Below are 56643 nucleotides of genomic sequence, written 5' to 3'. Positions count from 1 at the left end.
TGGAACCAGTCCGGCTCTTTTTCCTGTTTTTCCGCTTTACCGGTTACTCGTTCCATGATTTGACGACGTGCCACAATCTCATCAAAAAAGATACGGACTGCAACATAGAGACAAAGCGCTATCACGACAGATACGGCCATGTATGCCCACATCATACGAAAACCCCCTCTCGCTTATGAAGGTGTTCGCCTTGAAGTTCCAGTTTCTCATGGAGTGCTTGAGAAGCATTGTTTGGTGTTACGTCCCACGCTTGCTTAAACGAATCAAAACGAATTAGATCGTTAAACTGCACATCCTCCGCCAGTTCTGGGCAATAGATTTCGGCCACACGCCACAGGCGACGAATACCCGTTTCCGGTTCCAGATGAAGCTGAACGACTGTGTCAATCGAACGGGCTACCCGTAAATAAAGAGACTTCTGATCCCAATTACGTCCGTCTTCCATAATCATGTCAGCTAAGTCTTGAATAGCAGCTTCCGGTGAATTGGAATGAATCGTTCCAAATGAACCCGGATGACCACGGCGGAACGTCTTAATCATCTGATCGGCTTCCTCGCCACGTGCTTCCCCTAATACAATCACATCAGGTGACTCCCTGAGCATCGTGTGAAACTGTTTAATCAGTGTCCGGCCAAGTCTCGGCTGTTCCTCAAAACAAATGACGTTGCGATCAGCCAAAAATTGATCCAACGCCAGTTCATATGTGCCTTCTAATACACCCACTCTGAGATTTGGCCGGATAAATTGTGTCAGCCACTTTAACATGCTCGTTTTACCGGAACTGGTTGCACCAATCAAAAGCGTATTACTCCGTCCCCGGACTAATTTCTTTAATAGTTCCGAACTTTCCCTATCCAGTGTCCCCTGACGGATATATTCATCCTCGGTCATATCAATCGTGTTATGTTTCCTTAGTGTCATCGTCCGTTGTGACGTTTCCGGCGGACAGGTTAGTGTCACCCGTGTGCCATCCAGCATTTTGGATTCCACGATCGGATTGGTTTGATTGAGCTCCTGATTTTCCATCGAAAGCACCCGTTGTTGTACTTCACGAATAGCATCGTCATCGGGAAACGCAACATCAACTTTCATACGCTGTCCTTTCCGTTCGATCCACACATTATTTTTTCCCGGACCGTTCACCCATACTTCGTTGACACCGGGGTCATCAAAAACACTCTGTACCGGGCCAAGTCCCCAATTGCGCTTGAAAATTTCCTGTACAAGTACATCAGGTGATAAGCCACTGGCCATAATGCGCTCATCACGGACAACATTCCATATGCGGTGACGTACACCCTCGGCTGATGTCCGATCTCCTGCACGAGCCAGTCGAAATAACTGATTCTGCATATCGTCACCGGTTTCAGCCATACGTGTTTTTACTTTATCGGCAATACGGTCTAAATCATGATTCAAAATGCCACTCCTCCTTTCTGTCCGGCATTGGATAAGTCCATTTTTCTTGATTTGATTCAGGTGATTCTGTTCCCCATGAATCCGGCATTACCCATTCAGCCGGTTCTTCACGTTGTTCATAAGAAAACACTTTTGTTTCAGTTGTGTCATTTGTTTCTATGGATGATGATGGTTCAATCTGCTTTACCATCGTATTGGTTTGTTCCATACGGCTAGTAGACCGTTCCCCAATGTCTTTCAGTTTCTTCAAAAAGGCTTTTGGAAACGCTTCATCCAGATTCCCCTGATTTAAGGCATCTGTCATTTTCTTCATAACCGGCAGGTCACCGGCAAGCCACAAGTCTGTCAGCGTTGCAATATCCTTGGATGTTACGGAGCCTTGATACTGATTCACAATGAGTCCTGCTTTTTTGGTTTGTTCATACGGAATGAAAAAGTCGTTTTGCCACATCCGCCATAAGTTGTGGTATGTCATGAGATATGGTGTTACAACTACTAAAATGACATCCGCCCGTAGCAACAATTCCTTTTGTAAGGGATGGGCAACACCTGAACCGGCATCTACAATAACCGTTTGGTCTTTGGTTGCCTCTTTTATTGTCCGCATTAATAATTCAGTGTGCCCTATGTCGTTTGTTGGCGGGTATTGCACACCGGGCAATACAGAAAATCCTTCTTGTTGTACCCAATTTTCGTGCAGTGCTTTTTCAATCGTTTCTGCATCTGAATGCAAAAAAACACGATCAAGGCCATACTGTGTATCTTCCAATCCCATCAGTGCGGCAAGTGTGGGACTGAACACGTTGAAATCCATGAGAACAGGATTATCCTCCTGCATGGCTTTTGCTAATCCCAGTGTCAGTGCACTTGTTCCGACGCCTCCTTTAGCTGACCAAACGGCTATCATCATTGTGCAGCACTTCCTGTCGTAAAGAAGACGCCTGAGCGTTGTTGTGCAGTTGAAACCACGGAAATATCCTGTTCATCCAATGCCAAAACCACTGTTACCTCGCCGCCGGTTGCATCTTCACCAGCTACAACTTCTGATACCAGTACATTGGAAAGTATCTTACGGGACTCTGTTGTATCGCCTGCATTCTCCCAAATATTCACTTCTGTACCCGCTTCAAGTAAAGGCCCGCCTGCTTGAACCGCAGGTAATGTTAACGTGTAACGGCTCATATTGCTATCGGTTTCCGTTGTAGCAACCGCCGGTGTGATCCATTCTCCCTGTTGAATATTGTTTGTTGCTTGCTTTCCGATCATGTTTTGAATATCAATGACCGGTACATTCACATCGGAACGAACAGTCATTTTGCGAATCATACTTTCGTCAATCTCATGTCCTTTCGTTATGTCCTCTCCGGCAATATACACCGTTGTTCCCTCAGGTGGTTGTGCGTAGACAAAGTAACCGCCGCCAGCTGCCGCAGCAATCACAAGCGCAATCAAAATCTTGAATACTGATGATTTCATAACAGTCTCATCCCTCCTCCCGGTGCTAAATTCATCATTTTTTGTTCAACTTGCCAAAATAATACAAACAAGACGATAAACGTTAGTGTGAAACAGAGGACTTTTGTTGATATAGGTAATCCCCTCAAAAAAAATAGCGAGGAACTCATAAAGCCCCCCGCAATTGCTGCAAATAGCATTTTACTCACCTCAATTATTATTAAAATTTAAAATTGAAATAACTAAACGTCCAGCTGCCGACCACCCATAAAACGATCACCCCTAATCCCAAACGTGTTATGCGATCAATCAGAAGATAATTGAATCTGGAAACCGGAATCCCGATAGACGTCTTAAGGGGATACAGGAATTTCACTTTTCCCGTCACCATATCCCCTGCAATGTGCGCCAGTATGCCGGCAACTGTTCCAAGTACAACACTTGATGATAAAAATGGCCATAAAATTAACCCTAACACCAACGTAAATAATAACGAATGGGTTAGGGTTCGATGTCCTACTATTTGATTGATGGGTATAGACAAAAAGAAAAACGGTCTTCCGATATGGGAACGGGGTTCATCAATATCAGGAAGCATGCCAGCTATCCCTCCGGCAACTGCCCCTTTCCAATCCCCTCCTGTTAGTGCGAAACCGGCTACTACTCCGCTGAGACTATGTGTCGTCCATTCGATGAAGTTTTCCTCCTTTCATTTCGTTTATTTTTTTGAAGGGGAAACTCTGTCCCGCAACGCCTGCATTGTTGAAACATTTGATCACGGGTTATATGCAATTCCAATGACTTGCTGCCACAACTGTCACAATAGGTCATTAAATCATCCCCTTTCCTGAAAGTGCCCGCAGCTGTCCTTGCACGCCTATTGCTATGGTTTTTTCTAATTTCCGCATCTTCTTTCTCTTTGTTTCGTCACCCATTTGCTTACAACGGTTTCCCTCTTTCTTGTCCTGAGAAATGATGTCTTTCATCTCTCTGACGGAGAGTTCTTTGGCGTTCGCCTCCCTGATATAATATGCTGGATCAGGTGAGTTTGCCGCAACACGGTGATGATACCAACTCAACTCCTGTATGCGGGATTGTTTTTCCGGGAATGCCTGATAGACTTGTACTAATACTCTTATTTGCGCCGGGCTAACATCCAATTGTGAGGATAGCCATTTCTTTGATACAGGTTGTTTGGTTAAAATGATATCCAACACTTGCCCTTTCAGCCACCTGGCTTCCTGTTCACTTTCATCCACCTGGATGTAGGTTTGTAACATTTTTTCTAGTTGATCAGATGATTTATTGTTATTCTGATTTTTTTCCGATTTTGTTTCAGGCACCGTCTTTTCCCCTCCTTCCTAAAAAATCCAATATAAAAAGCCCGTCATAACAGGCTTTTTGGGAGTTGCATTTATTTTTGCACAAACTGGTTTCTGATGGATTTGTCAACTATATTTAATAGTTTAGCAGAAGTGTTTTGGAAAATCAACCCTATACCTGTATACCTGTTCTTTGACACTGGATATTTTTCTCCTTTGTAGAAACGACGACCCTCTGCCTCAAAATTGTCTTGTGGTTCTACATAATAAAGAATTTTTTCCATTTCATTTTCCTCCTTTGTTTTATGTCACTTTTTTTTGTCTTGCTTCTACTAATCTTTTGTTTACTGTAAGTATCGAGAAGGTAATAATTTCATTATATTTCACCCCCTTTTAGTGAATGGGCTTTCCAACGAGTACCGTTTTCGATAGAATACAAGGTAAAGGAGTGATTTTATGACGAAACGTGAATCCCAAATTATTATCGGCTGCCGGGAATGTGAACAAAATCAAAGAGAAACACTTGCCATCAATGGTTTTGCGCCATTCCCGACAACCACAAGTTTCCCAAAACGTGAACTCGGAACATTATCAGTATCCGGTTATACCTGCCTTTTTTGCGGTGACAAGCTGGAAATGACCGACATCATGCTAGATATGTGCACACAACTGATGGATGGTCCGGCACATATCGTTTCACATCCTGACGCCACCGAGGTATTATCAACAGATACTCATGTTCACATCCCGCATAATCAGGAATTTCAATCCTTAGAACCACTCTGGGCGGAATATGGTATACATGTCGAAGGATTGGATGAATTAGTTTTTCGCAATCCGCAGAAAGACTTGACTTTAATTCATCAAGCGATGAGTGACTTTGACACAAGCAAATGGCTGCTCATGATTGAGTCATCCGGTAATCCGGAGCCATACCCAAAGGATGATGCTTTCTGGTTTAGCATAATGGACGACCCGGAATAGAGTGTCCAAACATAGTTTTGACGTTTATCATAAGCAAAGGCTGGCAAGTAATATCAACTAAGCATATCACCTCCCAGCCTTTTTCCCTTTTTCATGAAATTCATACAGCATAGCCAACATTACAAAAATCCGCCTCTCAAGACTTTTTCCACGTATATGTCTTCGATTTCTTCATCTGATAATTTATCAAGATACCCCTGGCTGTACCTCGTACTTGCCTTGATCCACTCCACTACGGTCTTGCGCTCGCTATCAGTCATTTGTTTTCCCTCCCTTTAAAATAAATTTTGTTTATTCTATAAATAGTAAGAGCATGACAAACAAAATGAAGGGACTGGAACAATCTCTGCCAGGCAATATTTCAATCCCTCCCAGTTTCGCTCAATCCCTCAAATTGCTGTTGTCTGTAATACCTGTTATTAGAGACGTTGCACTCTCTTGAGCTGGTAAGCATATATGTTATGTGGCCCAACATCATATCCCCGGCCGCCAGTAGTTATCAGCCCCTCAATACTCTATCTGCTTTTCTGATCTCACTTATATTAAATTGCAAGCTAACTATCTCACACATAATAAAAACCACTCCTGAAATGGAAAGCGGTTTTAAAGTAAAATATCGTATTGAAAAAGGTGTATATTTTCTTTACATACTCAATTTTTAGACGATATTTTTTAGCATTGTAGATTGTATACTAAGAGAGTGAGAAAGGACACCAGTAGCTAAAATCCCACAAAAATTGATATGATAGGGTTTTTAGCCACTTTAGGGTATTGTAAAAACCCAATACATGTATTGGAAAAATCCAATACCCCTTTTAGATACTCCCCCCTTTAAAACGGTATTTTTTAAATTCCCCTCTAACTTTTCTTATATTTTAAGTACGTTTTTCGCCTATATAATTTTCCAGACTGTGCATTTAATGCCATCCATACTTTCCAAGGCATATGAATCTTTTGTCGTTCAAACGGATCAAGATTCATGGTTAATCTTGCAAGGGATGCATTAATTTCGTTGCGATTACCCTTATAAATAATTTCCGGATTCATAAAAATCGGACGTTGTGTAATAGAACGCCCGAATTGCTTAATTTCCTGCGTATTAGTCATTTCAAACAGAATACCTTTATTAATTAAGCGATTGACCACTGTGCTGGTATGACTAACATTCTTTCCCAAATACTTTCCAATATCAGAAATGGTCATAAAACCACCGGTTTCCTTATTAACCAAAATGTTACTGTTCATTTCAATTAAAGGCTCTATATCAAACAACAATATCTTATCGCTCCCGGTTAAATAGTCATGCTGTCTCAAGGTTTCGATATTATCTGATATGATCTGCCCAAATGGAGCTTTATTGGTATCCTTAATCTTGTATAGTCCATATCCCATGTCATTGGCATTTTTCTCCTGCTCATTGACTTCGTTAAGTTTTACAGGTTTTTTTGGCATTGTACCCCTCAATTCACAATTATATGTCTAAAACGTATAATCATAGAAATATGAACTAAACTTCATACGGTTTATTGATAGCTGGACTAAAATCCCCTATTTCTTTTATGTGACCAAGAGCAAAAACGTAAGCACAGCGATCATTTGTACAATCAAGAGAAATTTCCCAATCATAATTAGAACCTTCACCTTTTTCGCAATTCCAATCACACCCTGTGTATCCTTCACTTAGTTTTAAATTTGAATGACAAGATGGACATTTTAATTTTAATCTTTCACTCATAACAAAAACCTCCCGTCGCAGCATTTTGTGTCTAAAACACACATTATAATCAAACCTCTTTGGGAACTCTCTTTACTTGAGGTTTTAAGAGAACAATTGTTAGCCTGCAAAGTTATTACCTTGCAGGCTTTGCAATAGATTTATTATTGATACTGGTTGTAATTCGTTCAGTCAGTTTTGTATTCCGTTGCGCTACCTTATTGTTGCCAGCAGCAATATGCATAGCCTTTTTCGTACCAATGAATACCATCCGTTCCTCAGCCCTTGTCATGCCGGTATAAATGAGGTTTCTTGCCAACATAATGTAATGACTGGTGGATACCGGAATAATTACGACAGGAGCCTGTCCACCCTGGGACTTGTGAATGGTGATCGAATAAGCCAGCTGTAATTCATTGAGTTGATCTTTGGTGTACTCCACTTCCTCACCCATAAAATCACAAATCATGACATCAATGGTTTCATCATCACTCTTAATTGTCTTGATGTCCTCGATGGTACCAATATCACCATTAAACACGTCTTTATCGTAGTTGTTTTTGGTTTGGATGACTTTATCCCCTTGCCGGAAGATGGTATTCTTTTTCTTCCATTCCTTTTTGGAAGAACCAGCAGGATTCAGCGCTTCCTGTAAGGCTTCATTTAACGCTATTGTTCCGATTGGACCTTTTTTCATCGGACTGAGGACTAATATATCTTCCAAGGCATAGCCCAGCTCTACAAAGCGTACAGCACTTTTGACGAGCATATGAGCAATCATTTTCGGATTTTCCTTATGAATGAAATAGAAATCGTTTTTGTTTTCATCCACCACTAATGACTGCCCTTGATTAATACGGTGAGCATTCGTCACAATCTGACTTTCCTGTGCCTGCCGGAAAATCTCGGTTAGTTTTACGTTCGGAATACCGCCTTCTATCATGTCTTTCAGGACATTGCCAGGATTAACACTCGGTAACTGGTCAGCGTCCCCGACAAACAGCACTTTAGCGTTTTTATGAATGGCTGCCATAAGTTTAGAAGCTAATCGAACATCAACCATTGACATTTCATCAATGATAATTAACTGGTCAGGCAAGGGATTATCCTCACTATATTCGGGATCTTCTCCCGGTTGTAAGCCAATTAAACGATGAATGGTAGACGCTGCATGCCCTGTCACTTCTGCCAGTTTACGGCTCGCTCTACCGGTTGGCGCACAAAGGGCAATGTCATCTTTTTTATATAGCTTTCTATAAATCTCAATCATAGCCTGAATAACGGTTGTTTTACCTGTTCCGGGATTACCGGTCAGAATAAGCAAGTTTTCCTCAAACAATTTTCTAATGGCCTCACGCTGCTTTTCTGCAAGGACTACATTATGCCGTTTTTGATAGTTTTTGATGTGTTTTTCGACAGAAGACACAGCTCCGCCACGGGTGGAACCTTGCATTTTTGTGAGCTTCCACGATAAATTCACTTCATTTTCGTACAAAGACTTTGGATAAACAAAACCATTTTCATTCAAAATACGTTTTTCTTCCAAGTTGCTAATGCTTCGTATCACTTCATTCTCTGTTACTTTCTCATCGGTGTTATGGTTCAAGCATCGTAATGTTTCTTCAATCAGTTTATCTTCCGGCAGATAACAATGCCCTGCCTGAAAGCATTTTTCTTTTAACACAAACTGTACGCAAGCGTCTATACGGAATCCGGATAAAGGTGTAATCCCCATGTTTCTTGCTATTTCATCAGCCTTATGAAATCCGACAAGATTTAATTCTGTCAGTTTATACGGGTTTTCCTCAATGACTGTAACAGCGTTAGACTCGTACTCTTTATATAGTTTCATTGCCATTTTGGCAGTGATTCCATATTGCAGAAGTTTTCCGATGATCTTTTGCACTTCAAAAGTCGATACAACGCTGTCCGTAATCTTTTGTGCTTTCTTCCTACCGATTCCTTTAACTGGTGTAAGGCTACTTGTACCTTCATCAGCAATTATCTCCAGTGCATTTGTACCTAAGTGGGCCACAATCTGTCTAGCTCGTTTCTCACCACATCCCTTGATTAAGGGAGAAGCCAGAAAGGCAATAGCCTGTTCATCCGTTTTTGGCATTGGTCGCTCCCAACGTGTAACTGCAAATTGTTTCCCGTACTTTGCATGATATTCCCAATTCCCGTAAACCGTTATTTCTTCTCCATGTTTTACGCCTAAAATAGACCCTTTAATAATTGACTCCTGATTGCCTCCCGAGATCCTTGCAATCAGAAAATCATCATTCCGGTAGATTATCTTACTTACCGTTCCAGTGTAGATTTCTTCTGTCATTGTAGTGTTACTTCCATTTTCAATGTTTTCACTAACTGCGGAATGATGAAATTTCCATCTGTTAATTCCTGGACTGTCATTTGCTTATTCGGGTCAACCCGGTCACGTGTTTCGTGAAATAGGGAAAACGGGAATACGAATGTTTCTTTCTTACGTTGGATATACGCTTTACAACGTCCAATCATGCGTTTCAATGCACAGTCGCCTTTTGCTTGTTCCTGAAGATTGTGAACTTGATCTACTGTTGTTTCGGTTATATCTGTTTCAACTTGCTCGCCTTTCACATTTGCTTGGTGGAGAGCTTCCTGTTCGGCTGCAATCTTTTGTTCTTCTGTTTGCGTATCATGGTTCAAACGAACTTCAATATCCGGCTCAACATCGCACATTTCAAAGAAATGGTCCATCTCTTCCTCCGGTATCTCATTTCTAAAAATCTGGCAGACTTTCGGAATGCTTTTGATTAAGTGCCAAAGCTCTTTACGCATGAGAGGAAGATGGTCATTGGTTTCCACAAATATATAGCCAGGCACTGCGCTTTTCATTTCTTTTCTTGCAGTATCTTTCCCTCTGAACATCTGTGTAAATGTCTCAAAGGCATGAATCGCCTTCACAACATGGTACTGTTGTTTTTCAAGCGTGTATTTAAGCATTTCCTTCACTTCTATTTCTTTTCCAGTAAAACAACGAACTGCATAAACCGACACTTTAATCCCTCCCAGCTTGTTTCATCACTTGTTGAAGCGATGATTTAAAGATTTTCTTGACTTCCATTTGCTCCAGTCCCATTAGGGAACCAATTTCGGTATAGCCTTTTCTATTTTCAAAGTAATCCAGGAATACTTGCTGTTCTGTATCAGTCAGTTCTTCCAGCCATTGACGCGGCACTGCTTCACCACGTCTAATGCCCAAGAAGTCACATGCTGTTCTTAAGTTTGTTAGTCCGTCCTGCACACGTCGTCTATGTAGGTAATTCATGATGTCTTCATTTCCAACCTCCCCATTTAAACTATCTGCACCATCCGGTAGCATTGTTTCCAGTTCGTGAATACGTGCTTTATAATTAGCTCGGAGTTGAAGCGATTTTGACATGGAATCACCTTTTTTCTATGTTTATTAGTTCAAGCTGACAGCTTTAGGTGTTGAGTCTATGTCTTTTAAACTATCATTCAGCTCTTTGTGCAATACTGTTATGGGTGAATTTTTTTCTCCCCACTTTCTTAATAGATTGATAGTTTTTTCGGAATCTACATAAGATAACTCGGCTAATTTAATTGGTATCTCTTCTCTTTTTTTGAGTAGATCAGTATCAATGGGCAGAACCATGACTTACACCTTCTTTCTTTTGTATTGATTTATTTATTTCTAATAGGAATTTACTGGCCTTTTGTCGAACTCCACAATAAGTTGTTGATTTCCTTCCCACTCGGATTCCTCTTACATAGGAAAGACAAATTTGAATTCTTACTCAGTTCGATTTATCATAATAAACATCCAAACTAGTTGACTTTTAGCATGAGTTATTTGGACCTTTGTTCAAAAAAAGAGAGTTGACATCCTTTTCTAGGATATTAGCAATTCTAAATGCAACAGATAGCTTCGGTGTTGAGTAACCGTTCTCCCAATTACTTATAGTCGTTTTTTTACATTCTAAACGATTTGCAAGTTGCTCCTGAGTTAGTTTCTTTGACTTTCGAGCTAAAATTAATTTCTCATTTTTACTCAAAATTGATCCTCCCTAGTCCAAATATATTGGGTATTTAGTCTAATTTTAAATACAAATATGTTGGATGTCAATACTTTTGTATGATTTTTTTGGACCTATGTTTACTTTTGTTGAAAATAAAGTACAATTAAGTTGTACTTATTAGTTAGAGAAGGAGCTCATTGATTATGCTTTCTAAAAGATTGAAAGAAGCAAGAAAAAAGAACAAATTAACACAGGAAGGATTAGCTAAAATTGTAAACACAAAAAAAACAACTATATCCAATTACGAAACAGGATATAGTACACCTTCAAACGAGATGCTAGCAGATTTAGCAGATACACTTGATGTAACAACTGATTATCTTTTAGGAAGGGCGGATGACCCTAAAGGATATATGAGTAAATATACTCAATATGTTCTTTATGGAAACCATGCTAAAACAACAGATTTAGAATACAATTCACGGATGACATATGAAAATTTACCCGATGAAGTAAAACAAAATATGTCATTTGAGGAATATAAAATGATAGAAGAAAAACGAATTAAAAATGACTCCACTGGTAGAAATTCCAAAGACGAAAAAGACATTGCAAAACGAATGAAACAAATTAGAGAAGACTTAACAGATGGTGACGGATTAAATTTTGATGGTGAACCGATGAGTGAGGAGGCGGTAGAATCACTTTTAGATGCTATGGAGTATGCAGTCCGACAAACACAGCGCATTAACAAAAAATACATTCCTAAAAAGTATAGAGATAAAAGAGACAACGATTAGGGGTGCGGGGGGATAAGTTTGACTTGGATTAAAAATATCGTCCATCAAATAGAAAAAAAGTATAAGACAGATAATCCATTTGAAATTTGTTCTTTAATGAATATTCATGTAATACCGTGGGATTTACATGAAGAGATAAATGGATTTTACAAATACGATAGAAGAAATAAATACATTTTTATCAACTTTAACTTAAACGACGACATGCAGCGCTTTGTGTGCTCTCATGAGTTAGGACATGCTATTTTACATCCAAGATCGAACACACCCTTCTTAAGAAATCAAACTCTTTTTTCAATAGATAAAATCGAAGTTGAAGCAAACACCTTTGCAGTGGAACTGTTAATGAATGATGAAAAGGTTTATAAATTTAAAGATACAAACCTTTCTATTCGAGAAATAGGCAAGATTTATGGCATTCCAGGAAGTGTCGTTTATCTGAAAAAATTGTAAGAAAGGAAGTTCATTCGTTATGCGAGTAGCAAATTATTATCGAGTATCCACACAATTGCAGGAAAAGAAGTTCAGTCTCACTGCACAAAAGCAGGAATTGAAAAGTTATATTTCTCAAAAAGAATGGACGTTAATTGATGAATTTATAGATGTTGAATCGGGCGGGAAGTTAAAGAAAGATGGGCTGAATGCTTTACTCGATCTCGTTGAGGAAGGTGGTATTGATGTTGTTTTATGTATTGAACAGGATCGTCTTTCACGACTCGATACTGTTGCTTGGGAATACCTGAAAGATACACTCAGGGAAAATAAAGTTAAAATTGCTGAACCAGGAGTATTAATTGACTTAGATAATGAAGATGACGTTTTCATTTCGGATATTAAAAATCTCATTGCGCAACGCGACAAACGTAATATTGTGAAGAAAATGATGCGTGGTAAGCGCCAACGATTAAGAGAGGGTAAAGGATGGGGTCAGCCCCCTTTTGAATACAAGTACAATCGTGAAACTGCACAATACGAAGCAAAGCCCGATTGGAAATGGGTTATCCCCTTTATTGATGATTTGTACCTGAATGAGCAGTTGGGCATGAAAATGATAAGTGACAAGCTAAATGAAGTCTCCAAAACACCAACGGGTAAAAAATGGAATGAACATTTGGTGCAAACAAGAATTAAATCAAAAGCTTTTCATGGTATCCAAGAAAAGAATCATAATACAGGTGATACAATTTCAGCTTTTGTCTATGAACCCTTAAGAACTGAAGAAACATACAATCGATTGCAGGAAGAGCGCACCAATCGTGGGAAACAATTTAGTGTGGCTGGCCGTAAGAATACCAAAAATATACACATGTTGAAAAGAACTTATCTGACATGTGGCCATTGTGGCAGAAAAATCAATCTTGAAACACATGGAATCAAAAGTAGACCCCTTTATTATGTCAAACATGGACGAAAAACTAGCATTAAATATGGTTATACGTGCGACATAAGCATTAATACTGTTCGTTTTGATGCGAACATCATGAAGGCTTTAAAAGACGTTCTCACAAGCGAGGAATTAGCTAAAAAATATATTCAAATCGAATATGATGAACAAGAAGTTAATCAATTAAAGTCAGAGATAAAAGAACTTGAAAAGTCCATTTCTGATCTTAATGCTTCACTTGATCGTTTGTTGGACATATACCTTTCTGGTGACTTAAAAAAATCTAAGTACACGGAAAAAGATAAAACGATTAACGCTAAAATAAAAGTACAAGAAGAAACACTGGCTAAATTAAATCGTAAATTAGATGCTATTGATTCCAGTTCATTTACGTATGAGAGTCTATATCAATACATGGAGATTGCCAAAAATATTGAAACAGAATTAACCGGATTAGAAAGAGCACAATTAATTGGTACCCTCTTTCCAAAAGGGATTGTTTACAGGGATAAGTTGATATTAATCACTGAAGTATTTAAAAGTATACCAATTGAAATCACTATCCCTGTTGAGGATGACCCATATACTTGGCACCATACAAAAAATTTTAAAGTACATGGGTAATCACCCCTATTAATTGAAATGCTGATCGTTCTGATGATCATCTCCGTGCTAATCATTTTGATTGTCCCCAATTTGAGTGATAAAAGTGACGAGGTCTATGATAAGGGGTGTAGCGCTTTAGTAAATGTTGTCCAGGCACAAGTAGACGCCTATCATATTGAATATAATGCATACCCGAGCAGTTTGGGAGCACTTGAATCAGAGGGCTATATAACTGAAGAACAGATGAAATGCCCTGATGGGAACGAATTAGATTATGAATCCGATGGGGGCACGGTTTCATAGATGAATCAACCTGACGGGTTTACGCTTATCGAAGTTCTTTTCGTTTTGGCGGTTTTGTCGGTATTAATCCTCATCAGTACACCACTAAAAGTATCGATGCTTGATAAGCAGACGGAAAACCGGTTCCTGCAAACATTGGAAATGGATCTGTTATATGTGCAAAGTATGGCCTACAACTCCAGAAAGAGATACCGGCTTACATTCCCTGATGAAACACATTATGCCATCAAGACAACTAAAAAGACCACGCTATTAGAACGGGAGATGCCAGAAGGGTGGTCAATTGACAGCCGCACATTACCTAACATTTCCTTCAAGTCAAATGGAACCATTCGAGAGCCAGGTACGTTCGCCATTAAAACGGAAACTGGAACGTTTAATATAGTCTGCCCATTCGGAAAGGGACGGTGCTACGTTGAAAAACAGTAAAGGTTTCTCACTTATTGAATCCCTTGCCGCAGTGAGCCTGCTAATGATGATCATCGCGACTATCATACCGGCTTCAAGTCTTTTATTGAACGAACGGGAGGTATTGCAGCAAAAACGCCATATGATCCATCAATTGCACCTCGAACTGCAACCTTTTTTGCGGGAATCAACCAAGGCGGTTCCCAATGATTTTTCAAAAATTGTGAACGGCTCTGAAGCCACATTCCGGTTTGTGGCTGAGGACAATTTGTTGAAAGGATGTGTGATTTGGGATAATGACAGGAATCGTACAGACCAATTCTGCTTATACGGCTACCCGGACTAATGAAAATGGGTTTTCCTTTATTTCAGTTCTTTTCATGATCAGCATCATCTTTATGACAATCCCTTTTACAACCTATCTCACCACAACAATGGCGTTTACCTCCAGCTATGATCAGTTATCGGTCAACCAGTTTTTTTATTTTTTGCGGGATGAAGTCCTGGGAGCTGCTGATCTCTCGATTGAACCGGCGACATTGACCCTCCGACAGCCAGACGGAACGGCAACGACGGTGGAGCAACATGGTGATCTAGTTATTAGACGCGTTGACGATACAGGTTTTGAAGTGTTTCTGCGGCAGGTTGAGGACGTTCAGTTTCGACCTGCCCCACATGGCATACACGTTTCCATTACAACATTAAACGGTGATCAATTTGAAAAAACCATTATCTTTTACGAGTAACCAACGAGGGTTTATCTTGCCGTATGTGCTATTTGTCATTGCTTTAGCACTGATCATCATAACAGCGAATATTGATTCATATCAAGATGAAATCCGCATTACGCACAACCAGACGGAACAATTAAAAATCGAAACGCTACTGCAAATGGCCCGGACACAATTTAAGGACGACATTATGAACGAATCTGAAACGGAGGGGGAGATGTCATATGACCTACCATATGGCCATGTACTTGTCGAGTTTATGTTGCTGAACGACAAGCAGTATCTTCTATATTTCACGATCACAACTGATAACGGCGCTGAACACAGTATACGGAACTGGCTGGATATTAATTCTGAATAAAACCGGCTGATCTGCTGCAGGCTATAATTACCGCCAAGTTGTGTACAATTTCTAACAAATCCGTACTATTTCCCATTTTATGATTGTTATTGCGTATAATAATAGTAAATGGGGTAAGGTGGTATGCATGGACCAAACATTTAAAATAACCAATGTGCTGAGTGATCCAACTAGGTTTAGCATTTATCAGTACATGGTTAAAAACCATCAGGAGGTAAACGTTACGGAAATAGCGGAAGCATTTGGGATTCATCCAAATGTGGCAAGACTTCACATGTCCAAACTAGAGGATATTAATTTGTTAGTATCCTATCCAAAAAAAACTGGAAAAGGCGGCCGTCCCAGCAGACTCTATCGCCTGTCAGATGAAGTCGTTGACGTTCATTTCCCACATCGGGATTACAAACTACTTGCATCAATCGCTCTGGAGTCATTTGTTGAATTGGGTGAACCCGGAAAACAGGCTTTGTATCAGACCGGTTATAAATATGGTGCGACCATAATGGAAGCATATAATCGGCCACTTTCGTCTGCCCATGCCACGAGAGAGCATAAACTGACTATACTCGAGGAAGCCGGTACAATGCTTGGCATGTATCCAGCGTTTAACTATGACGAAGATACTGGCAACGTGTCATTTCAAATCAATAACTGCCCTTTCAAGGAAATGGCTTCCCAGCATCATGGGATGGTTTGCCGCATGCATCATGCCTTTTTAGAGGGAATGTTTGAATCGATGTTTGATGACGTCGAATTAATCGAGACGGAGAATATGTTCAACGGCTGTGAAAACTGCAGTTACGTGGCGAACCTTTCAATTGTTTAACGTGATTCGTTTACATTATGTGTCAGGTCGTTTATAATAATGTTATAAGGTTAATCTAAAGGAGGGGAAAACATGGATCGTATGTTTCGGGTCCTTGCTTTTTGGACAGGTATCATTACGGTAATGTTCTATGTTGGTGACATGGTTAACGTAGCATTGCTGTTCCTCGTTCAAACGGCTTTTTTCCTGACAGTAAGCTATCTGAAATTATCTGAACGTATGTATATGTATTTATTCGGAGCTTATTGTACAATATTTTTTGTCGGATTTACCTGGTATTCCGAATTCATTTTAGTACCGGGATTCGGGCATTAATCAGCAAATATTGCGTATAACCGGAAAAACCCTGCCTACATAAACATAGCAGGGTTTTTCTAATTTTTTGGTTTTCACTGTTGACATGTTGTAAACCAGGCGTTTATACTTAGAAAGTAGCTTAACTTTTATCCCTAACCAACAAAAGAGCAGAGCACATCCCCCTAAATGTCAGCCATCACGGAATGGCTGACATTTTGTTTTGCTTAGGCCGGAAAAAAAGGATTGTGCTGCTTTTCATCCCCAATCGTGGTTTCCGGCCCATGCCCCGGATAAACAACAAAATCATCCGGCAATTGATACAGTGAATGACGAATTGTCTGTTCCAGCTGATCCATATCGCCACCAGGCAAATCGGTTCGTCCGATACCCTGATTGAATAGAACATCCCCACCAAGCACAAACCGATCGTTATGAAAGACAAAACTGACACTCCCCGGTGAATGACCTGGTGTATGAATGACTTCAAATGGAATTGTTCCGATTTGCATGCTTCCGGGATAGAGATGATGTTCAGCACGATTTGTGGCAATGTCATTTCCAAGAAACAGTGATGAGCCATTGCTTTTTGGATTTTCCAGCCAGGAAGCTTCGTTTTCATGCAGATAAACGTCAAGATGGTAATAGGATCTTAATTTATCCACACCCCCAATATGATCAAAGTGGGCATGTGTTAACAAGATAGCTTCCGGTTCAGTTTTTTCTTCCGTTAAATAGTCGATCATTTTTTCAGGATCCCCGCCTGGATCAATAATTAATGCATGGTCACCGGTATGTACAATGTAACAATTTGTACCCAACGGGCCTGCTTCCATCCTTTTCAACTTCATCATGATACCTCCATTCAAAATAAGTTGCCGAATTCATAAGGATTTGCCTCGACAAAATCCATTCTATACTATAAAATAAGTATAGAAAACAGTTGACTACATAATAATACAGATAGGTTTTATGTGCTACATTGACAAGGAGGCTGTATTACAAATGGTTTTAGCAATTTTCTTTTTGCTTGTTGCTTTATTGGCAATCGTTTCTGTCATTCGGCAGCTTAAAATTAAAAATTTATTCGCACTTGGTTTTTCAGCCGTAGCCGTATTGGTTTTCGGTTTCTTCTCGGTTGCCACCATTATTTCAGAAATAGGCAGTATGTAAACACCCGTTCTCGCCTCAAATGCTGTTAACGGAGGCCGGAATCACGGAAATCAAGCGTAAGCCAATGCCCTTGACGATCATACTTAATACCAAATAAAAGCTGATCCGGTCACAATCGGATCAGCTTTTATTTGGTCATTATGTTATTCAACACTTACGCCCTGAGAGTCGGTAAAACGGAACAAGTCACCATAGATAATCGTATCGGATAATTCGAGTTCTGTTTCCACTTGTTTCTCAATTGGGCCACACGGGTCATCGCTCTTACCGGCAGCGATATTTATCGTTTCTTCACTGTTTTCCCCCTGTTCGACAGGTTCCCCGGTCTCGCGTTCGTAACAGACGCCTCTGGCCGAAATATAGTCATCACTGATGAAGTCGCCATTTCTTAACCCGATATAGCCTTTACGATCTTCAATGAACATGTCATTACCGAAATAGATATCATTCTCATTAGAGACACCCAGCAGATGCAGCATTGTTGGCTTTACATCAATCTGGCCGGTGACTTTTGAGATAACCTTACCATCTTCATGGCCCGGTATGTGGATATACATGGGCACGCGCTGTAACTGTACATGATCATAAGGCGTAATCTCATCCTTGTCTAAATAATCACTCATCGCTTTGTTATGATTCTCACTGATACCGTAATGGTCACCCATTAAAACGATGATGGAATCTTCATACAGCCCGGCTGCTTTTAATTGTTTAAAGAATTGCGCCACCGCTTCATCCATATAACGGACGGTCGGAAAGAAATGATTAAGCGTATTGGATCCTGAGTCATATTTATCAATGGACCTGTCTTCCTCACTGAGCTCAAACGGAAAATGGTTGGTTAATGTTATAAATCGTGAATAGAATGGCTCTTCCATTGATTGCAGGTACTTAATGGACTGTTCAAAATATGGTTTGTCCTTCAATCCCCAGCCAACCGAATTTTCCTCATTGACTTCATAGGCCTCTTCACCATAAAAATGATCAACACCAAGCGTGTCATACATTTGATCGCGGTTCCAGAAACTTTTATTATTCGCATGGAAGGCAGCTGAATAATATCCCTCTTCCCCTAACATTTCTGTCAGTCCATGATAGTCATTTTGTCCATGTGTAAAGAATACGGCACCTCTGGATAACGGATAGAGTGAATTTTCGACCAGAAATTCGGAATCGGATGTTTTCCCTTGTTCTGTCTGATGATAAAAGTTCTCGAAATAATACGTGCTCTCATCATCGATTAAACTGTTTAAAAACGGCGTGACCTCTTCTCCGTTCACATCATTATTGATCACAAAACTTTGCAGCGATTCCAATGTAATGAAGATGACATTTTTGTCCTCGGCAATACCGTATAATGGTGACGTTTCATCTTTCCTGACTTCCTCATCAACATAGTCGTTAATCGCCGGCAATTCATTCCCATCCGCAAACACCCGCTGTGTTTTCACCTTAGAATGAACAGCTGCATCATAAACGTGATAATTGAACAACCCGATGTTTTTCACCAGATACTCGCGGTCAAACGCCCTTGTGAATAACTGCGGTCGTTCCATTTCAGCCAGGAAGAAGTTGCCCGCTAAGAGGAGGAAGGACATGGCCAGGGCAAAGACTTTCCCGCTCCTTTGGTAACTGACTGACATGGTTGTGGGATTTGTCCTGCTTACATACCAAATAATGGCCACATCCAGGAAAAATAGAATATCATATACTTCAATCAGTGTCAGAATACTTGATCCCAGATCTCCCATATTGCTCGCCTGGAATAATTGTGGTGCTGTAATGAAGTCATCAAATGAACGATAGAACACAAGATTAAAATAGACAATCAGTGTCCCGATCAATGCCGTGTAACGCAAAAAGCCCATTTGCCGTGATGGCTTTTTAAACCAGACACTGATAGCGAAAATCAAATACGCCGAAACAAGTGGATTAATGATCAGAATAAATTCCTGCATTTTGTTTTCCAATTCCAGGTTAAACATAAAACGATAGATGATATAAGTTTTAACCCCGAACAACAGTGCAGCCATAATATATAACGGGATTCTGAACCGTTTAAAGTCCATGTTACGTTCCTCCCAGTTCAGCCATTTATAAGTTTCAGGCATCCATTTCCCGGTACAAACATTCTGAAACACTTGCTGCCTGATTATATAACGTTTTGCCTCTCATAAACGTTTCATAGTGGTGACGTTAATGAAATGTATTTTAATAGAGTATGTCAAAAAAGTAAAGCCTAAAATGTCAAATGATCCAAACGCTGCCTGACTAAAAAGGCAGCACCAATCATACCAGCATCATTACCCAACCGGGCTGTTTTCAGCTCGCAAATATGCCGCACCCTTTTAAGAGCATATCGGCTGAAGGCAGCATCGATAAGCTTGACAAAGTCTTCACCGGCCTGTGATACGCCTCCGCCAATCAGAACTTTTGACGGATTAGTGATCGTCGCAATGTTGGCAATGATCAGTCCCAGAATATCAGCAGTATATGCAACAATTTCCTCGCAGGATTCATCACCGGCATCAGCCAGCTCAAAAATATCCTTTGTTGTCATGGTTCCATTCTGTTTATAGCGTGATACGAGCGGACTGTTTGGTTTCTTTTCCATTTTCTCCATAGCCTGGCGAACCATCCCGGTTGCCGAGGCAACTGTTTCAAGGCACCCTCTCCGCCCGCAATTACATAAGTAACCGTCAGGATCAATGGTTGTGTGCCCGATTTCACCAGCCATCCCGTTTTCACCGTCTACCATATCACCATTGACGATCAAGCCACCCCCGACACCTGTACCAAGTGTAAGGGCAATCAGATTTCTGGCATTTTCCCCGGCACCTTTCCAATTTTCACCTAAGACGGCAGCGTTGGCATCATTCGCCACAAATACTGGTAAGCCGGAGATGGTTTGTAATTCGTCAGCCAGTGCTACATTTTTCCAACCGATATTAACAGCTTCATAAACATAACCAGTTGAACTGTCAATAAAACCGGGTGCACCGATTCCAATACCTTTTATGACCGCCGTACTATCCAGCTTTTGGCTGACCGATTGCCAAATTTCCGGTATGATATAAGCTCCGTTATTGGCATGGTTGGTCGGTATCTCCCATTTATCCATAATATGGCCATCGGGATCCATTATGCCAATTTTAACAGTCGTTCCACCAATATCAATGCCAATAATTGATGTCATCATTCGTTCGCTCCTTTTTCGCGACGCAGACGGGAAGCTTCCCCTCTCAGAAGCAGCAATGCCTCTTGATAGTCTTTCGCTTCAATACAGTAAAGTCGGTATAATTCCTTTATTTCGTCTTCCATCAGTTCCAAGTCGGCTAATCGGTCACCAACATAGATAATCGTTCCAAATTTTTTCAATAATTGTTGCACATCATAAATGGTCTTCACATAGATCACCAAATCTTATTATACCAAATCCGGATGGAAGAATGAATACGAAACCAACCCATTCATGTAAAAAGCCGGATAACATCATATTACGTTTCTATGGGTGATTTTCGATTATCTGCTCATACAATTGTTGTATGTCCTGGTTGTCAGGATCCAGTTCATGTGCTTCTTCAATGTGGTATGCCGCCTTATCCTCTAAACTTTGATTCCCATACAGGACCGCTAAATTATAATGCGCCTTCGCAAAGTTGTTGTTCAAATCTGTTGATTGCTCCAAATCCTCTACCGCTTGGTCGACCCTGTTCAGTTGAATAAAGGCATAAGACCGCTGAAACAATAAATGACTTTCCAATTCAGTATCGATGGTATCCGAGGTTTGCAGCCCCTTCGTCACGACATCGACGACCTCTTCATATTGTTCTTCTGTTATAAGCTGTTCCGCTTGCATCAGCTGATATGCCGGATTGGATCGATTATGCTCTGTACCATAAATAACGAGCCCAGCCATGATCAGCCCATATAGAACCAGGGCAGAAAATTGTAAACGTCTGTTTCTTTTCTTAGGCAGATTCAAAATGGCCGAAGCAATAAAACCTGCCAGTAACCCGCCCATGTGAGCCCCATTATCAACTTGTGGTACACTCAATCCAAATACGATATTGATACCGATAATTATCAGCAAATTCATGCCCATCGTTTGGAAAAAAATTCTTTTATGTACGCAGCCAAAAAACAACAGGGCACCGAACAACCCAAACAATGCGCCGGAAGCACCTGCCGAGACGCTAGTGGTAAAGGCGAAACTTGCCAGTCCCCCACCTATCCCTGCCAGAAAATAAATCAACAAAAACCTGACAGATCCATATATCCGTTCCACTAATGTTCCCAAATAATAAACAGCCAGCATATTCATGATCAGGTGAAGGAGTCCGATATGCAGGAACATGGAGGTGACAATTCGCCACCATTCACCATTTTCAATAATGGCTGGATTATATTTGGCACCAAACGCGATCAACGTCGCTGTTGAGGTGCTGTTACCAGTCAATTCAAGCAGCAAAAAGACAAGCAGATTGGCAGCCAGCAAAAAATAAGTCAGAAATGGCTTGCCGTATGAGAATATATTTCGGACTTCCCTTTCTTTCTGTGTCATCTGATCGGTCAATTTTGTCCGGCAACTGTTGAGCGTTGCTTCTTTATCCGATTCGGACAGGTTTTCCGCTGTATCCTGGAAAGAAGTCCCTAATGTATCCTGCAGTCTTGCCAGTTCTTCAGCTTTTTCGTTTTCGGATAAATAATAGACGTGCATCCTAATTGGATTTTTTTCATTTAACTGCAAGGGTTTTTTCAAAACGTGCCAGTCGTCTACGGGCGCATAGGTAGCAATGTAAATATTATGTATGTCGATGTGCTTTCCCCTGAGATGTTGTTTCATGGCTTTTACTTTTTGAAAAACCTGACCGATATCCCGCTTTAAATGATTTTTCCAGTCATAGCCACCATGGAATAAACGGATCACCTGTGATGTTTTGCCTTGATACCGTTCAAGCCATAATTCGTCTTGCTCATTAACGTATAATGGTTCAAAACCGTCTATGTCTGTCAGATGACAGGCTAATGTATACATCGTATAACGTTCGTCCAGGTGCATTCCTTATCCCCCTTGAAGCCATCATACCAGAATTCATATTTTCTTGACATATAAAAGAAGCTGCACGATGACAGCTTCTAAAGATGGTCGATTATTTAACCGGATTGCGCTGAAACAATGCCGGCATAATTTTCTCCCGAATCATCGGCATATTCATTGAGATTGTGACAGCCGCCTTGCGTAAAAAGCTGATGGCCAAAAGTGTGTTGATGATGCGATACCGCCACCTGAAAGCCATGACAATGATGCTCGTAAGCACCGTAAGTACTGTAAAGATTCGCATTTCCTGACACCCTTTTCTCATGTTGTGGTATGCATAGTTATCTTCCAAAGAGCATGAGATTATGCATCAGGAACCAATATAGCGATCATACCAAGTTCTTGCCTGTACACGATCTTCCGTTCCCTTGACAAGAACACGTCCGTCCTTAAACATGACAAAGTGGATGCCCTCCGGAAAAGATGCCTTCAATAAAAATGGTGTTCGTTTAACAGAGGCAACTTTCGCGAATTGCACTTCCCATTGTTCCAGGCTGATGCTGGATTTGCGATGAATCTGGACTGTGTCACGGCCGCATAAAACCGTTTCTTCATCGTTTGCGTTTTTTTGCAAGGCGGGAAACTTATGTTGCCGGCATGTGGGACAGTCCACATCAGACATGTTAAGCTTCATATCATAATCCCGGTTATACCAGACGTCAATGGTTTTTAATGTATTCCGCAGTGCCTGCTCGTTCCCGGTCAAATATTTTAAAGTTTCCGTCACTTGGAAGGAGGAAATCATATCGACTGCGGGCGAAATCACACCAACCGTATCACATGTCTGGCCATTTCCGGCCCCCTCCTTCGTTATACACCGCAAACAGGATGTCTTCTGCGGAACAAAGAAGGCCGTCAAGCCACGCGAACTGACAATGCCACCATAAGAAAAGGGAACCTGGTATTTAAAGCAGGCATCATTCAAAAGAAAGCGTGTTGAAAAATTATCGGTCCCATCCAGGACAACATCGACATCATTCAGCAGTTCATCTATGTTATCGACCGTGACATTCCCGACAATGGCCTCAACCACTACCTCGCTGTTTATTTTCTCTAGTTTATGTTTAGCCGCGACTGCTTTCGGCAAAACCTGTCGGACGTCTTCCTCATCAAACATCATCTGCCGCTGTAGATTACTTAGTTCAACATAGTCACGGTCGATCAGCCGAATTTTGCCAATACCTGCCCGCACCAAATGATTGCCAATAACTGTGCCCAATGCACCTGCTCCCACAACAAGTGCTGAACTGGCTGATAATCGCTGTTGTCCGTTTTCACCGATTGGTGCAAAGAGCATTTGCCGTGAATAACGGCTACTGTCCATTTAAACCCCTCCCTGTTGCAAAAAACCATTTTCCGTAATGATCGCATCGACAGGTATATCAAATGGTTCAGCCGGCAATTTTTCGACGACTTGGCAATTTGCCGCCAGGGCCAGTTTATCATGAACAAAATCTGTCAAAAAGCGGTCATAATAGCCGCCGCCGAAACCAACCCGGTAACCTTCCCGGTCAAACAGCAATCCAGGCACAACGAGCAAATCAATCGCCTGCTTCGCTACCTTTTCTGTTTTTTCGGGTATCGGCTCCCGTAGTTTGTAATAAACGGTCTCCAATTGATCATAATCATGAATGATATAAAAATCCATTTGACGGTTTTCAGGATGACATTTCGGCACACAAACCGTTTTTCCTTCTTTCCACGCTGTTTGAATGATCGGTTCTGTATTCCACTCCAATCCATGCGATACCGTGATACCGATAACATCAGCTTGCTGCCATACAGCGGACGAAACAAGATGGCCTGTCAGTGCCTCTTCAATTGATGCACGATCGGCATCTGGTATCGTTTGTAATCGTTGAATAATATGTTTCCGCAGTTCTTTCTTTTCCAATTCATCACCCCACTCTGACTGCATTATATACAATTCAGGCTTTATTGGAAATCATAGATGTTCAGGTTACGGTTAAATTTTCAAGCACCCATTTAAAAAAGGTTTCTGCCGGCATTCTGGCAGAAACCTTTTTAAATTTGGTTATTTTGTCTCACGATGCAACGTGTGTTTTTTCAAACGTGGGCAATATTTCATAAGCTCCAAACGTTCCGGGTTTGTACGCTTATTTTTTGTCGAAATATAGTTACGGTCGCCTGTTTCTGTACAAGCCAATGTAATATTAACGCGCATAATTTTCCCTCCAAACGATAAATGACTGCTTTTGTAAAGGTTTCTTATCACATTTCAGACCTTAACTATAATAGCAGATATCAGCAAAACATTCAAGATGGCGGATTGTAAAATTTTGATCATTTCTCTTTTTGATGATGTATGTTATAACTGTATTGATAGATTGGAGGGGAAAAAAACATGTTGTATGCGATTATTGCCATTATCGTGGTGGCAGTTGTCTTATTAATTTTGTCATTTTTTACGAACGATAAAATTGCCGATCTGGAAAGTGAATTGGAGCAACTCTCAATTTCGACGATGCAGGAAAATTATCAATTAAAGAAAAAGGTAAACATTCTGGAAGAGGAACTGCTGACAGACGACTTTTCCGATAGTATGATACATAATACGGACAATTATCCAGAAAGATAGGTGAACATGATGAAACAAACCATTCGTTCGTTTGCCTTTGGACTGTTAACTGCCGGCATTATCGTGCTTGGTGCGTTTTATTTCGCTGGTGAATCACAAACAGGTGCTGAAGAAATACCGACAGAGGATATGATCGAAATTGTTGAGTCAGAAGGTTATCACGTGCTGACCGAATCTGAATATATTGCCGTTTCGGTTGAATCAGACAATGAAAATGATTCGGGAGACAACAAGAATGAAGAAAATGAGGACGCGTCCGGTTCCGGGGAAACGGATGAAAACAATGACGCTGCCGACAACGAGGAAGATGACACGAATGATGAAGATGAACCAACGACCTATACGCTGACAATCGAATCAGGCGTGGCACCATCCGAAATCAGTCAGACACTTGAAGAAAATGATATTATCGACGATGCCGATGCATTGACACAGTATTTAGAGGATGAGGATTACAGTGAACTGGTTCAGCTTGGCGAATTCGAATTGTCGAGTGATATGGATCATCACGGAATTGCCGAAACGATTACAAATTAAGCTGTATTGCCAAGATGCAATACAGCTTTTTCTTTGAGGGACTCATCAATTTAATTTATACGACTCACCTTTTACAAGATATATAATACTTTCACCAATATTTGTAATATGATCAGCAAATCGCTCAATGTAGCGGGCGCTGAATGCCATTTGCATCACATATTGAATTTTCTCCGGGTTGGTGGCCGTTTCATTTAAAAGATCATGGATGATCGTTTCATATAAATGGTCGACCTTATCATCCATATCTGACAATTTGCCAGCAATGGAAACATCCTCATATTGGAACGCCCGCATAGCGGTTTTATTCATACTAACGGCCATATCCCGCATTTCTTTAATCCTTGGATGGATCGTCAATCGATGATCCTCACCAAGATGCAGCGTTGATTTGGCAATGTTTTTCGCATTATCAGCCATACGTTCAATATCGGTCGTTATCTGCAGAGATATGACAATCCTGCGCAGGTCTGTCGCCACAGGCTGTTGTTTGGCAATCAGCAAAATTGCTTGGTCCTTAATCGTGTGTTCCTGTTTATCGACAGCCCTATCTTTATCAATAACCTCGCTTGCCAATGCCTTATCCTGGTTATATAATGCATCAGCTGCTTTACGCAGGGCATTGACTGCTATATCCGACAGTTCCAAGATATCTTGTTTAATATAATTTAAATCCTCTTCAAACTGCTCTCTGCCCGCCATCAGTATCCCCCCTTTCAGCCGAACCGGCCGGTAATATAGTCTTCAGTGCGCTTGTCATCAGGATCCGAGAAAAGTTTATCGGTATTGTTGAATTCCATGACTTCACCATTCAGGAAAAATGCTGTTTTATCCGAAATCCTGGCAGCCTGCTGCATGTTGTGAGTCACGATTATGATACTATAATCCTGTTTCAGGTTCTGGACAAGTTTCTCAATCTTAGTGGTAGAAATTGGGTCTAATGCTGATGTCGGTTCATCCATCAAAATGACATCAGGTTCAATTGCCAGGCATCTGGCAATGCAAAGCCGCTGCTGCTGTCCGCCAGATAGACCAAACGCATTCTCGTTCAGCCGATCTTTTACTTCATCCCACAATGCTGCACCCCGAAGACTCTTTTCAACAATTTCATTAAGGACGGATTTCTTCTTGATACCATGCGTCTTTGGACCATACACAATATTTTCGTAAACTGATTTCGGGAAAGGGTTTGGATTCTGAAAAACCATCCCGACATCAGTCCTTAGATCTTCCACTTTATATTTGGGACTGAAGATGTCTTTCTCCTTGTATTTAATGCTTCCGCTCATTTTGACACTAGGTACCAGTTCAACCATGCGGTTCAGTGATTTGATAAATGTTGATTTTCCGCAACCGGATGGCCCGATAATCGCTGTCACCTTGTTTTCGGGAATCTCCATTTGCACGTCATAAAGGGCTTGATCGTTTCCATACCAAAGATTAAAATTCTCAATGGAATAAATCGTCTTTGTCTCTTCTTTATCAGGTTTCTTTGTATTGGGGATCGATATCTGTTTACTCTCTGCTGCAGTTGCCATCATATAACCTCCCATTATTAACGTTTCGAAAATTTATTCCGTATCAATACAGCAATCGAATTCATCAGCAATAACGCCAACAACAGTACAATAATGCCCGCTGAAGCGATCAGATGGAACTCTTCCTGAGGCCTGCCAGTCCAGTTGTATATTTGGATCGGCAATACCGTGAAACTTGACCAAATATTCTCCGGCAGATAAGCGACAAATGACAATGCGCCAATCATCAATAAGGGTGCTGTCTCACCAATAGCCCGTGACAAAGCCAATATGCTGCCGGTCAATATGCCAGGAATCGCTGCCGGTAATATCACTCGGCGCACCGTTTGCCATTTTGTGGCACCCATCGCGTAAGACGCCTCATACTGGTCATTCGGAATGGACCTTATGGCTTCCTGTGCTGCCACAACAATGATCGACAATATTAGCAGGCTCATGGTCAATCCACCGGCAATAACACTCCGACCCATCTCCAGCAGTCGTACGAAAACCGTCAGACCCAATAGGCCGAAAACAACGGAGGGGACCCCCGCCAAATTTGATATATTCATGCGTATAAACCGTGTAAATTTGCTTTCTTTTGCATATTCCTCAAGATAGATGGCCGTCCCGACACCCAATATTAACGAAATCGGACCGGTAACAGCCATTAGCCAAAGCGATCCGGCAATTGCTGCTTTTATCCCGGCTTCCTCCGGAAAACGGGAGGCAAAGCTTGTCAGGAATTGCCAATTCAAATAAGGTATACCTTCTGAAAATATCCGATAAAGCAAGATCGCCAGAACAACGATTCCAAATGCTGTAGCCAGGAAAAACAACTGTCGCATGATCTGGCTCTTAATGATTCGATTTTTCATTTTCTTTTGAACCAACTGCTTGTCGATCAAGTTCATATCAGTAATCCTCCTTGAAGCGGCGGGAGATATATTGTGACAGGAGATTCATCAGCAGTGTAAACAGGAATAGAGTCATTCCAACTGCATAGATGCTGTAATAAGTGGTTGATCCATAGGAGGCATCACCAAGTGTCACCTGCACGATATACCCGGTCATTGTCTGTATTGATTCCGTAACATCCGCGGTAAGTGTTGATGTTGAGCCAGCAGCAACCGACACAATCATGGTTTCACCGATGGCCCGTGAAATTCCTAGCACGAATGATGCGATAATCCCTGACAATGCTGCAGGAACAACAACCTTCAAGGCCACTTCCAATTTGGTGGACCCCATTGCCAAAGCACCTTCTCTAATGGAATTGGGAACGGAACTCATAGCGTCCTCAGAAAGCGAAGCAATCATTGGAATGATCATGACACCCACTATGATTCCCGGACTCAACGCGTTAAAAATCGGAAGATCGGAAATGAATACCTGCAGCAATGGTGTCACAAATGTCAATGCAAAGAATCCATAAACAATTGTCGGAATGCCGGCCAAAATTTCAAGGATTGGTTTGACAACTTTGCGCACTTTTTCAGATGCAAATTTACTCAGATAGATGGCTGAAGCCAGACCAAATGGGATGGCAACGACCATGGCAATCACTGTGATCAGCAAAGTTCCCGAGATCAACGGCAGAATGCCATAGCTCGCATTTTCACCGAAAGGCCACCATGTTGTCCCTGTTACAAAGTCCATGAATGGAACCAGGTTAAAAAACGTAATGGTTTCCACCAACAATGTAAAAACAATACCGATTGTTGTGAGTATCGATACAATGGCACAAACCAGAAAAAAGATGGGTGCCGCTTTTTCTGTAATGATGAGCAAAGATCGATTGGATTTTTTTGTTTCATCATTTCTTTAACGTTAACGGCCATAAACATATCCCTCTTTTATATAAAGTGAAACTTCATTCAGTGGGGCGCTTTTTCCCCACTGAATGTTAGTTGAACCGAATCGGGCATTTAAGGTTAGTTAGCCGCCGTTTTTTGGCGGGTTACTGACCATTACATGCGGGGTAAAGTGAAACTTCATCCAGTGTGGGTTTCTTTATTCCCACCGATTGTAGTTGAACGAATTAGGCGTTTACTGGCTGCCCATCTCCCACTTACAATATCGCGAGATAAACTAAACTGATATGAATATCATGACAAAGATCTGTAAGTGAGGAAAGGTATTGTAATAAGCCTCCCCTCACATTTTCTTTTAAAACGCAGGATTACTGTCCTGCAATTTCATCCAGTGTCTGCAGTGCTTGTTCATAGTCACTGTCAGGTTTTGCAACATAACCAACATCTTCTGCTGCTCGGCCTACATTTTCCAGTGTATATTTTGCAAAATTGTAGACTGATTCATCCTGCAACGCTTCATGCTTCACATAGATGAATAGTGGTCTTGAGAAAGGATTATATTCACCTGATTGAACAGTTTCCTGGCTTGGTGTAACTGCTTCACCATTATCGTTTACAATCGGAACTGCTTTCAGTTTATCCGTGTTTTCAGCATAGTAAGCATACCCAAAGTAACCGATAGCATTTGGGGAGCCTGTTACACCTTGTACAAGCACATTGTCATCTTCAGACAAGGAAGCGTCCTGCCGGATTTGTCCTTCCTCACCTAAAACGACTTCACTGAAATAGTCAAATGTACCGGAATCTGCACCAGGGCTGTAGAATTCGATTTCTTCTTCAGGCCATCCTTCCCTGACATCGGCCCACGTTTCGACATTGCCATCTACTGACCACATTTTATTCAATTCTTCAATTGTCAGCTGATCGACCCAGTCATTTTCCTGATTGACCACAATTGACAAGCCGTCAAGTGCTACTTCAAATTCAGTGTATTCAATGCCAGCATCTTCAACTGCTTGTTTCTCTTCTTCTTTAATCGGACGGGAAGCATTGGATATATGTGTCTCACCTGCAGCGAACTTCTCAAATCCGCCGCCGCTTCCGGAAGTACCGATGTTCACACGTGCATCAGGATTTTCCGTTTGTGATTCTTCAGCTACAGCTTCCATAATTGGGAATACAGTGGATGATCCGTCGACCAGAACTTCTGTGGTTCCACCGCCGGAGTCAGCATTTTCTTCACTGTTTCCTCCTTCAGCATTTCCACTCTCTTCCCCATTATCATTTCCTTCTGCATTGCCGCATGCTGCCAGTAATACGAGTAAAAATGCCAATGCAAGTGTTACAAATAAAGACCTTAACTTCATTTAATAAGCCCCCTCTTACGTTGATTTGTCAGGAAAAGAATCATGTTTTCCCCTCCTGCAGTTCCTATCATAACGCATGAGTGTTAAGCCTCTATTAATTGACTGTAAAAATAATGTAAAGTTACTAGATTAATTGACTAGTTTCTTCTATCCCTATAATCGAATTCAGAGCATGAAAAGGGGCATGAAATTTTAAAAAATTCATGCCCCTTTTTTGTAATTTATTTCGATTGTAGATATAAAGGAAGCTTCAATAAGTGAGGGTGTTACTGCTGTTAGATACAGATGAATTTGGGAAAAGGATCATCGCACTACCTGTTAGCGACTGTTTACCGGCTATTTGGACACAGTCGGGATTTACACCCTATAGCGTACGTGCTGCCACTCACGAAAAAGCCCAAACACTTTTATAAGCGTTCAGGCTGACTGAGAGATTTCAATTATTCTTCTTCATCATCCTGTAATTCAAAATAAGCGTCTAAAATACCTTTACCGATTTCATGGTTAATATTATTACCTTCGCGAGTAAATGGTACTATAAGCGCAAACGCGACTTCCGGATCATCATAGGGTGCATAGCCAACAAGCGCCAGATTTTCCGTTGAAGCGACGAATCCATCTTCATCATATTTATCATACTCAGCTGTCCCTGTCTTTCCGGCCGCGTCATACGGTTTGTCGGCAAAATGCCCGGAAGCTGTGCCATTCGGTGATTGGAAGACCCGGCGGAATCCTTCCTGAACACGCTCAATTTCGCTGTCGCTCATTTGAATTCTGTTCATATACTCCGTATTAAAACTTTCGTGTACCGGTCCCAATCCTTCATCGTGTGGAACAGGGTTACGGATTTCTTTCATGAAATGCGGTCGGACACGATAACCCCCGTTGGCGATGGTTGATACATATTGCGCCATTTGCATCGTCGTATAAGTGTCGTACTGGCCTATCGCCAAGTCAAGGATCTTCCCAGGTTCATTTGGCCCTGGATAGCCAGTTGATTCCTGCGGGAAGTCGATACCGGTTCCAACACCCAAGCCGAATTGGCCGAAATAATTGCGCATTTCCTCGAAGGTGCCATCTCCAATAGGTAATGACTGGTTCTGTTGAAAATCGTAGACACCACCTATGCGCATGGCGATATTAAACATGTAAACGTTGGACGATTGTTCCAACGCTTCAAGGTCATTAACCCACTGCAGATTTTTCCAGGAACTTTTCTCTGGTGTATCCTTAACCTTAATCGGTTCATCATAAAATTGCTTTCCGGGCTCAATCACACCTGACTGGTACCCTGCCAGTACCGTGGCCCCCTTTACAGCTGATCCGGGTGCGTTAGCATTGTAAAGGGTCGCTGTTCCATTATTGATAAACTCATTTTCATCATGGTCATAACGCTGACTGCCGGCTGCCAGGATTTCACCGGTGTTCGGATCCATCATGACAGCCATGGCGCTTTCCATATGCTTGTTTTCGTTAGGGTACTTTTCGATTGCCGTTTTTAATTCTTCGCGGAGAACCTTATCGACTTCCTGCTGCAGCTCCATATCAATCGATAGAACCAGATCTTTTCCACGCTCACCTTCGACAACGACATCAGAATCGACAACCGTCCCATTACTGTCCGTTGTGTATTGAATTTTTTCCTTGCGGCCGCGCAGGGCGCTTTCATATTGTTGTTCCAGACCACTGTTGCCGACCCGGTCATTTCGGCTGTAACCGCGCGTCAAGTAATAATCCTCTTTCGCTCTTGGAATTCCCTGGGTTTCGGACGTGATGGTGCCGGCAAAGTTACGGAATGTTTTATCATATGGATATTCCCGGTTCCAGTCGGTGGTTGCATTGACACCCGGGAGTTCGTCCAGCCGTGCCGATACACGCGCAAATTCCTCAGGTGTAACATCATCGTTTTTAATGACTTGCGGTGTCAAAGCCATGGCTTTATCCATTTCTTTTTTTATGGCGATGACTTCAAGTTGCTGCTTGGAATAATCATCCACCTTGTCTTCATCAATGCGCTCAAGTATTTCATCATATGCCTCACCATTGTCCATTTCCTCTGCCTCTTCCTGTGACAGCAGACTTTCAGCTTTCTCTGTGTTGTTTAAGTACCAGTACTCCTGTCTATCCCGCTCGGTAATGCCATCTAAATAGGTATCCGAATCCATCGAAATATACTCGGCCAGCTTCTCGGCAACATCCAGTCTGTCTTCAGCTTGTGTCCCTTTTTCCGGGGTGTAAGTGATCGAATATTCTGCATCGTTTCCGACAATCAAGTCACCATTACGGTCGTACATTTTGCCGCGGGGTACCGGGACTTCAGTATAATCATTCGTTGTCCGCTCAATTTCAGCCTGAAATGCTTCCCCGTTCAAAATCTGGACGACTCCTAACTGAAGCACTAATACCGAGAACAGTAAAAAGACAATAAAAAATAATATATTTAAACGAAAGGGAAGTTGGGCTTTCTTCTTTTTTTTCTTTTTTAATACCATTAGTCCTCACCCTAAGCCTATAACAGTTATACGTTACATTATATCATTTATACGGCTGAATTCTAAGACCTTTTACCGATTTTTTTCATCAGTTACCGGCTCATTTGTAATGGTATCTTTTTTGCCTGCACTCCCCAAATAAATGTTTTTGACAAATAAATAAATGAACAGGTGGCCGAGGCCGAACACAGCAAGTAAATACGGGATAATGGTTTCTGCTGACAAAAGGGTAATGGCGATCAGGAAAATGACGATGGCCGTCACTCTGCCGATGTTGACAAACAATTCCCTGACAACAATATATTCAACACGCAGTTCCTTCGCTTTACGTGCCTTTCCGATGACATCATACGTTAAGGAGGCGTAAGGAACGTTTACAATCGGGTACGCAATTCCAATCAAAGCAGCATAAATCATTAGCTGCGTATAACTGATACTAAACAAAATGATGTAAATGGAAAAATATAAAATCAGCGCACCGGTCAGGATCGCTTTTTTCCGTAACGATGGCTTCACCCACTTTGTCACAATGAAATAAAACACAAAGGACAATCCTGATAGAAATAAATTAAACATCCCTAAAGCAAATTCGCTTTGAGTGGTGATAAACACCCAAATGGAAATGACGAATAAAAAGATACCTTCCCGGAGTCCCTGTGTTACATGGGCATTTAGAATTCTTCGCCAGTTTTTATTATGTCCGCGTTCCATCAAGACCCGCTTAAAATGAAAAAGACCTTCTGCCTGACGCCGCTTCAGGAAAAAGCTGCACACGACGGCTCCAATGAACAGAATGAACGAAATCGTAAATATAACGCTGTACCCAATGTTCTCTTTCATAGATGCAATGATGGTACCAGCAAGCAGCGGTCCAATCATACCCGCAAATGATTGCAACACGCCGAGAAACCCATTAAAAAAATCCCTTGACTCGGGTTCGGTTATCTCAAACGTCAAAACATTAAAAGCAAGCCAGTAAAATCCGAAGCCAATGCCCAGCACACTACCGAGCATAAAATTATACGTGGCAGCTTTCTCGGCAATCATCAGGACACTTAAAAAAAACAGGGATAAAAATATCACCCCTAAACGCAAAACAATCACACGATCAACTTTCTTTGCAATTTTTCCTGCCACTATAAAGGTAAGGGGCTGGAATAAATAAATCCCCAGATTATAAAAGGCGATGGTCACATAGTCCCCTGCCTGCTTCCATAAATATATATTGACAAAGGTGTTGGAAAGGAAAATACTGAGCGAATACAGTCCGCCGATCACCAGGAGTAAAATGAGGTCCCGGCTTATTTCGATTTTGCCTGCCAATTTTTCCAAACTTTTGTGCATATCGATGCTCCTTTTCGTTCATTTATAGTGTGAGCAATTCGGACTCAGATATGCAGTGTTCGGAACATGTAAGCGTGGAACTTTATCTGTAGGCTGAAGGGAAAGAAACGGCGGAAATCAGGCACTAACAGAAAAGACACGGGAGTGTTCCCGTGTCTTTCGATAAGTCATATTACTTTGCTTCGTTATAATTTTTCTCAACTTCATCCCAATTAACAACGTTCCAGAATGCGGCAACATATTCAGGACGCTTGTTTTGGTATTTTAAGTAGTAAGCATGCTCCCAAACGTCCAGCCCTAAGATAGGCGTTTTACCGTCCATAAGTGGTGAATCCTGGTTTGGTGTGCTGGTTACTTCCAAATTGCCATTATTGACAACAAGCCAAGCCCATCCGGAGCCAAAGCGCCCTTTGGCGGCATTTTCAAATTCTTCTTTGAATTTATCAAAGCTGCCAAATTTTTCATTGATCTTGTCTGCTAGTTCACCTGATGGTTCACCGCCACCATTCGGTGACATAACTTTCCAGAATAGACTGTGGTTAGCATGTCCACCGCCATTGTTGCGGACAGCGGTACGAATGTCTTCAGGCACAGCATTAAGATTACCCACTAAGTCCTCAAGTGACTTATTCTCAAGGTCTGCTTTGCCTTCAATTGCAGCATTGAGTTTTGTTACGTAAGTATTATGATGCTTCGTGTGGTGAATGTTCATGGTTTCTTTGTCAATAGTCGGTTCTAAAGCATCGTAGGCATATGGTAGTTCTGGTAGTTCGAATTTTGCCATTTTGAATGTCCTCCTTTAATATTCATTATCAAAAGGATTGAATATTCAACCTTTATCTTTAGCCTATCAGAGCATTCCTGCATATGCAAATTAAACGCATCTTTACAGGCATTCAGCTGATAAGGCGCATCGTATTATTCATTTTCCCGTTTTCTTTATATGTAAAACAAAAAAACAAGCGATTCAGCTTGTTTAAAAATGGTGGCTCGGGACGGAATCGAACCGCCGACACACGGATTTTCAGTCCGTTGCTCTACCGACTGAGCTACCGAGCCGTATGATGTTTTAGTTCGTTATTTAGTTCTCGCAACAAATGATACTTCGAAGCTTACTCAAGATGCTTGCGGCCAGCTATGATTTACAATGTCTGTCGTCTGACTTCCGACTTCTCTTCATTATGTATGGAGGAGGTAGAGGGATTCGAACCCCCGCGCGGTTTGACCCGCCTGTCGGTTTTCAAGACCGATCCCTTCAGCCAGACTTGGGTATACCTCCAGTTTAGTGGTGGACCCTGCAGGATTCGAACCTGCGACCGATCGGTTATGAGCCGATAGCTCTGACCAGCTGAGCTAAGGGTCCACATCGTTCCTAGATAATTAATGACTAATGAATGGCTTATGGGGCGACCGGTGGGGATCGAACCCACGCGTGCCGGAGCCACAATCCGGTGCGTTAACCACTTCGCCACGGCCGCCATCTATTAGATTTGGTAGCGGCGGAGGGGATCGAACCCACGACCTTACGGGTATGAACCGTACGCTCTCGCCAGCTGAGCTACGCCGCCACATGGCTCCACAGGCAGGATTCGAACCTGCGACCGATCGGTTAACAGCCGATTGCTCTACCACTGAGCTACTGTGGAATAATCTGATTTGTCCTATCATTGCAGTATAACCTAAATCGTGTTGTGTTCCATTTTAATCAGCGACGAAATATAATTTATCATGTCCGACAAAATCTGTCAATCATCTGGTCTGAAGATTTTTATGTAAAATAAAAGCACATCAAACGATGCAAGCGACACTAAACATTATAGCATGTTCACCAAGGGGTTTCAATAAGAAAAACCGGTAAATTCAAACCGCTGTTAAATCCCGTACATATTGTGCCTATATCGTTTGAACGAGACAAGAAACTGTAAAAGAAAGAGGTGTAAACACCTCTTTCTTTAACTATTCACCCAAAACAGCTTCTGCAATATTTGAAGCGTGATCCCCTATCCGCTCCAGATTGCTGATAATATCAACAAATACAATTCCTGCCGATCCGGTACAAAGCCCTTCATTCATTCGAATAATATGCTTCTTGCGATAAGTGCGTTCCATTCTGTCAATTTGATCTTCTTTTTGGACGACAGCCAAAGCTTCTTCGCGATCCATATTTTCCAGTGATTTCACAGCCTGTTTGACAGTCAGAATCGTTAAATCAAACATGTTATTCAAATCTTCTTGGGCTTGTTCTGTCAAATAAACTTTATTGGATATTTTATAATCAATCAATTCAATTATATTTTCAAAATGGTCACCCATTCGTTCAACGTCTCGTACAGCATCCATTAATACTGTATGTTTCGCACCTTCTATTTCAGACATGGATTCCCCGGATAATTCCACCAGATAATCTGTAATTTTTCGGTCAAGGTTATTGAGTGCTCCCTCGACTTGCATCGATATTTCCGAATGCTTCTGGTTTTGTGTGGTTAAATATAAATTCGTTTCCTCGAGCCCTTTAGACGCGTATTCACCCATGCGGATGATTTCCGCCTTTGCCTGATCCAATGCCAATGTGGATGATTGCTGAATAAAAATCGGGTCCAAATGTTTCGGTTTATACTCAATGATTGCGTCGTCGCCTGGAATCATTTTCGTTACGATCCATGCGAGTGTCCCAATGAACGGGAATTGAATGATAAGGTTAGCTAGGTTAAAACTTCCATGGGCAAAGGCAATCGTCATTTCCGGGTTCAGGTCAATGACAGACTGCAAATATGCAACATACTGGCTGAACAAACCAAGAAACAGTATAACAATAACAGCACCCGCCAGATTAAAAATGACGTGAACATATGCCGTCCGTTTCGCTGCAACAGTAGCCCCAATTGACGCCAGAACCGCTGTAATGGTTGTCCCAATATTATCACCGAACAATACAGGCAAGGCAGCTTCAAGCCCAATGGCACCCTCAGAATATAAACCCTGGAGAATACCAATTGTGGCCGTTGAGCTTTGGACAATAAATGTAAACAACGTTCCGATGACAACACCTAAAATGGAATGCTCACTCATACTTAGCGTCAGATCCTGAAATGCTTGTACTTCGCGTAGTGGTGACATGCCACCACTCATTAATTCCAGTCCAAGAAATAATGCACCAAAGCCAAAAACTGTCTGTCCCACATTATTAACTTTTTGATTATTAAAGAAAAATAACAAAAAGCACCCCAGTGCCAGGATAGGCAGTGCATACTCGCCGATGTCAATTCCAATGATAAAAGCCGTCACCGTTGTTCCGACATTGGCTCCCATGATCACACCGATTGCCTGCCTGAGGGTCATAAAGCCGGCATTAACCAGACCGACCGTTAAGACAGTCGTACCGGAACTGCTCTGAATTAAAATTGTGACCACTATACCGGCCAAAACTCCCAGGAACGGATTGCTGGTCGTTTTGTCAAGTATATCTCGCAGCCTGTCACCGGCGGATTTCTGCAAGCCTTCCCCCATATATTTAATACCCAGCAGGAAAATACCCAATCCGCCGATAAATTCAAACAACAGTGTCTGCACATCGATATCCAAAGATTATTCCACCCTTCGAACCATGCTGAAATCTGTCACATACCTTCCCCATTATTAAAGCAGCCGGGATGTTTTGTAAAGGATGTCCTGCAAAACTTAACATAAAATTTACATTCCTATATCATTTAGTCGTTACCCGAATGACGATTGTTTCATTCCGGAACAACGCGATTAATGTTTTTTCGCCCAAACAAACACCCATGAACCATTAAGATCCATGAGTGATGCTGTGTTCATTATCGTTTTTTTCGACTAGAATTTTTGTCCCATCAACGTGAACCACTTTAATGGCACTGTCCTTAGGAATCCATTCAGCATTTGAAATGGCGCTGTAATTTGTATGATTGATCCGTACTGTTCCGACCGGGCGCAAATCGCTCAGGGTTACCCCTTGCTGATCAAGGAGCTGTTTATAATTCTGGTTCAGGGAATTATAACCCTTGTCTTTCGTCAATTGATCCTTTAACGTTATTTTGGACCACATATCCCTGCGTTTAAACACCTTTAAAAATAGAAACGATGACGCACCGCCAACCATGACACCGATAGCCGCATACATGCCGGCAAATATATTGGGTGCAGCCAATGCAACCGCCACGAGCATAGAAGCCAGACCGATTGTCGCAAGTGTACCGTCATTAACGACCTTGCCATCAATAATAATAAGTAATATTCCGACCAGATAAATAATAAGCATCATAATAAAAGAGCCTGTTTCCAGGTAAGCTGAAAAATAGACCGTCATTAATCCAATACCGATAAGCCCAAAAATGCCCCGCATATTGACAAGCAGCTCACCAATCAGAAACAAGGTACCGAGTCCGGTCAATACGACACCGATCCAGTCCATTGCAAAAATAGCCATTACCATACCTCCCCTGATCCCTTTGCGTTATTATACGGTTGAGACAGACACTTGGTTTCATGTTAAGGGGTTAAAATGATGAAGAAAATAAATAAACCGCTTTTTTATACTTTTATCCTGCTATTCCTGATAAGTGTTCATAAGGATTTAACCGTTGGAACGCCCTTAAATAATGATACGGATGGGCAAAATGAGCAAAACCTTAAAATGTCAGCGGAACAGGAAACGATAACCATTATCAAAGTTCAAGTGCAACAAGGTGATACCGTGTTATCCATTGTTGAGGCTATTAATCAGCAGCGTAATCACGTGAATCAATTGGATATATCGCAAGTGTTATCCGACTTCAGAACCCTGAACCCTGGTGTCGAACCACTCAACATTGAAACCGGAAATTATTATTATTTCCCCGCCTATTAAACCCATCATTTTTACCATGAGAAAGGGGGCTGAATTCAGCCCCCTTTCACTAAACGTATGGAAGAACAAACAGTGTAATCAGGATGGAGATACCACCTGCTATAATTGCCGTATTACCAAGCGTCTCCGAACCGCGGTTTCTTGACACAAAGCCCATAATGATCCCTGCAGCACCGAGGATAATTGGCATCACGAAATACGACACAATGGATAATGCCAGTGCAATCCATCCAAAAGCACTGTTGGCCTCTGTGCCGTTGTCTTCATCTGAATCAACGACAGGCTCATCAACATCATCGACCGTCATTTCGCTGGCAAGTTCCTCATCCCGCCGGCTGCGGATGTCTTCCACACGTGGTTGGTCACCATCAAAATTCGTTGCAACCATGTCATCCGTGTCCGGTTGTTCTTCAAGCTTCGGACCGTTTTCTGAACTGTCCAGACGGCGTTTGTCTTCATCCATTGGTTAGACCTCGCTTTCCTGAATGAGGTGCGTTTATAGTTTATGGATGGTTAACAAATTTACATCTGGTAGTTAGTGGAAATATTTTTAGTTCAGGACAAGTTCATTTTACGAAAACTGTGCATATAGTAAGTAATAAATCATGCTAAAGGGGTCGAATATATGTCAACCTTTATCAAACAAATGGTCAATAAAAAAATCAAGCAGCTGACGCCCGACGAACTGCTTCACTATGCACAGCAATACAATTTTTCCATTAGCCGGGAACAAGCAAAGGCTATTACAGCTTATTTGCATCAAATCGACATCGATCCATTTGATCCGGGTTTTCGAGCCAAAATGTTCAAAGAGCTGGCACGTATGACGGATAAGAATACCGCGGATCAGGCGCAGTCATTGTTTCAGAAAATCATCAAATCCTATGGCATTGAAGCGTTATTTAAATAAAAAAGAGAGCAGGGAACCAGCATCACGCCGTTCCGTGATCCCTTTTCCTGCTCTCATTTCCAGCAAAAGCCAACAACCACTCACTGATTCATGATCTTTTCTTTTAAATCTGGATCAAATTCTCCATTTTTAATCATGTCAATTTCAAATTTATAAGGTGGTTTCCTGTTTTTCTTATCTTCTCCGACAAAAGGGGTTTCCAATATTTTAGGCAGCTGTTCCAATTGCGGGTGGGTGATCACATGGTGGAGCGCTTCAAAGCCAATATGGCCGAATCCGATGTTTTCATGGCGGTCTTTATGCGCGCCCTGTTCATTTTTACTGTCATTGACATGGATGACTTTCAATCGATCGATCCCGATAATATTCTCAAATTCATTCAGCACCCCGTCAAAATCGTTAACAACGTCATAACCGCCATCATGAATATGACACGTATCGAGACAGACCGACAATTTTTCATTATGGGTGACCCCATCGATAATCTTGGCCAGTTCATCAAATGTCCGGCCAATTTCTGATCCTTTGCCTGCCATCGTTTCGAGTGCTATCTGGACATCTTTATCCTTTTCCAGCACTTCGTTTAAGCCTTCAATAATTTTCCCGATACCTTTATCGGCACCGGCGCCAACATGTGATCCCGGATGCAGGACAATTTGCCTGGCACCGATAGCATCCGTCCGATCAATTTCGTTGCGCAAAAAATCGATACCCAATTCAAATGTTTCGGGTTTAGTCGTATTACCGATATTAATAATATACGGCGCGTGAACAACGACATCAATGATGCCATTTTCGTCCATATGCTCCCTACCGGCTTCAATATTTAATTCCTCAACCGGCTTTCGTTTTGTGTTCTGCGGTGCCCCCGTATAAATCATAAACACGTTGGAACCGTATGAAGCAGCTTGTTCACTGGACCCTTTCAGCATCTTTTTACCGCTCATTGATACGTGTGAGCCAATTTTTAACATATCCTCACCCCAAATTATTTTCGCTTATCCTTTGATTTTTGGTTCATTTGTTTTTTAATTTTTTCCTGCTCTTTCTTCATTTTTTTCCTATATCCAGGTTTGACTTTTTTCGGCTTTTTTACCTTTTTCCATGCCTCTACATCCGTCTGATTTGTTTCTTTATAGCGGTGGCTGCGTTCTTGCCATGATTTGGCCTGCTGCCATTCCCCATTTTTAATATCCCAAAATGTAAAGACAATTCCTTTTTGCTGCAATTTGTCTATAAGTTGTGTATCCTGCACATCGTACAAACTGATGACGGTTCCTTCCATCCCTGCCCGTGCAGTTCTGCCCGCACGGTGTACATAGAAATCTTCCTCTTTCGGCAGCCGGGCATTAATGACGTGACTGACACCTTTGATATCAATCCCGCGTGAGGCAAGATCAGTCGCTACAATATACTGGTAACGCAGATTGTGAATCGCTTTAAGCGTCCGTTTCCGTTCCCTCGGTGAAAGACCACCATGGATAAGTCCGACAGTGAGCCCCTTTTGCTGCAGGGAAAGCGCTAATGCGTCAGCATCGTCCTTTCCATTCGTAAAAATGATGGCCAAATAAGGCTGGATAGCCTGAGAAATGTTAAGAATGATATCAGCGGCATCACGATGTTTAACAAAAATCAGCCGATGGTCCATTTTCTCTGGTGATAGTCGATCATCGAGTTTGACACGCAAGGGATTTTCCAGGTACTTCCGGTAAAAATGTTCCAACTGCTGCGGAATTGTTGCGGAGAAAGCAAGAATTTGCATCTCATCCTTTGTCCGCACGAGCAGCTGATCGACATCCTGAATAAAGCCCAATTCCAGCATCAGGTCTGCCTCATCAATGACGAAGGCCGACGCTGTGTAAATGGATAACGCCCCTTCCTTGACCAGGTCAAGGATTCTACCGGGTGTGCCGACAATGATATGTGGTGGCTCTTTCAGTTTATCCATCATCTTTTGCCTGTCCGTTCCACCGACGAGCAGCTTGGCGTTCCAGTCTTTCTCTCTGCCGGCATAGGTTATGATTTTTCTGACCTCATCATATATCTGCGTAGCCAGTTCCCGTGTTGGCGCTGTTATCACAAACTGAACTTCCCGTCTGGCTGTATCAAGCCGGTTGAATAATGGTAAAAGATAGGCATGGGTTTTACCGGATCCGGTATGTGATTGTCCGATCACACTTGTTCCTTTCAGAATCGCAGGCATCACCTGCGCTTGAATCTCAGTCGGTTCATGGAAATTTAACTGGTTAATGACGTCATTCATCTCCGGCTGAAATGAATATTGTTTGAAATAATTGCCCATATGCTGTACTCCTTTGATAGCAGTATATCAAGCTGTAAGATCTGAAAACCGTAATGACCAAAACGATTTCAAATAAATTGGAATGGTTCTGTATTAGCTTCGGATACCATAATCCTGACATCCCGGTCTGCAAAATAATCCGTCAAATACGACTTGGTATAGTTCTTCATCACTTTTTCCACGTGATGACCCGGATCAATGACTGACAAGCCCATTTCCAAGGCATCTTGGGCCGGGTGGAATGTCATATCACCGGTAATATAAACGTCTGCACCCATTTGCTTCGCTTTGTGTAAATATTTTTCACCGCTGCCGCCCAATATGGCAATTTTTTTTACGTCTTTGGTCAGATCGCCCGTCACCCGGACATTTGGAACGTTAAAGGCGCTTTTGACGTTTTCACATAATGCTTCCAAAGATATTTTATCAGCTAACGTGCCAATGCGGCCAATTCCAAAGGCTGGCCCACTGTTTTCCATCGGATAGATATCATAAGCTGCTTCCTCATATGGGTGGGCCGCGGTCATGGCTTCCAGTACCGATGACAATTTTGAGTCTGGCAAAATGGTTTCGATTTTGACTTCATCAACAAACGCTACTTCTCCCTGTGATCCAATATATGGATTTGTCCCGTCCAGCGGTTTGAACGTTCCCTGACCGGCTGATTGAAACGTACAATGGCTGTAATCGCCTATATGCCCCGCTCCTTCTTCACTCATGGCATCCCTTACGCCTTCTGCATGTGTTTCAGGGACAAAGACAGCCAGCTTAAGCAGTTTTTCCGTATGATTGACATCCAGGATACGACGGTTTTCAAGGCCCAGCTGATCACACAGCATATCATTCACACCGCCATGTGCCATATCCAGATTCGTGTGAGCGGCATATACGGATATATCGTGCTGTAACAGTTTTTGGATGGCTCGCCCTTTGGCTGTATCAGCATTAACTTGCTTCATCGGTTTAAAAAGCAGCGGGTGATGCGCAATAATCAAGTCCACACCATGTTGGATTGCCTCGTCAACGGTTGATTCCAGAACATCTAATGTAACCATCACCTTGTTAACCGGCTTCTGAAAAGAGCCCACCTGTAACCCGACATTGTCCCAGTCATAGGCCAGATGTTTCGGTGCCCAAGTTTCCATAGCTTTGAAAATATCAGTATTGCGAGTGATCGTTGTCATCGTGTAAAACCTCCTCTATCCATGCCAATTCCCTTTTGAATGTCCCGATTTTGTCATGATCCGGTTCTGCAGCTTGTGTCATTTGGTCAATGATCCGTCTGCGTTTGACATATTCACGGCGCCATTTCCGGTAAAACGGATCCGGCCTTTGATTAAGTATAATTGGACCGAATAGCAATTGTCTTTCGGTCAGTTCCTGTCCTGTGCTATCTTTGTCGGCTGCGATGATTTCGTAAATATGCCCGTTTTCTTCAACCATGCCTTCGTCTGTGATCGTATAGCCATGCCATTGTAGCCAGTAACGGAGACCAGGTTCATCAATATTGGGCTGAACAACAATTCGCTTAACGCGGCTGAGACGAGCTTGACCCTCATCCAGGATGGTTTTGATCAGGGAACCTCCCATGCCTGCTACGACAACTAAATCAATTTCTCCATTCTCTATAACGTCCAAACCATCACCCAATCGTACATCAACTCTATTTGACAAATCATACCGGTTGACGGTGTCTTGAGCGCTTTGAAAAGGACCTTCGTTGACTTCACCTGCGATGCCCTCCGCCTCTTCATCATGCAGACATACATAACAGGGAAGATAGGCATGGTCTGATCCGATATCAGCAAATCGTGCACCTTTTGGTATAAATGATGCCACATTTGTCAGTCGTCTGGAAAGGTTAATCGTCCTGCTCATAACAAACTCCTTATGTATCGATACACCTTATAATAGCATAAAAGAGCAAGCCTGCTGCCTATCCAGTAAGCTTACTCTTTTGCTTAAACACGATTTATCATCTTCTATTACTGTTGCTCGGAAAGCCACTGTGCCACGGCTTCGGCATCCTCGCCCTGTATAAGTCCGCCAGGCATGCCGGCATCAGGGAATCCATCGGCTATAATTTGCTCAATTTCTTCCTGAGAATATTTGCTGCCAACCGTATCAAGGGCTGGAGCAGATGTGCCTGATAGATCCTGGCCGTGACAGCTGGCGCAATTATTTTGGAAGACTTCTTCCCCATTGGCGGCCGTCTCACCTTCACCGGAATCCTCAGTGTCACCGGATTGATCGTCCTGCTGTTCACCCTGTTCTTCGCCATTCTCTTCTTCCTGAATAGCTTCTTCCTGATTTAAACCCACAAATGATACAACAATAACTAACAGTATTCCTATACCAGCAATTAAAGCATAAGGAATGACGGGGTTTTTCTGCATCGTAGTTCCTCCTTATGTATATTCCTTTTATGAATTCAAATGCATAGCTAATCTTATTTTACTGCAAAATCAATTATGTTTAAAGGAAAAAGATGTGACATTTTAGCAAACAACGATTCACAAGCAGCAAACCAACTTATCACTTAGCTGCACCATATGTATGGCAGCCATTGCACACAAACCCTTGTGCTCAATGACTGAAATACGTTATTCCAAAAAGTCTTTCAAACGTTTGCTGCGGCTTGGATGTCTTAGCTTGCGCAATGCTTTTGCCTCAATTTGCCGAATTCTTTCCCGGGTAACACCGAATACTTTACCGACTTCCTCCAACGTTCTGGTTCTGCCGTCATCAAGCCCAAAGCGTAACCGTAGAACATTTTCTTCACGATCGGTAAGTGTATCCAGCACGTCTTCCAATTGCTCTTTCAGCAATTCGTATGAAGCATGGTCAGATGGTGAAACGGCTTCCTGATCCTCAATAAAATCACCTAGGTGCGAATCATCTTCTTCACCAATCGGGGTTTCCAGTGACACTGGTTCCTGAGCGATTTTCAAAATTTCCCGCACTTTGTCAGGGGAAAGTTCCATTTCCTGGCCGATTTCTTCAGGGGTTGGCTCTCTGCCAAGATCCTGTAGCAGCTGACGCTGGACACGGATAAGCTTGTTTATTGTTTCCACCATATGCACTGGTATTCGGATAGTACGGGCCTGATCGGCGATGGCTCGGGTAATGGCCTGCCGTATCCACCACGTCGCATACGTACTGAATTTAAAGCCTTTCCGGTAGTCAAATTTCTCAACAGCCTTAATCAGACCCATGTTCCCTTCCTGGATTAAATCGAGGAACAGCATGCCACGCCCGACATAACGCTTGGCGATACTGACCACCAGACGCAGGTTCGCCTCTGAAAGACGCCTTTTGGCTTCTTCATCACCACTTTCGATTCGTGTGGCCAGATCAATTTCTTCAGCCGCCGATAACAGATCAACCCTGCCGATTTCCTTTAAATACATGCGGACCGGATCATTTATTTTAATGCCAAGCGGCACACTGAGATCGTTTAAATCGAATTCTTCCTCTTTTGCGATTTCCTGCATCTTCGGATCTTCCTCGGAATCACCGATCACGTCTACACCTTGCTCTGTCAGGTACTCATAAAATTCATCCATCTGCTCTGAATCCATCGCAAAACCAGACAGACGGTCAGCAATTTCTTCATAAGCCAGTACACCACGCTTTTTGCCCATTTCAAGCAACTGGTCTTTTGCCTGATCGAGTGTCAACTCACCGCTGTTATTTTCTTTTGTTTGTGAAGGCTTATTTTCGGCCATGAGTCCCCCTCCTTCCAACTACAGTCATTTTATACTCTTCCATTGCTTTTGGAGTTCAATAATTTGCATTGCTATTCCGGCGGCTTTAATTGGATCGTTTTGCTGTTCGGCCAGTCTTTGCTCTGCTTTCAATGACTGAATACTTTGCTGATTGCTGTTTTCAGCACGAATCATCCGAATGTAATCATTGATTTCATCATGTGTTATCGTCGCATGTACAGGAATCATTGCAATTTCTGTTACAAGTTCCTTCAGTCTGTTGTCCGTCAGCATTTCAACAAACGAGCTGACATCAGGGTTTTGCTGTTCTTCATAATAGGCGTAAAGATGCGTGGCAATAATTTTATGATCATCAATATTAAAAGACGCACCTATTTCCTCCTGCACTTTATCAGTGATGGACGCATCTTGCAACATATATGCCATGAGCTGCCGTTCTGCATTATGAAAAGCCGGCAGTAATTTTTTCGTGCGTTTATCAGTTGCTTCCCTATTAGTATATCTGTTCTTTTTTATCTTATCCTTGGTGGGGCCCATCTTTTCACGGTGAACCTGAATTTCCTGTTGGAGCGATTCCATTGAAACATGATAAGCCTGACTGATTTCGTTTAAATAATATTCCCGTTCAACAGGACTATCAATCGTTGCAATGTATTCCAATACGTTTTCGATATATTGTATGCGATCTGCTTCGAGACTAAGATTAAAGTCTTTCTTCAGATACCGCATATAAAAACTTGTAAATGTTAGGCTCGATTGGATAACTTCCCGGCGAAACGTTTCAGACCCGTATTCCGAAATATAATCATCCGGATCCATATTTTCCTGCAAATTGGCTATTTTAACATGGCACCCTGCTTTTTGCAGAGTCACTGAAGCCTTATAGGCTGCTTCCGTTCCCGCTGCGTCAGCGTCATAACAAATGATGACCGTATCAACATACCTTCTTAACAGCTGCGCCTGTGCTTCGGTAAGCGATGTCCCCAATGTGGCTACAGCATTCTTCACGCCGGCCTGATAAGCTGAAATGACATCCATATAACCTTCAAATAAAACAGCTTCACTTTGTTTACGGATGTGTTTTTTTGCCAGGTCAAAGTTATAAAGTAATTTCCCTTTTTGAAACAGCTCACTTTCCGGACTGTTTAGGTATTTAGGTTCCTGATTGGCTACCGTTCGGCCGCCAAAGGCAACCGTTTTTCCCAGATGATTGCGTATTGGAAATATGACCCGGCCGCGGAACCTGTCATCCGCAGTATTGTCCTCATTGACAGATAATAGACCTGCTTTGACAAGAAGCTGCTGGTGGAAGCCTTTTTTAGTTAAAAACTCCGCTGTAAAATCCTTTATATTAGGGGCAAACCCGAGTTGAAACGCATCTATGGTCTCATCCGCAATCCCACGCTCCTTAAAATACTGATAGCCTTCTTTTCCATCCTTCGTATAACGCAACAGATGATGATAAAGCTTGGTCATCCACTCAGAAGCGGAAAGGATATTCTGATTTTCCTGCGACATAGACGAGGTCGGCTGCCGAGCGTTTACGGGCAATGCAACACCGCTTCTCTCCGACAGAAGTCTTAAGGCTTCGTAAAATGTATACCCTTCAATCTCCATGATGAACGTTACGACGTTGCCGCCTTTTCCGCATCCGAAGCAATGAAAAATCTGTTTATCCTGAGTGACAGAAAATGAGGGCGTTTTTTCGCCATGGAACGGACAGAGCCCAAAGTAATTCCGACCCTGTTTTTTCAATTGTATATAGTCACCAATGACATCAACTATGTCATTTGATCTTCGTACCTCTTCAACAACCTCTTCAGGTATCTGGGCAGACATATTGACCACCATGCTTTTATATTTCGATATTCACAACGAAAATCCTTTATTATTCGACAATCTTTTTGTTCATTTCGAAAAAAATCCCTTCCATTGGTGTAAAGAACTGATATTGCCTGTCCAAAACCACATAAATTTGGACCAACAGAATAACCATAAGAAGGACTTTTGACTTACTGTACTATTGTACCTCCTGAAGCACTTATATAAACGTGATTGTTAAACAGATACTTACATACTTGTATTCTACACGGTGTTTCATTATTCCTTCCCGGATCACAATGTTTTATTTTTCTGAATACAGCTTAGACCCGCAGCAGCTACAGCCCTATTCATTAAGTCTATTTTTTGACGCAAAAAGATATTATAATACAAAAATAGAAAATATGCCATAAAAAAGTCTGCTTCCGTTTTTGTCATACATTCATCGGAAACAGAAACGATATGAAAAGAGGTATGATCCAGAAAACATTCTATCAAAGGATATTTCCTGTTCATCCTCACCTTTGTCTGATCATGCGCAAAATCGTATTCGCTGTTTCTTCAACCGCTTTGTGCGATACATTAACAACGTCACACCCTATTTTTTCAACCACTTCATCAAAATATGCCAGCTCCTGATAAATTCGATCCATATTTGCGTATGTGGCCTGGTCGCCAAGCCCCAATGCTTTAAGCCGTTCTTTCCGAATGTCGTTTAATTTTTCCGGACTAATCCGCAGACCAATGCATTTAGCAGCGTCCACTTCGAATAGCTCTTCAGGTGGGTCGACTTCCGGTACAATCGGGACATTGGCAACCTTCAGGCGTTTATGAGCCAAGTATTGTGATAAGGGTGTCTTCGATGTACGGGATACACCAATCAAAATAATGTCGGCGCGGGCAATACCACGCGGATCTCTTCCATCGTCATACTTGACAGCAAATTCAATCGCTTCAACACGCTTGAAATAATCTTCATCCAGCTGATGAACCAGACCCGGCTCCAATCGGGGGTCGCTATTGAACGACCGCTTCATCGCTTCCATCATGGGCCCCATAATATCGATCGCTTCCATGTTCATTTGACTGGCCTGTTCATTCACATATGTCCGTAATTCGGGATCGACTAACGTAAAACCGATGACTGCCTGTTTTTCCACTGCAAGCTGTAATGTATCGTCAATCGTTTTTTTATCTTCCACATATGGCACCCGCTGAATCTGGTACTCTCCATCGTTGAATTGGCTCAGACCCGCTTTGATCACAAGTTCTGCCGTCTCACCTACCGAATCGGAGAGAACGTAAACAAGTGGCTTATCTCCCATGGACCATACTCCTCCCTTATAAGTGCTCATCCATAATCAGTTCAACGAAAGCCTTGGTGACCGTTGTTTTGGTAATTCGGCCAATAATTTCAGTGCCGATTTCCGTTTCTTTTATAACCGGTAACCCATCGATTTGTTTATTAATCAGTTTTTTAGCGGCATCGATCAGCAGATCATTACGGTAACAGACCGTAATATTAGGCATCCGGGTCATAATGATATGAACCGGTATAGCATCCAATTCCTGGTTGCCGATGCTTGCCCGCAATAAATCTTTTCGTGATAAAACGCCAGTCAGGCATGAATACTGGTTGACGACAAACAAAGTTCCCACATCTTCGAGAAACATCGTCGAAATGGCATCGTACACGGATGCATCCTCTTTAACCACGACGGGTACGGATTGATATTCATATACTTTGAATTTCTTAATCTGTTCGGTCAATAATTCAGTGCCTGTCTTACCCGTATAAAAATAACCAACCCGGGGCCTAGCCTCAAGGAAACCCGCCATTGTCAATATCGCCAGATCCGGTCTTAGTGTGGCACGGGTCAGGCTCAGCCGTTCAGCTATATGTTCCCCGGTGATTGGTCCATTTTCCTTCACAATTTCAATAATCTGTTCCTGTCTATTTGATAATTCCACTTTTTCACCACCTGCGCACGTAAATGTGACATACCCCTTCCCAATATTATACACGCTTTATAGTGAAAAAGGAAATACGGTCATCCTGCATCAAAAATGCTGTTTCCACTCAATCGCTGACAGATCCGCATAATCATATATCAGACCAGCTATATTGTTAATCAGGGCCAATCGGTTATGACGCGTTGTTTCATCATCAGTCATCACCATATTATGATCAAAGAAATTGTGAATCGGCTGCGAAAGTTTTCCCAACTGTTGTAAAGCTTCGTCCGCATCCTGCTCATGATTCGCATGATAATAGCTGCCCCTGACTGTTAAATAGGTTTCATAAAGCTGTTGTTCAGACGCTGTTTTAAAGACGTCCCGGCTGACTGCCTTCCGATCTGTTTTAGCAGCAAGATTCAACACGCGCACAAGCGCTTCCTGAACAGGTCTAAAATCAGGATTGTTCCGTTCACGGGATAAGTTTTCGGCCTTGGCCATCATGTAAGTCATGACTCCCATGTCATCAGCCAGTACAGCATGGATAACATCCGGATCAATCGACCATTCTTTTAAAAGATACGTGATACGGTGTCTGAAAAATTGATCGATAGCTGTCCGAGCCTGCTGTGATTCGGACTGGGCCAAATCCATTTCCCCGAATTGCCGTTCAGTCAATGCCAGCAATGATTCCACGGTCAGATTCCAGTTGAACACCTGCAATATTTTTAAAACACCTGTTGCCTGTCTTCTCAGTCCATATGGATCCTGGGAACCGCTTGGAATCAACCCAGCCGAAATACAGCCGACAATCGTGTCCAGTTTATCGGCAACACTGACAATCGCCCCTTCAATGGTTTCCGGGAGTTTACCACCTGCCTGACCAGGTAAGTAATGTTCCGCTACAGCTCTGGCAACCGTACTTTTTTCACCGGCATTTAACGCATATGTCTCACCAATGATCCCCTGCAAATTCGTAAATTCATTCACCATGTTCGTAGGCAAGTCAAATTTACAAATTTCTGCTGCTCTAACCGTACTTGCCCGGGTTTCGTCATCGAGATTCAACCATTGTGATAATTCGTCGGCCGTAGCTGTAACGCGTTTGACTTTATCACCGATCGTACCAAGTTTTTCCTGGAACACAATCCGATCGAGCTTTTCCAAATAATAATCAATCGATTGTTTCTGGTCTTCCTCAAAAAAGAATTGGGCATCTGATAACCTTGCCCGTAGTACTTTTTCATTCCCTCTGCTAACTGTATTCAGTGCGTAGTCATCCCCATTCCGCACAGCCACAAAATATGACAGCAACTCACCATCATTTGACTTGACGGGAAAATAACGCTGATGTTCTTTCATCGATGTTGTCAGAACATCCGCCGGAAGCGTTAAGTAAGAAGCATCAAATGACCCGACAAAAACGGTCGGATACTCGACCAGATTACATACTTCCCACAGCAACGCGTCATCTGCCGGGATGCTGAAACCTTTCGCCGCTTCAGCTTTTTTCATGCCATCAATAATCATTTGCCGACGTTTTTCCGGATTCACGATGACATACTGATTTTCCAGTGCTTCTTCGTATCCAGTAGGTGATGCCAATGTGACCACATCGCCTAAAAACCGGTGGCCGTAAGTCTGGTTACTTGTCTTCACCCCAGTGATTTCGAACGGAATGACGTCCTCGCCGAATAAAGCCATAATCCAGCGAACAGGACGCGCATAGCGCAGTGTATGGTCAGCCCAGCGCATATTTTTCGGGAATTGAATGGCTGTCAAAATATCACTGAACTGGGGTAACAACGCTTTGGTCGGCTGACCGACAATCTGTTTTTTGACAAAAATATATGTCGTCCCTTTGACATCCTTGGTATAGATATCATCAACCGTTTTTCCCTGGCCTTTTGTAAAACCGGTTGCCGCTTTTGTCCAGTTGCCGGCCTCATCCTGCGCAATCTTTAATGCCGGACCTTTCACTTCTTCTTCCAGTGATGTCTGTTCTTCAGCCACCTCGTTAATCTGGACGGCCAGTCTGCGCGGTGTTGAAAAGGATTGGATGGACGTATAGGCAATCCGTGAATCGGCAAGCCAGTTTTCCGTTTTGTGCAACAGCTGATTTTCTGCATCATTAACGAATCTGGCCGGAAGTTCTTCGAGCCCGATTTCCACCAGTACATCTTTAGCCATTATTGTGCCTCCTTTTTCAGCATAGGGAAGCCTAACCGTTCCCGCTCTCTCACATATGCTTGGGAAATTTGTCTGGCCAGGTGGCGGATTCGGGAAATATAACCCGTTCGTTCCGTAACGGAAATAACCCCTTTTGCGTCCAGCAAATTAAACGTGTGGGAACATTTTAAGACGTAATCATATGCCGGGAACACCAGTCCTTTTTCCATCGTTACCTTTGCTTCATTCTCATACATCGTGAACAGCTGGAAAAGCATATCTGTATTAGACGCTTCGAAGGTATATTGGGAATGTTCATACTCCGGCTGGAAAAAGATATCATTAATGCTGACTCCATTTGTCCATTCCAGATCAAACACATTTTCTTTGTCCTGAATGTACGATGCCAGTCGTTCAATACCGTAAGTTAGCTCAACTGCAACGGGGTTAGCTTCCAGTCCGCCAATCTGCTGAAAATAAGTGAACTGGGTAATCTCCATGCCATCCAGCCATACTTCCCATCCCAGACCGGCAGCGCCGAGGGTCGGGTTTTCCCAATTATCCTCCACAAACCGGATATCATGCTCTAGTGGGTCAATCCCAAGTGCTTTTAATGAATCAAGATATAATTCCTGAATGTTTTCCGGGGACGGTTTCATAATGACCTGGAATTGGTGATGCTGGTACAGACGATTCGGGTTCTTGCCATACCGTCCATCAGCAGGCCGCCGTGACGGTTCCACATACGCTACATTCCAGGGCTCCGGCCCGAGACTCCTGAGCAGTGTCATTGGTGACATGGTTCCTGCCCCTTTTTCCACATCATAGGCCTGCATTAAAATACAATTTTGTTCCGACCAATGCTTTTGCAGTGCTAAAATCATTTCTTGAATTGTCATGGTTACCCTCCATCTTTAAAAAACTCGGTATCTTTCAGCAGTCAGATGCCTGAAGGCGGGTTTGCGGAATCGACGAATGAGCCGATTTCAGGATCAAAATGAAAAACCCCCGTCCTCCATGTCGATTCGTTGACCGACATAGGGACGGGGGTTAATCCGCGGTTCCACCCTATTTGCTCTTCCGAGAGCCACTTTATCAGCATTGCTCCAGAGTGCCATTCCTCATGTTCTGTTATCCGGCTTCCACCATTCCGGACTCGCTAACAACAGGGAACTCATAAGTACTCTTCTCCATCAGCACAATGTTAAAATATGATTACCATTATGTATAAGCATATTACGATATAACGGCATGATTGTCAAGATGATGGCTTCTACGTCAGCTTATCCAATTGCTTAAGAAATCGTTTTGATTTGAGGTAATAGCCCCCATACTGTTCATAATAGGCATCTATAATGTCACGCAGTAGCTTTTTGTTTTCAGATTTTACCGAAATCGTCCCGACCCGTTCCAGTCCGATTTCGGTAAAAATATAAAACAAACGTGCCACCTTATCTGACAATGTTACAGATTGCGGATCCAGGTACTTGCATCTGGAACAGAGCAAACCACCCTCAGCTATGGAAAATGCAAAAGGTTTATCGGTACCGCTGCAGTGTACACATTTATCAACCGTTGGCGCAAATCCGCCTTTATTAAACAGCTTCAGTTCGTACATCATAATCGGGATATCTGCCTCTTCATTTTCAGCTATCCAGTCCAATGTCCGGTATAACTGATCAAAAAGATAGTGGTCTGGTGAATGAGAATCGGTTAACTTATCAGTCAATTCAACGATGTAGGAGGCGTACGCCGTTTTAATGATATCCTCGCGTATATGCCGGAATGAATGAGTGAGATCCCCCTGCTGGATTGTACTCAATCCTGAATTGAGATAAACAAAAAAAACACCATATACGAATGGCTGCGTGATGGCAGCCATTCGGCTTTTCGGTTTCTTTGCACCCCTTGCGATGGCCGAGATTTTTCCTGATTTATTGCTGAATAGCGTCACAATTTTGTGTGTTTCCCCATAGTCTTGCGTTTTCATGACAATACCCTGCATTTTTTCAAGCAAACAGCATCACCTTCTTTTAACTGCAAGCCGCTTGTTAAGTTTTTGTGTTTAATGACGTCCCTTTATGACTTTCCTGCCTGTTGTCATTATGTTCTCTTTTTTCCAGTTCTTTCAAGAGTAAATAGGTTTCAATGTTTCCTGTCTGACTGAATAATTTCCAAGTAAAGTCGATCACAAGAAACCCCGCCTTTCCATTGCATGTTTGAATTCAATAGAGCTGTATTCAAAAAGTTATCTTTCTTTTTGAACCTGCAGTATTAGATTTTCCACAAGGTGCTGAATCGATGAGTATTAAAATTTACCAAGTCTAATATTCGTCATGCCGGAAGCCGAATTCATGCAGCTGGGACTGATTGTTGCGCCAGTCTTTTTTGACTTTCACCCATAGTTCCAAATAAACCTTTGAACCAAGCAGTGTTTCAATATCCCCACGGGCCTTTTGGCCAATCGTCTTCAGCATGGATCCCTGTTTACCAATCATAATTCCTTTTTGTGATTTTCGTTCCGTTACAATCGTCGCCTGAATAAGTACCGTGTTTGATTGCCTCTGCTCGATATTTTCAATGACAACCGCGATTGAATGGGGAATTTCTTCCCGTGTTAAAACGAGCACTTTCTCACGGATTAACTCGCTGATGATAAATCGCTCGGGATGGTCGGTTACATGGTCATCAGGATAATACTGGGGTCCTTCCGGTATACGTTTTTTCAATTCATCGAGCAACCGGGGCAGGTTATTGCCCTGCCATGCTGAAATCGGAATAATCTCTTCAAATTGATACTTATCCTTGTATCGGTCAATCAGCGGCAATAAATCATCCGGGTGGACAAGATCAATCTTATTGATGACCAAAAACACCGGACTTCGCACCTTTTGCAGCCGGTCCAAAATATATTGATCCCCTTTTCCATAGCCTTCTTCAGCGTTAATCATAAATAGAACGGCATCCACTTCATTGAGGGTGTCCTCGGCTACCTTGACCATGAAATCACCTAAACGGTGCTTGGGTTTATGAATTCCCGGTGTATCAATAAATACGATCTGGGCATCATCCGTTGTGAGGACACCTTGAATCCGGTTTCGAGTCGTTTGCGCTTTATCACTCATGATAGCGATTTTTTCACCAATCATTTGATTCATGAACGTTGATTTCCCTACATTCGGTCTCCCGATGATGGCAATAAATCCTGATTTGAATTTCTCTGACATGATGTATCCTCCGAAGCAAAATTCTCTTTATATTTTTTATCATACTATAAACTACAATATGTTTCATGCGAATGGACAAAACTTTTGAAAAGAACTGATATTTCAACAAAAACTGTCAAAACGGGCTTGTATTCGCTATCACCATTCCCGAAATTCAGGAAGAAAAACAAGCAATCCCACAATAACAGCCACAACCGCTGCAACCAAAACAGCACCTGCTGCTATATCTTTGATGACTTTTGCCTGAGGGTGAACAGTCGGCTTCACATAATCCAGCATTTTTTCGACAGCTGTATTGAGCATTTCAGCGACCAGTACCAAACCGATGACAACTATAATGATCGCCCATTTTATGATCGGTAGCTGCAGGACAATGCCGGCTGCCATCACGGCAAATACTGTCATGATGTGTATCCGAAAATTGCGCTCCGTGCAAAAAATTGTTTTAAGGCCATTCCAAGCGTGGGTCAGCCCGATTAAAGACTTCCTTCGTTTAGCGTTCAATGCCGAATTCACCCAATATGAGGTCTTGGTTACTGAACATTTCCGCCTCATCTTCCGGGTTCATATGATCATAACCAAGCAAATGAAGAAAACCGTGAACGGTCAAAAAGCTCAGTTCCCTTTCCAGCGAGTGACCGTATTCTTCCGCCTGTTCTTTTGCTTTATCCACCGAGATCACAATATCCCCGAGTACAAGCGGCAAATCTTCACCGAAAATGTCAGTCTCACCAGCCACTTTTTCCTGCATCGCAAACGAAATGACATCTGTCGGCCTATCCTGTTGGCGGTAGTTTCGATTGATTTCTTTGATCTCCTGGTTACTGACAAAGGTCACAGAAACCTCAGCTTCACTGGCAACTTTCTCCTTTTTGCCTGCGTACATCATGAGACGCTGCAATAAATCAATCTGGTCGGCGGGAACCATTTTTGTCTGATCCTGAAAGTCAATATGCATTATTTAGCCTCCTTCATGGGATATTGAATCCGTGAATGAAAAATACCTTTTAAGGTTTCACAGATAGTCTGATGAACGTGATTCAATTCTTTCAAAGTTAGCGGACACGCGTTTAATTGACCATCCATCAGGCG

67 protein-coding genes, 6 tRNA genes and 2 pseudogenes (2 of these 75 running past the window's edge) are annotated in these 56643 nt (G+C 42.2%); 17 read left to right on the top strand and 58 right to left on the bottom strand.

Annotated elements, in window-relative coordinates; genetic code table 11:
• From ACFQ4A_RS15535 to ACFQ4A_RS15505, 7 genes are all read right to left on the bottom strand, one after another.
• A protein-coding gene (locus tag ACFQ4A_RS15535) for a type II secretion system F family protein (RefSeq protein WP_382402262.1) crosses the window boundary here: on the bottom strand, nt 1–155 show its beginning. Its footprint begins 739 nt before the window's first position; only the first 155 of its 894 coding nucleotides appear in the window; it begins with the start codon at nt 153–155; its stop codon lies off the left edge, out of view.
• Nucleotides 152–1420, bottom strand: a complete 1269-nt coding sequence (locus ACFQ4A_RS15530) for a CpaF family protein (RefSeq protein ID WP_382402260.1) — start codon at nt 1418–1420, stop codon at nt 152–154. The genes ACFQ4A_RS15535 and ACFQ4A_RS15530 overlap by 4 nt, the downstream gene beginning before the upstream one ends.
• Nucleotides 1410–2330, bottom strand: a complete 921-nt coding sequence (locus tag ACFQ4A_RS15525) for an AAA family ATPase (RefSeq protein ID WP_382402258.1) — start codon at nt 2328–2330, stop codon at nt 1410–1412. The genes ACFQ4A_RS15530 and ACFQ4A_RS15525 overlap by 11 nt, the downstream gene beginning before the upstream one ends.
• Entirely contained in the window at nt 2327–2896 is a 570-nt protein-coding gene (locus ACFQ4A_RS15520; RefSeq protein WP_382402256.1) for an SAF domain-containing protein, read from the bottom strand. Before ACFQ4A_RS15520 ends, ACFQ4A_RS15525 begins: the two co-directional genes overlap by 4 nt.
• Before the next feature lie 199 nt (nt 2897–3095).
• Nucleotides 3096–3569: a metal-dependent hydrolase gene (locus ACFQ4A_RS15515; protein WP_382402487.1), complete on the bottom strand. Its 474-nt coding sequence runs from the start codon at nt 3567–3569 to the stop codon at nt 3096–3098.
• A gap of 136 nt (nt 3570–3705) precedes the next feature.
• Complete coding sequence (locus tag ACFQ4A_RS15510) at nt 3706–4218, bottom strand: hypothetical protein (protein WP_382402254.1); 513 nt, start codon at nt 4216–4218, stop codon at nt 3706–3708.
• Nucleotides 4219–4289: 71 nt separating this feature from the next.
• Nucleotides 4290–4481: a hypothetical protein gene (locus ACFQ4A_RS15505; RefSeq protein WP_382402252.1), complete on the bottom strand. Its 192-nt coding sequence runs from the start codon at nt 4479–4481 to the stop codon at nt 4290–4292.
• A 172-nt stretch (nt 4482–4653) separates the two neighbouring features.
• Here ACFQ4A_RS15505 and ACFQ4A_RS15500 point away from each other — a divergent pair, with 172 nt between their 5' ends.
• Nucleotides 4654–5181 carry a hypothetical protein gene (locus ACFQ4A_RS15500; RefSeq protein ID WP_382402250.1) on the top strand — a complete coding sequence of 176 codons (528 nt, stop codon included), beginning with the start codon at nt 4654–4656 and terminating at the stop codon, nt 5179–5181.
• Between the two features lie 119 nt (nt 5182–5300).
• Here the strand turns inward: ACFQ4A_RS15500 and ACFQ4A_RS15495 are convergent, their stop codons facing one another.
• From ACFQ4A_RS15495 to ACFQ4A_RS15460, 8 genes are all read right to left on the bottom strand, one after another.
• A complete protein-coding gene (locus ACFQ4A_RS15495; RefSeq protein ID WP_382402248.1) occupies nt 5301–5441 on the bottom strand; it encodes a BH0509 family protein in 141 nt (46 codons plus the stop codon).
• A 598-nt stretch (nt 5442–6039) separates the two neighbouring features.
• Nucleotides 6040–6633: a hypothetical protein gene (locus tag ACFQ4A_RS15490; RefSeq protein ID WP_382402246.1), complete on the bottom strand. Its 594-nt coding sequence runs from the start codon at nt 6631–6633 to the stop codon at nt 6040–6042.
• A gap of 55 nt (nt 6634–6688) precedes the next feature.
• Nucleotides 6689–6916 carry a hypothetical protein gene (locus ACFQ4A_RS15485; RefSeq protein WP_382402244.1) on the bottom strand — a complete coding sequence of 76 codons (228 nt, stop codon included), beginning with the start codon at nt 6914–6916 and terminating at the stop codon, nt 6689–6691.
• Between the two features lie 115 nt (nt 6917–7031).
• A complete protein-coding gene (recD2, locus tag ACFQ4A_RS15480; protein WP_382402242.1) occupies nt 7032–9227 on the bottom strand; it encodes an SF1B family DNA helicase RecD2 in 2196 nt (731 codons plus the stop codon).
• The gene (locus tag ACFQ4A_RS15475; protein WP_382402240.1) at nt 9224–9931 is read right to left on the bottom strand and encodes a transcription termination/antitermination NusG family protein; all 708 of its coding nucleotides are present in this window, start codon (nt 9929–9931) and stop codon (nt 9224–9226) included. Before ACFQ4A_RS15475 ends, recD2 begins: the two co-directional genes overlap by 4 nt.
• 1 nt (nt 9932) lies before the next feature.
• Nucleotides 9933–10316, bottom strand: coding sequence for a sigma factor-like helix-turn-helix DNA-binding protein (locus tag ACFQ4A_RS15470; RefSeq protein ID WP_382402238.1), 384 nt, complete (start codon nt 10314–10316; stop codon nt 9933–9935).
• Between the two features lie 24 nt (nt 10317–10340).
• On the bottom strand, nt 10341–10550 hold the full coding sequence (locus ACFQ4A_RS15465; RefSeq protein ID WP_382402236.1) for a hypothetical protein: 210 nt from the start codon (nt 10548–10550) through the stop codon (nt 10341–10343).
• Between the two features lie 184 nt (nt 10551–10734).
• Nucleotides 10735–10950 carry a helix-turn-helix transcriptional regulator gene (locus tag ACFQ4A_RS15460; protein WP_382402234.1) on the bottom strand — a complete coding sequence of 72 codons (216 nt, stop codon included), beginning with the start codon at nt 10948–10950 and terminating at the stop codon, nt 10735–10737.
• 167 nt (nt 10951–11117) lie between these two features.
• Here ACFQ4A_RS15460 and ACFQ4A_RS15455 point away from each other — a divergent pair.
• The 11 genes and pseudogenes from ACFQ4A_RS15455 to ACFQ4A_RS15405 all read left to right on the top strand — a co-directional run.
• Nucleotides 11118–11291: pseudogene (locus ACFQ4A_RS15455) on the top strand (helix-turn-helix domain-containing protein); the annotation flags it as partial.
• 216 nt (nt 11292–11507) lie between these two features.
• Nucleotides 11508–11714, top strand: a pseudogene (locus tag ACFQ4A_RS15450) (immunity repressor protein); the annotation flags it as partial.
• Nucleotides 11715–11732: 18 nt separating this feature from the next.
• Entirely contained in the window at nt 11733–12167 is a 435-nt protein-coding gene (locus ACFQ4A_RS15445; RefSeq protein WP_382402232.1) for an ImmA/IrrE family metallo-endopeptidase, read from the top strand.
• Nucleotides 12168–12186: 19 nt separating this feature from the next.
• A complete protein-coding gene (locus tag ACFQ4A_RS15440; RefSeq protein WP_382402230.1) occupies nt 12187–13722 on the top strand; it encodes a recombinase family protein in 1536 nt (511 codons plus the stop codon).
• An 18-nt stretch (nt 13723–13740) separates the two neighbouring features.
• A complete protein-coding gene (comGC, locus tag ACFQ4A_RS15435) occupies nt 13741–14007 on the top strand; it encodes a competence type IV pilus major pilin ComGC (RefSeq protein WP_382402227.1) in 267 nt (88 codons plus the stop codon).
• The gene (comGD, locus tag ACFQ4A_RS15430) at nt 14008–14436 is read left to right on the top strand and encodes a competence type IV pilus minor pilin ComGD (protein WP_382402225.1); all 429 of its coding nucleotides are present in this window, start codon (nt 14008–14010) and stop codon (nt 14434–14436) included.
• Nucleotides 14423–14761, top strand: coding sequence for a prepilin-type N-terminal cleavage/methylation domain-containing protein (locus ACFQ4A_RS15425; RefSeq protein ID WP_382402223.1), 339 nt, complete (start codon nt 14423–14425; stop codon nt 14759–14761). Before comGD ends, ACFQ4A_RS15425 begins: the two co-directional genes overlap by 14 nt.
• Nucleotides 14712–15161: a competence type IV pilus minor pilin ComGF gene (locus tag ACFQ4A_RS15420; RefSeq protein ID WP_382402221.1), complete on the top strand. Its 450-nt coding sequence runs from the start codon at nt 14712–14714 to the stop codon at nt 15159–15161. Before ACFQ4A_RS15425 ends, ACFQ4A_RS15420 begins: the two co-directional genes overlap by 50 nt.
• A 16-nt stretch (nt 15162–15177) precedes the next feature.
• The gene (locus ACFQ4A_RS15415) at nt 15178–15507 is read left to right on the top strand and encodes a hypothetical protein (RefSeq protein ID WP_382402219.1); all 330 of its coding nucleotides are present in this window, start codon (nt 15178–15180) and stop codon (nt 15505–15507) included.
• 127 nt (nt 15508–15634) lie between these two features.
• Nucleotides 15635–16333 carry a helix-turn-helix transcriptional regulator gene (locus tag ACFQ4A_RS15410; protein WP_382402217.1) on the top strand — a complete coding sequence of 233 codons (699 nt, stop codon included), beginning with the start codon at nt 15635–15637 and terminating at the stop codon, nt 16331–16333.
• A gap of 72 nt (nt 16334–16405) precedes the next feature.
• The gene (locus tag ACFQ4A_RS15405) at nt 16406–16648 is read left to right on the top strand and encodes a DUF2626 domain-containing protein (RefSeq protein ID WP_382402215.1); all 243 of its coding nucleotides are present in this window, start codon (nt 16406–16408) and stop codon (nt 16646–16648) included.
• A gap of 206 nt (nt 16649–16854) precedes the next feature.
• Here the strand turns inward: ACFQ4A_RS15405 and ACFQ4A_RS15400 are convergent, their stop codons facing one another.
• A complete protein-coding gene (locus ACFQ4A_RS15400; RefSeq protein WP_382402213.1) occupies nt 16855–17478 on the bottom strand; it encodes an MBL fold metallo-hydrolase in 624 nt (207 codons plus the stop codon).
• Between the two features lie 154 nt (nt 17479–17632).
• Between ACFQ4A_RS15400 and ACFQ4A_RS15395 the strand changes: the two genes are divergently transcribed.
• The gene (locus ACFQ4A_RS15395; RefSeq protein WP_382402212.1) at nt 17633–17800 is read left to right on the top strand and encodes a DUF2759 family protein; all 168 of its coding nucleotides are present in this window, start codon (nt 17633–17635) and stop codon (nt 17798–17800) included.
• A gap of 143 nt (nt 17801–17943) precedes the next feature.
• Here the strand turns inward: ACFQ4A_RS15395 and ACFQ4A_RS15390 are convergent, their stop codons facing one another.
• From ACFQ4A_RS15390 to rpmG, 8 genes are all read right to left on the bottom strand, one after another.
• Nucleotides 17944–19869, bottom strand: coding sequence for an LTA synthase family protein (locus tag ACFQ4A_RS15390; protein ID WP_382402210.1), 1926 nt, complete (start codon nt 19867–19869; stop codon nt 17944–17946).
• 170 nt (nt 19870–20039) lie between these two features.
• Nucleotides 20040–20999: an ROK family glucokinase gene (locus ACFQ4A_RS15385; RefSeq protein ID WP_382402207.1), complete on the bottom strand. Its 960-nt coding sequence runs from the start codon at nt 20997–20999 to the stop codon at nt 20040–20042.
• Nucleotides 20996–21208 carry a YqgQ family protein gene (locus ACFQ4A_RS15380; protein ID WP_382402205.1) on the bottom strand — a complete coding sequence of 71 codons (213 nt, stop codon included), beginning with the start codon at nt 21206–21208 and terminating at the stop codon, nt 20996–20998. Before ACFQ4A_RS15380 ends, ACFQ4A_RS15385 begins: the two co-directional genes overlap by 4 nt.
• Nucleotides 21209–21305: 97 nt before the next feature.
• Nucleotides 21306–22862 (bottom strand): rhomboid family intramembrane serine protease, encoded by a 1557-nt coding sequence (locus ACFQ4A_RS15375; RefSeq protein ID WP_382402203.1) that lies wholly within the window; start codon nt 22860–22862, stop codon nt 21306–21308.
• 91 nt (nt 22863–22953) lie between these two features.
• Nucleotides 22954–23145: a hypothetical protein gene (locus ACFQ4A_RS15370; RefSeq protein WP_382402201.1), complete on the bottom strand. Its 192-nt coding sequence runs from the start codon at nt 23143–23145 to the stop codon at nt 22954–22956.
• Between the two features lie 66 nt (nt 23146–23211).
• Nucleotides 23212–24225, bottom strand: a complete 1014-nt coding sequence (locus tag ACFQ4A_RS15365; RefSeq protein WP_382402199.1) for a ThiF family adenylyltransferase — start codon at nt 24223–24225, stop codon at nt 23212–23214.
• Nucleotides 24226–24819 (bottom strand): 5-formyltetrahydrofolate cyclo-ligase, encoded by a 594-nt coding sequence (locus ACFQ4A_RS15360; RefSeq protein ID WP_382402197.1) that lies wholly within the window; start codon nt 24817–24819, stop codon nt 24226–24228.
• 117 nt (nt 24820–24936) lie between these two features.
• On the bottom strand, nt 24937–25086 hold the full coding sequence (gene rpmG / locus ACFQ4A_RS15355) for a 50S ribosomal protein L33 (protein WP_029271012.1): 150 nt from the start codon (nt 25084–25086) through the stop codon (nt 24937–24939).
• A 180-nt stretch (nt 25087–25266) separates the two neighbouring features.
• Between rpmG and ACFQ4A_RS15350 the strand changes: the two genes are divergently transcribed.
• Together ACFQ4A_RS15350 and ACFQ4A_RS15345 are read left to right on the top strand one after the other, a co-directional pair.
• The gene (locus ACFQ4A_RS15350) at nt 25267–25500 is read left to right on the top strand and encodes a hypothetical protein (RefSeq protein ID WP_382402195.1); all 234 of its coding nucleotides are present in this window, start codon (nt 25267–25269) and stop codon (nt 25498–25500) included.
• A gap of 9 nt (nt 25501–25509) precedes the next feature.
• Complete coding sequence (locus ACFQ4A_RS15345) at nt 25510–26037, top strand: hypothetical protein (protein WP_382402193.1); 528 nt, start codon at nt 25510–25512, stop codon at nt 26035–26037.
• Between the two features lie 45 nt (nt 26038–26082).
• Here the strand turns inward: ACFQ4A_RS15345 and phoU are convergent, their stop codons facing one another.
• The 16 genes from phoU to ACFQ4A_RS15265 all read right to left on the bottom strand — a co-directional run bounded on the left by phoU (nt 26083) and on the right by ACFQ4A_RS15265 (nt 39018).
• Nucleotides 26083–26739, bottom strand: a complete 657-nt coding sequence (gene phoU / locus ACFQ4A_RS15340; protein ID WP_382402191.1) for a phosphate signaling complex protein PhoU — start codon at nt 26737–26739, stop codon at nt 26083–26085.
• 14 nt (nt 26740–26753) lie between these two features.
• Nucleotides 26754–27575 carry a phosphate ABC transporter ATP-binding protein PstB gene (gene pstB, locus ACFQ4A_RS15335; RefSeq protein WP_382402189.1) on the bottom strand — a complete coding sequence of 274 codons (822 nt, stop codon included), beginning with the start codon at nt 27573–27575 and terminating at the stop codon, nt 26754–26756.
• 17 nt (nt 27576–27592) lie between these two features.
• Nucleotides 27593–28468, bottom strand: a complete 876-nt coding sequence (gene pstA, locus ACFQ4A_RS15330) for a phosphate ABC transporter permease PstA (protein ID WP_382402187.1) — start codon at nt 28466–28468, stop codon at nt 27593–27595.
• 1 nt (nt 28469) lies between these two features.
• Complete coding sequence (gene pstC, locus ACFQ4A_RS15325; RefSeq protein ID WP_382402486.1) at nt 28470–29336, bottom strand: phosphate ABC transporter permease subunit PstC; 867 nt, start codon at nt 29334–29336, stop codon at nt 28470–28472.
• A 400-nt stretch (nt 29337–29736) separates the two neighbouring features.
• Nucleotides 29737–30735 (bottom strand): PstS family phosphate ABC transporter substrate-binding protein, encoded by a 999-nt coding sequence (locus ACFQ4A_RS15320; RefSeq protein WP_382402185.1) that lies wholly within the window; start codon nt 30733–30735, stop codon nt 29737–29739.
• A gap of 440 nt (nt 30736–31175) precedes the next feature.
• Nucleotides 31176–33227, bottom strand: coding sequence for a peptidoglycan D,D-transpeptidase FtsI family protein (locus tag ACFQ4A_RS15315; RefSeq protein WP_382402183.1), 2052 nt, complete (start codon nt 33225–33227; stop codon nt 31176–31178).
• Between the two features lie 72 nt (nt 33228–33299).
• A complete protein-coding gene (locus ACFQ4A_RS15310) occupies nt 33300–34571 on the bottom strand; it encodes an MFS transporter (protein WP_382402181.1) in 1272 nt (423 codons plus the stop codon).
• A 172-nt stretch (nt 34572–34743) separates the two neighbouring features.
• Nucleotides 34744–35355, bottom strand: coding sequence for a superoxide dismutase (locus ACFQ4A_RS15305; RefSeq protein ID WP_382402178.1), 612 nt, complete (start codon nt 35353–35355; stop codon nt 34744–34746).
• Between the two features lie 199 nt (nt 35356–35554).
• Nucleotides 35555–35630: transfer RNA gene (locus ACFQ4A_RS15300), tRNA-Phe, on the bottom strand.
• A gap of 127 nt (nt 35631–35757) precedes the next feature.
• Nucleotides 35758–35850, bottom strand: a tRNA-Ser gene (locus ACFQ4A_RS15295).
• A gap of 7 nt (nt 35851–35857) precedes the next feature.
• Nucleotides 35858–35934, bottom strand: a tRNA-Ile gene (locus ACFQ4A_RS15290).
• A gap of 39 nt (nt 35935–35973) precedes the next feature.
• A tRNA-His gene (locus ACFQ4A_RS15285) sits at nt 35974–36049 on the bottom strand.
• Nucleotides 36050–36062: 13 nt separating this feature from the next.
• A tRNA-Met gene (locus tag ACFQ4A_RS15280) sits at nt 36063–36139 on the bottom strand.
• Between the two features lie 3 nt (nt 36140–36142).
• Nucleotides 36143–36217: transfer RNA gene (locus tag ACFQ4A_RS15275), tRNA-Asn, on the bottom strand.
• A 310-nt stretch (nt 36218–36527) separates the two neighbouring features.
• Nucleotides 36528–38153 (bottom strand): Na/Pi cotransporter family protein, encoded by a 1626-nt coding sequence (locus ACFQ4A_RS15270; protein ID WP_382402176.1) that lies wholly within the window; start codon nt 38151–38153, stop codon nt 36528–36530.
• Between the two features lie 208 nt (nt 38154–38361).
• Nucleotides 38362–39018, bottom strand: a complete 657-nt coding sequence (locus ACFQ4A_RS15265) for an NfeD family protein (RefSeq protein WP_382402174.1) — start codon at nt 39016–39018, stop codon at nt 38362–38364.
• Between the two features lie 78 nt (nt 39019–39096).
• Here ACFQ4A_RS15265 and ACFQ4A_RS15260 point away from each other — a divergent pair, with 78 nt between their 5' ends.
• Nucleotides 39097–39438, top strand: coding sequence for a hypothetical protein (locus ACFQ4A_RS15260; protein WP_382402172.1), 342 nt, complete (start codon nt 39097–39099; stop codon nt 39436–39438).
• A gap of 49 nt (nt 39439–39487) precedes the next feature.
• On the opposite strand, the gene ACFQ4A_RS15255 is transcribed toward ACFQ4A_RS15260, so the two are convergent.
• Entirely contained in the window at nt 39488–39901 is a 414-nt protein-coding gene (locus ACFQ4A_RS15255) for a hypothetical protein (protein WP_382402170.1), read from the bottom strand.
• Nucleotides 39902–40063: 162 nt separating this feature from the next.
• On the opposite strand from ACFQ4A_RS15255, the gene ACFQ4A_RS15250 reads away from it, so the two are divergent.
• Nucleotides 40064–40348: a DUF2624 domain-containing protein gene (locus tag ACFQ4A_RS15250; protein WP_382402168.1), complete on the top strand. Its 285-nt coding sequence runs from the start codon at nt 40064–40066 to the stop codon at nt 40346–40348.
• Between the two features lie 80 nt (nt 40349–40428).
• Here ACFQ4A_RS15250 and ACFQ4A_RS15245 read toward each other — a convergent pair whose 3' ends face one another.
• From ACFQ4A_RS15245 to ACFQ4A_RS15165, 17 genes are all read right to left on the bottom strand, one after another.
• Nucleotides 40429–41322: a deoxyribonuclease IV gene (locus ACFQ4A_RS15245; RefSeq protein ID WP_382402166.1), complete on the bottom strand. Its 894-nt coding sequence runs from the start codon at nt 41320–41322 to the stop codon at nt 40429–40431.
• A gap of 14 nt (nt 41323–41336) precedes the next feature.
• Nucleotides 41337–42650, bottom strand: coding sequence for a DEAD/DEAH box helicase (locus tag ACFQ4A_RS15240; RefSeq protein ID WP_382402164.1), 1314 nt, complete (start codon nt 42648–42650; stop codon nt 41337–41339).
• 68 nt (nt 42651–42718) lie between these two features.
• Nucleotides 42719–43834, bottom strand: a complete 1116-nt coding sequence (locus ACFQ4A_RS15235) for a Nif3-like dinuclear metal center hexameric protein (protein WP_382402162.1) — start codon at nt 43832–43834, stop codon at nt 42719–42721.
• Nucleotides 43809–44528, bottom strand: a complete 720-nt coding sequence (locus ACFQ4A_RS15230) for a tRNA (adenine(22)-N(1))-methyltransferase (RefSeq protein ID WP_382402160.1) — start codon at nt 44526–44528, stop codon at nt 43809–43811. Before ACFQ4A_RS15230 ends, ACFQ4A_RS15235 begins: the two co-directional genes overlap by 26 nt.
• A 107-nt stretch (nt 44529–44635) precedes the next feature.
• The gene (cccA, locus tag ACFQ4A_RS15225) at nt 44636–45046 is read right to left on the bottom strand and encodes a cytochrome c550 (protein ID WP_382402158.1); all 411 of its coding nucleotides are present in this window, start codon (nt 45044–45046) and stop codon (nt 44636–44638) included.
• Between the two features lie 207 nt (nt 45047–45253).
• The gene (rpoD, locus tag ACFQ4A_RS15220; RefSeq protein ID WP_382402156.1) at nt 45254–46378 is read right to left on the bottom strand and encodes an RNA polymerase sigma factor RpoD; all 1125 of its coding nucleotides are present in this window, start codon (nt 46376–46378) and stop codon (nt 45254–45256) included.
• 24 nt (nt 46379–46402) lie between these two features.
• On the bottom strand, nt 46403–48217 hold the full coding sequence (gene dnaG / locus ACFQ4A_RS15215) for a DNA primase (protein WP_382402154.1): 1815 nt from the start codon (nt 48215–48217) through the stop codon (nt 46403–46405).
• A gap of 500 nt (nt 48218–48717) precedes the next feature.
• A complete protein-coding gene (locus ACFQ4A_RS15210; protein WP_382402152.1) occupies nt 48718–49524 on the bottom strand; it encodes a pyruvate, water dikinase regulatory protein in 807 nt (268 codons plus the stop codon).
• Nucleotides 49525–49540: 16 nt separating this feature from the next.
• Nucleotides 49541–50170 (bottom strand): helix-turn-helix transcriptional regulator, encoded by a 630-nt coding sequence (locus ACFQ4A_RS15205; protein ID WP_382402150.1) that lies wholly within the window; start codon nt 50168–50170, stop codon nt 49541–49543.
• A gap of 90 nt (nt 50171–50260) precedes the next feature.
• A complete protein-coding gene (gene glyS / locus ACFQ4A_RS15200; protein ID WP_382402148.1) occupies nt 50261–52345 on the bottom strand; it encodes a glycine--tRNA ligase subunit beta in 2085 nt (694 codons plus the stop codon).
• Nucleotides 52345–53223 (bottom strand): glycine--tRNA ligase subunit alpha, encoded by an 879-nt coding sequence (gene glyQ / locus ACFQ4A_RS15195; protein WP_382402146.1) that lies wholly within the window; start codon nt 53221–53223, stop codon nt 52345–52347. Before glyQ ends, glyS begins: the two co-directional genes overlap by 1 nt.
• 374 nt (nt 53224–53597) lie before the next feature.
• Complete coding sequence (recO, locus tag ACFQ4A_RS15190) at nt 53598–54341, bottom strand: DNA repair protein RecO (RefSeq protein ID WP_382402143.1); 744 nt, start codon at nt 54339–54341, stop codon at nt 53598–53600.
• A gap of 34 nt (nt 54342–54375) precedes the next feature.
• Complete coding sequence (locus tag ACFQ4A_RS15185; protein WP_382402141.1) at nt 54376–54516, bottom strand: YqzL family protein; 141 nt, start codon at nt 54514–54516, stop codon at nt 54376–54378.
• Nucleotides 54517–54648: 132 nt separating this feature from the next.
• Nucleotides 54649–55551, bottom strand: a complete 903-nt coding sequence (era, locus tag ACFQ4A_RS15180; RefSeq protein ID WP_382402139.1) for a GTPase Era — start codon at nt 55549–55551, stop codon at nt 54649–54651.
• 138 nt (nt 55552–55689) lie between these two features.
• Nucleotides 55690–56106 (bottom strand): diacylglycerol kinase family protein, encoded by a 417-nt coding sequence (locus ACFQ4A_RS15175; protein WP_382402137.1) that lies wholly within the window; start codon nt 56104–56106, stop codon nt 55690–55692.
• Entirely contained in the window at nt 56045–56509 is a 465-nt protein-coding gene (ybeY, locus tag ACFQ4A_RS15170; protein ID WP_382402136.1) for an rRNA maturation RNase YbeY, read from the bottom strand. The genes ACFQ4A_RS15175 and ybeY overlap by 62 nt, the downstream gene beginning before the upstream one ends.
• Nucleotides 56509–56643, bottom strand: the 3' portion of a protein-coding gene (locus ACFQ4A_RS15165) for an HD family phosphohydrolase (protein WP_382402135.1). 2013 nt of this gene lie beyond the right edge of the window; the window shows 135 of its 2148 coding nt (coding positions 2014–2148); its start codon lies beyond the right edge, outside the window; it ends in the stop codon at nt 56509–56511. The genes ybeY and ACFQ4A_RS15165 overlap by 1 nt, the downstream gene beginning before the upstream one ends.

Source organism: Lentibacillus salinarum (genome assembly GCF_042679865.1).
GTDB classification, from domain to species: domain Bacteria; phylum Bacillota; class Bacilli; order Bacillales; family Amphibacillaceae; genus Lentibacillus; species Lentibacillus salinarum.
Note: the sequence above shows the minus strand (reverse complement) of the source record. Positions and strands in the feature narration are given on the sequence as shown.

Bases quoted from the DNA above. Each gene is read 5' to 3' on its own strand.
- ACFQ4A_RS15525 (WP_382402258.1), bottom strand. From the start codon at position 2,330: ATGATGATAGCCGTTTGGTCAGCTAAAGGAGGCGTCGGAACAAGTGCA.
- ACFQ4A_RS15520 (WP_382402256.1), bottom strand. From the start codon at position 2,896: ATGAAATCATCAGTATTCAAGATTTTGATTGCGCTTGTGATTGCTGCG.
- ACFQ4A_RS15505 (WP_382402252.1), bottom strand. From the start codon at position 4,481: ATGGAAAAAATTCTTTATTATGTAGAACCACAAGACAATTTTGAGGCA.
- ACFQ4A_RS15500 (WP_382402250.1), top strand. From the start codon at position 4,654: ATGACGAAACGTGAATCCCAAATTATTATCGGCTGCCGGGAATGTGAA.
- ACFQ4A_RS15495 (WP_382402248.1), bottom strand. From the start codon at position 5,441: ATGACTGATAGCGAGCGCAAGACCGTAGTGGAGTGGATCAAGGCAAGT.
- ACFQ4A_RS15490 (WP_382402246.1), bottom strand. From the start codon at position 6,633: ATGCCAAAAAAACCTGTAAAACTTAACGAAGTCAATGAGCAGGAGAAA.
- ACFQ4A_RS15485 (WP_382402244.1), bottom strand. From the start codon at position 6,916: ATGAGTGAAAGATTAAAATTAAAATGTCCATCTTGTCATTCAAATTTA.
- recD2 (WP_382402242.1), bottom strand. From the start codon at position 9,227: ATGACAGAAGAAATCTACACTGGAACGGTAAGTAAGATAATCTACCGG.
- ACFQ4A_RS15470 (WP_382402238.1), bottom strand. From the start codon at position 10,316: ATGTCAAAATCGCTTCAACTCCGAGCTAATTATAAAGCACGTATTCAC.
- ACFQ4A_RS15465 (WP_382402236.1), bottom strand. From the start codon at position 10,550: ATGGTTCTGCCCATTGATACTGATCTACTCAAAAAAAGAGAAGAGATA.
- ACFQ4A_RS15440 (WP_382402230.1), top strand. From the start codon at position 12,187: ATGCGAGTAGCAAATTATTATCGAGTATCCACACAATTGCAGGAAAAG.
- comGC (WP_382402227.1), top strand. From the start codon at position 13,741: ATGCTGATCGTTCTGATGATCATCTCCGTGCTAATCATTTTGATTGTC.
- comGD (WP_382402225.1), top strand. From the start codon at position 14,008: ATGAATCAACCTGACGGGTTTACGCTTATCGAAGTTCTTTTCGTTTTG.
- ACFQ4A_RS15420 (WP_382402221.1), top strand. From the start codon at position 14,712: ATGACAGGAATCGTACAGACCAATTCTGCTTATACGGCTACCCGGACT.
- ACFQ4A_RS15410 (WP_382402217.1), top strand. From the start codon at position 15,635: ATGGACCAAACATTTAAAATAACCAATGTGCTGAGTGATCCAACTAGG.
- ACFQ4A_RS15405 (WP_382402215.1), top strand. From the start codon at position 16,406: ATGGATCGTATGTTTCGGGTCCTTGCTTTTTGGACAGGTATCATTACG.
- ACFQ4A_RS15400 (WP_382402213.1), bottom strand. From the start codon at position 17,478: ATGAAGTTGAAAAGGATGGAAGCAGGCCCGTTGGGTACAAATTGTTAC.
- ACFQ4A_RS15395 (WP_382402212.1), top strand. From the start codon at position 17,633: ATGGTTTTAGCAATTTTCTTTTTGCTTGTTGCTTTATTGGCAATCGTT.
- ACFQ4A_RS15390 (WP_382402210.1), bottom strand. From the start codon at position 19,869: ATGGACTTTAAACGGTTCAGAATCCCGTTATATATTATGGCTGCACTG.
- ACFQ4A_RS15385 (WP_382402207.1), bottom strand. From the start codon at position 20,999: ATGATGACATCAATTATTGGCATTGATATTGGTGGAACGACTGTTAAA.
- ACFQ4A_RS15375 (WP_382402203.1), bottom strand. From the start codon at position 22,862: ATGCACCTGGACGAACGTTATACGATGTATACATTAGCCTGTCATCTG.
- ACFQ4A_RS15370 (WP_382402201.1), bottom strand. From the start codon at position 23,145: ATGCGAATCTTTACAGTACTTACGGTGCTTACGAGCATCATTGTCATG.
- ACFQ4A_RS15365 (WP_382402199.1), bottom strand. From the start codon at position 24,225: ATGGACAGTAGCCGTTATTCACGGCAAATGCTCTTTGCACCAATCGGT.
- ACFQ4A_RS15360 (WP_382402197.1), bottom strand. From the start codon at position 24,819: ATGCAGTCAGAGTGGGGTGATGAATTGGAAAAGAAAGAACTGCGGAAA.
- rpmG (WP_029271012.1), bottom strand. From the start codon at position 25,086: ATGCGCGTTAATATTACATTGGCTTGTACAGAAACAGGCGACCGTAAC.
- ACFQ4A_RS15350 (WP_382402195.1), top strand. From the start codon at position 25,267: ATGTTGTATGCGATTATTGCCATTATCGTGGTGGCAGTTGTCTTATTA.
- ACFQ4A_RS15345 (WP_382402193.1), top strand. From the start codon at position 25,510: ATGAAACAAACCATTCGTTCGTTTGCCTTTGGACTGTTAACTGCCGGC.
- phoU (WP_382402191.1), bottom strand. From the start codon at position 26,739: ATGGCGGGCAGAGAGCAGTTTGAAGAGGATTTAAATTATATTAAACAA.
- pstB (WP_382402189.1), bottom strand. From the start codon at position 27,575: ATGGCAACTGCAGCAGAGAGTAAACAGATATCGATCCCCAATACAAAG.
- pstA (WP_382402187.1), bottom strand. From the start codon at position 28,468: ATGAACTTGATCGACAAGCAGTTGGTTCAAAAGAAAATGAAAAATCGA.
- ACFQ4A_RS15320 (WP_382402185.1), bottom strand. From the start codon at position 30,735: ATGAAGTTAAGGTCTTTATTTGTAACACTTGCATTGGCATTTTTACTC.
- ACFQ4A_RS15315 (WP_382402183.1), bottom strand. From the start codon at position 33,227: ATGGTATTAAAAAAGAAAAAAAAGAAGAAAGCCCAACTTCCCTTTCGT.
- ACFQ4A_RS15310 (WP_382402181.1), bottom strand. From the start codon at position 34,571: ATGCACAAAAGTTTGGAAAAATTGGCAGGCAAAATCGAAATAAGCCGG.
- ACFQ4A_RS15305 (WP_382402178.1), bottom strand. From the start codon at position 35,355: ATGGCAAAATTCGAACTACCAGAACTACCATATGCCTACGATGCTTTA.
- ACFQ4A_RS15265 (WP_382402174.1), bottom strand. From the start codon at position 39,018: ATGGCTATTTTTGCAATGGACTGGATCGGTGTCGTATTGACCGGACTC.
- ACFQ4A_RS15260 (WP_382402172.1), top strand. From the start codon at position 39,097: ATGAAGAAAATAAATAAACCGCTTTTTTATACTTTTATCCTGCTATTC.
- ACFQ4A_RS15255 (WP_382402170.1), bottom strand. From the start codon at position 39,901: ATGGATGAAGACAAACGCCGTCTGGACAGTTCAGAAAACGGTCCGAAG.
- ACFQ4A_RS15250 (WP_382402168.1), top strand. From the start codon at position 40,064: ATGTCAACCTTTATCAAACAAATGGTCAATAAAAAAATCAAGCAGCTG.
- ACFQ4A_RS15245 (WP_382402166.1), bottom strand. From the start codon at position 41,322: ATGTTAAAAATTGGCTCACACGTATCAATGAGCGGTAAAAAGATGCTG.
- ACFQ4A_RS15240 (WP_382402164.1), bottom strand. From the start codon at position 42,650: ATGGGCAATTATTTCAAACAATATTCATTTCAGCCGGAGATGAATGAC.
- ACFQ4A_RS15235 (WP_382402162.1), bottom strand. From the start codon at position 43,834: ATGACAACGATCACTCGCAATACTGATATTTTCAAAGCTATGGAAACT.
- ACFQ4A_RS15230 (WP_382402160.1), bottom strand. From the start codon at position 44,528: ATGAGCAGGACGATTAACCTTTCCAGACGACTGACAAATGTGGCATCA.
- cccA (WP_382402158.1), bottom strand. From the start codon at position 45,046: ATGCAGAAAAACCCCGTCATTCCTTATGCTTTAATTGCTGGTATAGGA.
- rpoD (WP_382402156.1), bottom strand. From the start codon at position 46,378: ATGGCCGAAAATAAGCCTTCACAAACAAAAGAAAATAACAGCGGTGAG.
- dnaG (WP_382402154.1), bottom strand. From the start codon at position 48,217: ATGTCTGCCCAGATACCTGAAGAGGTTGTTGAAGAGGTACGAAGATCA.
- ACFQ4A_RS15210 (WP_382402152.1), bottom strand. From the start codon at position 49,524: ATGGGAGATAAGCCACTTGTTTACGTTCTCTCCGATTCGGTAGGTGAG.
- glyS (WP_382402148.1), bottom strand. From the start codon at position 52,345: ATGGCTAAAGATGTACTGGTGGAAATCGGGCTCGAAGAACTTCCGGCC.
- glyQ (WP_382402146.1), bottom strand. From the start codon at position 53,223: ATGACAATTCAAGAAATGATTTTAGCACTGCAAAAGCATTGGTCGGAA.
- era (WP_382402139.1), bottom strand. From the start codon at position 55,551: ATGTCAGAGAAATTCAAATCAGGATTTATTGCCATCATCGGGAGACCG.
- ACFQ4A_RS15175 (WP_382402137.1), bottom strand. From the start codon at position 56,106: ATGAGGCGGAAATGTTCAGTAACCAAGACCTCATATTGGGTGAATTCG.
- ybeY (WP_382402136.1), bottom strand. From the start codon at position 56,509: ATGCATATTGACTTTCAGGATCAGACAAAAATGGTTCCCGCCGACCAG.